General features: G+C 53.4%; 47 protein-coding genes and 2 pseudogenes (1 of these 49 only partly in view). 22 read left to right on the top strand and 27 right to left on the bottom strand.

What is annotated here, in order from left to right:
* The 5 genes in view from ACMV8I_RS02105 to ACMV8I_RS02085 are tightly spaced (at most 16 nt apart) and all read left to right on the top strand, a layout consistent with a single transcriptional unit that may run on beyond the window.
* A protein-coding gene (locus ACMV8I_RS02105; protein ID WP_498863568.1) for an ABC transporter permease crosses the window boundary here: on the top strand, positions 1–257 show its final stretch. 553 nt of this gene lie to the left of the window's left edge; the window shows 257 of its 810 coding nt (coding positions 554–810); the start codon falls outside the window, past its left edge; its stop codon occupies positions 255–257.
* Positions 257–1,027, top strand: coding sequence for an ABC transporter ATP-binding protein (locus ACMV8I_RS02100; protein ID WP_498863567.1), 771 nt, complete (start codon positions 257–259; stop codon positions 1,025–1,027). The genes ACMV8I_RS02105 and ACMV8I_RS02100 overlap by 1 nt, the downstream gene beginning before the upstream one ends.
* A gap of 16 nt (positions 1,028–1,043) precedes the next feature.
* On the top strand, positions 1,044–2,384 hold the full coding sequence (gene hisD / locus ACMV8I_RS02095; protein WP_498863566.1) for a histidinol dehydrogenase: 1,341 nt from the start codon (positions 1,044–1,046) through the stop codon (positions 2,382–2,384).
* Between the two features lie 2 nt (positions 2,385–2,386).
* Positions 2,387–3,712, top strand: coding sequence for a hypothetical protein (locus tag ACMV8I_RS02090; protein WP_498863565.1), 1,326 nt, complete (start codon positions 2,387–2,389; stop codon positions 3,710–3,712).
* Complete coding sequence (locus ACMV8I_RS02085; RefSeq protein ID WP_498863564.1) at positions 3,709–4,479, top strand: SDR family NAD(P)-dependent oxidoreductase; 771 nt, start codon at positions 3,709–3,711, stop codon at positions 4,477–4,479. The genes ACMV8I_RS02090 and ACMV8I_RS02085 overlap by 4 nt, the downstream gene beginning before the upstream one ends.
* Before the next feature lie 393 nt (positions 4,480–4,872).
* Here ACMV8I_RS02085 and ACMV8I_RS02080 read toward each other — a convergent pair whose 3' ends face one another.
* The 10 genes from ACMV8I_RS02080 to ACMV8I_RS02035 form a co-directional block, all read right to left on the bottom strand.
* The gene (locus ACMV8I_RS02080; RefSeq protein ID WP_498863563.1) at positions 4,873–5,958 is read right to left on the bottom strand and encodes an iron-containing alcohol dehydrogenase family protein; all 1,086 of its coding nucleotides are present in this window, start codon (positions 5,956–5,958) and stop codon (positions 4,873–4,875) included.
* A gap of 79 nt (positions 5,959–6,037) precedes the next feature.
* Entirely contained in the window at positions 6,038–7,186 is a 1,149-nt protein-coding gene (locus ACMV8I_RS02075) for an alpha-hydroxy acid oxidase (protein WP_498863562.1), read from the bottom strand.
* Positions 7,183–8,349 carry a histidinol-phosphate transaminase gene (gene hisC / locus ACMV8I_RS02070; RefSeq protein ID WP_498863561.1) on the bottom strand — a complete coding sequence of 389 codons (1,167 nt, stop codon included), beginning with the start codon at positions 8,347–8,349 and terminating at the stop codon, positions 7,183–7,185. The genes ACMV8I_RS02075 and hisC overlap by 4 nt, the downstream gene beginning before the upstream one ends.
* Positions 8,350–8,527: 178 nt before the next feature.
* A complete protein-coding gene (gene hutU / locus ACMV8I_RS02065; protein WP_498863560.1) occupies positions 8,528–10,210 on the bottom strand; it encodes a urocanate hydratase in 1,683 nt (560 codons plus the stop codon).
* A gap of 56 nt (positions 10,211–10,266) precedes the next feature.
* Positions 10,267–11,817 carry a histidine ammonia-lyase gene (gene hutH / locus ACMV8I_RS02060; RefSeq protein ID WP_498863559.1) on the bottom strand — a complete coding sequence of 517 codons (1,551 nt, stop codon included), beginning with the start codon at positions 11,815–11,817 and terminating at the stop codon, positions 10,267–10,269.
* 116 nt (positions 11,818–11,933) lie between these two features.
* Positions 11,934–12,719, bottom strand: coding sequence for an ABC transporter ATP-binding protein (locus ACMV8I_RS02055; RefSeq protein WP_498863558.1), 786 nt, complete (start codon positions 12,717–12,719; stop codon positions 11,934–11,936).
* The gene (locus ACMV8I_RS02050) at positions 12,719–13,600 is read right to left on the bottom strand and encodes an ABC transporter permease (protein ID WP_498863557.1); all 882 of its coding nucleotides are present in this window, start codon (positions 13,598–13,600) and stop codon (positions 12,719–12,721) included. Before ACMV8I_RS02050 ends, ACMV8I_RS02055 begins: the two co-directional genes overlap by 1 nt.
* Positions 13,601–13,617: 17 nt before the next feature.
* Positions 13,618–14,598, bottom strand: coding sequence for an ABC transporter substrate-binding protein (locus ACMV8I_RS02045; protein ID WP_498863556.1), 981 nt, complete (start codon positions 14,596–14,598; stop codon positions 13,618–13,620).
* A 255-nt stretch (positions 14,599–14,853) separates the two neighbouring features.
* A complete protein-coding gene (locus ACMV8I_RS02040; RefSeq protein ID WP_498863555.1) occupies positions 14,854–15,438 on the bottom strand; it encodes a HutD/Ves family protein in 585 nt (194 codons plus the stop codon).
* Positions 15,435–16,808: a formimidoylglutamate deiminase gene (locus tag ACMV8I_RS02035; protein WP_498863554.1), complete on the bottom strand. Its 1,374-nt coding sequence runs from the start codon at positions 16,806–16,808 to the stop codon at positions 15,435–15,437. Before ACMV8I_RS02035 ends, ACMV8I_RS02040 begins: the two co-directional genes overlap by 4 nt.
* Positions 16,809–17,054: 246 nt before the next feature.
* Here ACMV8I_RS02035 and hutC point away from each other — a divergent pair, with 246 nt between their 5' ends.
* The 3 genes from hutC (at position 17,055) to hutG (ending at position 20,136) form a co-directional block, all read left to right on the top strand.
* Positions 17,055–17,870, top strand: a complete 816-nt coding sequence (hutC, locus tag ACMV8I_RS02030) for a histidine utilization transcriptional repressor HutC (RefSeq protein ID WP_498863553.1) — start codon at positions 17,055–17,057, stop codon at positions 17,868–17,870.
* Positions 17,871–18,040: 170 nt separating this feature from the next.
* Entirely contained in the window at positions 18,041–19,303 is a 1,263-nt protein-coding gene (hutI, locus tag ACMV8I_RS02025) for an imidazolonepropionase (protein WP_498863552.1), read from the top strand.
* Complete coding sequence (gene hutG / locus ACMV8I_RS02020; RefSeq protein ID WP_498863551.1) at positions 19,300–20,136, top strand: N-formylglutamate deformylase; 837 nt, start codon at positions 19,300–19,302, stop codon at positions 20,134–20,136. Before hutI ends, hutG begins: the two co-directional genes overlap by 4 nt.
* A gap of 135 nt (positions 20,137–20,271) precedes the next feature.
* Here hutG and ACMV8I_RS02015 read toward each other — a convergent pair whose 3' ends face one another.
* Both ACMV8I_RS02015 and ACMV8I_RS02010 read right to left on the bottom strand, forming a co-directional pair.
* Positions 20,272–20,427 (bottom strand): hypothetical protein, encoded by a 156-nt coding sequence (locus ACMV8I_RS02015; protein ID WP_498863550.1) that lies wholly within the window; start codon positions 20,425–20,427, stop codon positions 20,272–20,274.
* Between the two features lie 547 nt (positions 20,428–20,974).
* Positions 20,975–21,763: an aminoglycoside phosphotransferase gene (locus tag ACMV8I_RS02010; protein WP_498863549.1), complete on the bottom strand. Its 789-nt coding sequence runs from the start codon at positions 21,761–21,763 to the stop codon at positions 20,975–20,977.
* Positions 21,764–22,274: 511 nt separating this feature from the next.
* On the opposite strand from ACMV8I_RS02010, the gene ACMV8I_RS02005 reads away from it, so the two are divergent.
* Positions 22,275–22,946, top strand: a complete 672-nt coding sequence (locus ACMV8I_RS02005; RefSeq protein WP_498863548.1) for a hypothetical protein — start codon at positions 22,275–22,277, stop codon at positions 22,944–22,946.
* Positions 22,947–23,048: 102 nt separating this feature from the next.
* On the top strand, positions 23,049–23,657 hold the full coding sequence (locus ACMV8I_RS02000; RefSeq protein ID WP_498864695.1) for a pyridoxamine 5'-phosphate oxidase family protein: 609 nt from the start codon (positions 23,049–23,051) through the stop codon (positions 23,655–23,657).
* Positions 23,658–23,798: 141 nt separating this feature from the next.
* Here the strand turns inward: ACMV8I_RS02000 and ACMV8I_RS01995 are convergent.
* From ACMV8I_RS01995 to ACMV8I_RS01965, 7 genes and pseudogenes are all read right to left on the bottom strand, one after another.
* Positions 23,799–24,011, bottom strand: a pseudogene (locus ACMV8I_RS01995) (RidA family protein); the annotation flags it as partial.
* Between the two features lie 82 nt (positions 24,012–24,093).
* A complete protein-coding gene (locus ACMV8I_RS01990) occupies positions 24,094–24,369 on the bottom strand; it encodes a DUF6515 family protein (RefSeq protein ID WP_498863547.1) in 276 nt (91 codons plus the stop codon).
* A gap of 211 nt (positions 24,370–24,580) precedes the next feature.
* Complete coding sequence (gene istB, locus ACMV8I_RS01985) at positions 24,581–25,363, bottom strand: IS21-like element helper ATPase IstB (RefSeq protein WP_420285125.1); 783 nt, start codon at positions 25,361–25,363, stop codon at positions 24,581–24,583.
* Positions 25,360–26,382, bottom strand: coding sequence for an IS21 family transposase (gene istA, locus ACMV8I_RS01980; protein ID WP_498863546.1), 1,023 nt, complete (start codon positions 26,380–26,382; stop codon positions 25,360–25,362). The genes istB and istA overlap by 4 nt, the downstream gene beginning before the upstream one ends.
* A 160-nt stretch (positions 26,383–26,542) precedes the next feature.
* Positions 26,543–27,970 carry an efflux transporter outer membrane subunit gene (locus tag ACMV8I_RS01975; RefSeq protein WP_498863545.1) on the bottom strand — a complete coding sequence of 476 codons (1,428 nt, stop codon included), beginning with the start codon at positions 27,968–27,970 and terminating at the stop codon, positions 26,543–26,545.
* A 1-nt stretch (position 27,971) separates the two neighbouring features.
* Positions 27,972–31,133 carry an efflux RND transporter permease subunit gene (locus ACMV8I_RS01970; protein ID WP_498863544.1) on the bottom strand — a complete coding sequence of 1,054 codons (3,162 nt, stop codon included), beginning with the start codon at positions 31,131–31,133 and terminating at the stop codon, positions 27,972–27,974.
* Positions 31,134–31,135: 2 nt separating this feature from the next.
* Positions 31,136–32,296 (bottom strand): efflux RND transporter periplasmic adaptor subunit, encoded by a 1,161-nt coding sequence (locus tag ACMV8I_RS01965; RefSeq protein WP_498863543.1) that lies wholly within the window; start codon positions 32,294–32,296, stop codon positions 31,136–31,138.
* Positions 32,297–32,540: 244 nt separating this feature from the next.
* Between ACMV8I_RS01965 and ACMV8I_RS01960 the strand changes: the two genes are divergently transcribed.
* Together ACMV8I_RS01960 and ACMV8I_RS01955 are read left to right on the top strand one after the other, a co-directional pair.
* A complete protein-coding gene (locus ACMV8I_RS01960; RefSeq protein ID WP_498863542.1) occupies positions 32,541–33,287 on the top strand; it encodes a MipA/OmpV family protein in 747 nt (248 codons plus the stop codon).
* Between the two features lie 115 nt (positions 33,288–33,402).
* A pseudogene (locus ACMV8I_RS01955) lies at positions 33,403–33,672 on the top strand (transposase); the annotation flags it as partial.
* A 94-nt stretch (positions 33,673–33,766) separates the two neighbouring features.
* Here ACMV8I_RS01955 and katG read toward each other — a convergent pair.
* The 4 genes from katG to ACMV8I_RS01935 all read right to left on the bottom strand — a co-directional run bounded on the left by katG (position 33,767) and on the right by ACMV8I_RS01935 (position 39,776).
* On the bottom strand, positions 33,767–35,980 hold the full coding sequence (katG, locus tag ACMV8I_RS01950; RefSeq protein WP_498863541.1) for a catalase/peroxidase HPI: 2,214 nt from the start codon (positions 35,978–35,980) through the stop codon (positions 33,767–33,769).
* Between the two features lie 272 nt (positions 35,981–36,252).
* Positions 36,253–37,044, bottom strand: coding sequence for an AttM family quorum-quenching N-acyl homoserine lactonase (attM, locus tag ACMV8I_RS01945; protein ID WP_498863540.1), 792 nt, complete (start codon positions 37,042–37,044; stop codon positions 36,253–36,255).
* Positions 37,045–37,093: 49 nt separating this feature from the next.
* A complete protein-coding gene (locus ACMV8I_RS01940) occupies positions 37,094–38,260 on the bottom strand; it encodes an iron-containing alcohol dehydrogenase (RefSeq protein WP_498863539.1) in 1,167 nt (388 codons plus the stop codon).
* Between the two features lie 61 nt (positions 38,261–38,321).
* Positions 38,322–39,776, bottom strand: a complete 1,455-nt coding sequence (locus ACMV8I_RS01935; protein WP_498863538.1) for an NAD-dependent succinate-semialdehyde dehydrogenase — start codon at positions 39,774–39,776, stop codon at positions 38,322–38,324.
* Positions 39,777–39,899: 123 nt separating this feature from the next.
* Between ACMV8I_RS01935 and ACMV8I_RS01930 the strand changes: the two genes are divergently transcribed.
* From ACMV8I_RS01930 to fbpC, 9 genes are all read left to right on the top strand, one after another.
* The gene (locus ACMV8I_RS01930; protein ID WP_498863537.1) at positions 39,900–40,685 is read left to right on the top strand and encodes an IclR family transcriptional regulator; all 786 of its coding nucleotides are present in this window, start codon (positions 39,900–39,902) and stop codon (positions 40,683–40,685) included.
* 229 nt (positions 40,686–40,914) lie between these two features.
* Positions 40,915–41,052 carry a hypothetical protein gene (locus ACMV8I_RS01925; RefSeq protein ID WP_497232681.1) on the top strand — a complete coding sequence of 46 codons (138 nt, stop codon included), beginning with the start codon at positions 40,915–40,917 and terminating at the stop codon, positions 41,050–41,052.
* A gap of 136 nt (positions 41,053–41,188) precedes the next feature.
* Positions 41,189–42,154, top strand: coding sequence for a D-2-hydroxyacid dehydrogenase family protein (locus ACMV8I_RS01920; protein ID WP_498863536.1), 966 nt, complete (start codon positions 41,189–41,191; stop codon positions 42,152–42,154).
* 101 nt (positions 42,155–42,255) lie between these two features.
* The gene (locus ACMV8I_RS01915) at positions 42,256–42,885 is read left to right on the top strand and encodes a response regulator (protein WP_498863535.1); all 630 of its coding nucleotides are present in this window, start codon (positions 42,256–42,258) and stop codon (positions 42,883–42,885) included.
* Positions 42,886–42,888: 3 nt separating this feature from the next.
* Entirely contained in the window at positions 42,889–44,421 is a 1,533-nt protein-coding gene (locus ACMV8I_RS01910; RefSeq protein ID WP_498863534.1) for an MASE1 domain-containing sensor histidine kinase, read from the top strand.
* A gap of 84 nt (positions 44,422–44,505) precedes the next feature.
* Complete coding sequence (uhpC, locus tag ACMV8I_RS01905) at positions 44,506–45,822, top strand: MFS transporter family glucose-6-phosphate receptor UhpC (RefSeq protein WP_498863533.1); 1,317 nt, start codon at positions 44,506–44,508, stop codon at positions 45,820–45,822.
* Between the two features lie 45 nt (positions 45,823–45,867).
* The gene (locus ACMV8I_RS01900) at positions 45,868–46,908 is read left to right on the top strand and encodes an ABC transporter substrate-binding protein (RefSeq protein ID WP_498863532.1); all 1,041 of its coding nucleotides are present in this window, start codon (positions 45,868–45,870) and stop codon (positions 46,906–46,908) included.
* Positions 46,909–47,025: 117 nt separating this feature from the next.
* On the top strand, positions 47,026–49,104 hold the full coding sequence (locus tag ACMV8I_RS01895) for an ABC transporter permease (protein ID WP_498863531.1): 2,079 nt from the start codon (positions 47,026–47,028) through the stop codon (positions 49,102–49,104).
* Positions 49,105–49,121: 17 nt separating this feature from the next.
* A complete protein-coding gene (fbpC, locus tag ACMV8I_RS01890) occupies positions 49,122–50,204 on the top strand; it encodes a ferric ABC transporter ATP-binding protein (protein WP_498863530.1) in 1,083 nt (360 codons plus the stop codon).
* Positions 50,205–50,315: 111 nt separating this feature from the next.
* On the opposite strand, the gene ACMV8I_RS01885 is transcribed toward fbpC, so the two are convergent.
* Both ACMV8I_RS01885 and ACMV8I_RS01880 read right to left on the bottom strand, forming a co-directional pair.
* The gene (locus tag ACMV8I_RS01885) at positions 50,316–50,648 is read right to left on the bottom strand and encodes a DUF496 family protein (RefSeq protein WP_498863529.1); all 333 of its coding nucleotides are present in this window, start codon (positions 50,646–50,648) and stop codon (positions 50,316–50,318) included.
* Positions 50,649–50,792: 144 nt separating this feature from the next.
* Positions 50,793–51,890, bottom strand: a complete 1,098-nt coding sequence (locus ACMV8I_RS01880; protein WP_498863528.1) for an FUSC family protein — start codon at positions 51,888–51,890, stop codon at positions 50,793–50,795.
* 241 nt (positions 51,891–52,131) lie between these two features.
* Between ACMV8I_RS01880 and sbcB the strand changes: the two genes are divergently transcribed.
* Complete coding sequence (gene sbcB / locus ACMV8I_RS01875) at positions 52,132–53,559, top strand: exodeoxyribonuclease I (protein ID WP_498863527.1); 1,428 nt, start codon at positions 52,132–52,134, stop codon at positions 53,557–53,559.
* Positions 53,560–54,196: 637 nt separating this feature from the next.
* Here sbcB and ACMV8I_RS01870 read toward each other — a convergent pair.
* Together ACMV8I_RS01870 and ACMV8I_RS01865 are read right to left on the bottom strand one after the other, a co-directional pair.
* On the bottom strand, positions 54,197–55,576 hold the full coding sequence (locus ACMV8I_RS01870; RefSeq protein WP_498863526.1) for an APC family permease: 1,380 nt from the start codon (positions 55,574–55,576) through the stop codon (positions 54,197–54,199).
* 513 nt (positions 55,577–56,089) lie between these two features.
* A complete protein-coding gene (locus tag ACMV8I_RS01865) occupies positions 56,090–57,508 on the bottom strand; it encodes a glutamine synthetase family protein (RefSeq protein ID WP_498864694.1) in 1,419 nt (472 codons plus the stop codon).
* Positions 57,509–57,671: the final 163 nt, after the last annotated feature.

The raw sequence follows: 57,671 nt of genomic DNA, 5'->3' as shown, positions 1-57,671 counted from the left end.
TCTTACCCGGCGCACTGCCGGGGATCTGGGACGCCCTGCGCATCAGTCTCGGCTGGGCGTGGACGTGGCTGGTGCTGGCCGAACTGGTGGCCTCAACGTCCGGGCTCGGTTACCGCATCGTGGTGTCACAACGTTTCTTCCAAACTGACACTATCATCGGTTACATCCTGCTACTGGGTATTCTGGGTTTAATCAGTGATCAGATCATGCGTGCCCTCGAGCGCGTGCTGTTCCGCTACAACAAGAGGCGCGTCTGATGTCGGTGTTAACCATTTCCCATCTGCACAAAAGTTTTCAGGTTGGCAAGCAAACGCGCGAAGTGCTGCATGACATCAGCCTGACGCTGGCGGATAACGAATTCGTTTCGGTGGTCGGTACGTCCGGCTGCGGCAAAAGCACTTTATTATCGATTGCCGCAGGGCTTGAAGACTACGACAGCGGCGACGTTCAGGTGGATGGCAAAACCATTCGCGGCGCGGGTATCGACCGGGGCGTGGTGTTTCAGTCATATACCCTGCTGCCGTGGCTGACGGCGCGACAGAACATTGAGTTCGCGCTAAAAGCTGCCGGATTCAGCCGGACCGAATGCCGTGAAAAAGCCGAACAGCATCTTGAGCTTGTTCAGCTGATGCCGTTTGCCGACGCCTGGCCTGCGGAGCTTTCCGGTGGCATGAAACAGCGTGTTGCCATCGCCCGTGCGCTGTCTTACCGCCCTAAAATCTTACTGATGGATGAACCCTTTGGCGCGCTGGACGCCATGACCCGCCACCAGATGCAGGAATTACTGACCGGCATCTGGGAGCAACACCGGCTGACCGTTATGTTCGTCACGCACGATATTGAAGAAGCAGTTTACCTTTCTGACCGCATTGTGGTGATGGGCCCCGGCACGATCGCGGCGACTTACGACGTGCCGTTACCGCGTCCGCGCCGTGAGGAACTGATCGCCAGCCCGGAATTCACCGACCTGCAACGCCAGGTTCTGCACACTATTCGCAGCGGCCATGCGCGCGCTGCACTGGCCTGATAACCGGAGATTGACCATGTCTGCACCTTTTCAAGCCGTAACTTTTCACGATCTGAGTGGTTCTTGCGAACTGCCCGCAGAGCTGTTCAAACGCACGGAAGCCGATTTGTCGTTTTTCACTGAACGCGTCGCGCCGATCATCGAAGCCGTACGTACTGAAGGCGACGCCGCCCTGCACCGTTTTGCGCGTGATTTCGACGGCGTCACCGCGCCGCATATGAGCATTCGGGCAGAAGACACGGAATTCGAAACCGCGTTTGAACGCCTCGATCCGAAAGTCTTGGAATCGATCCGTTTTGCCGTCGAAAATGTTCGCGCTTTCCATGAAGCGCAGAAACCGGAAGACATGTGGATGAAAGAAATCCGCCCTGGTGCATTCGCCGGTGACCGCCATGTCCCGATCGATTCTGTTGCCTGTTACGTACCGCGTGGCAAAGGCTCGTTCCCGAGCGTGTTACTGATGACTACCATTCCGGCCGTTGTCGCGGGCGTAAAACGCGCCATCGTGATCACCCCGCCGGGTCCTGACGGCAAAGTCGATGACGCCACCCTGGTGGCTGCGCGTCTTGTCGGCATTACTGAAGTCTATAAATGCGGCGGCGCACAAGGCGTGGCAGCCGTGGCATTCGGTACCGGGACCGTGCCTAAATGTTTGAAAATTGTCGGCCCCGGCAGCCCATGGGTGGTAGCGGCCAAGCGTCAGCTCTCCGGTCTTATCGACCCGGGTATTCCGGCCGGGCCAAGCGAAAGCCTGATCCTCGCCGATGACAGTGTGGATGGCGCACTGGCGGCGCTGGATCTGATCATCGAATCAGAGCATGGTCCGGATTCTTCGGCCTATCTGGTCACCAGCAGTCGTCGCGTGGCGGAACAGGCCATCGCTGCATTGCCCGGCTACTGGGCGCAGCTCGATGAAAAACGCGCCGGATTCTCACAGGCGGTATTGTGCGGAACCCACGGCGGCGTGGTACTGACAGATGATTTCGCCGCCGCCGTTGAATTCGTTAACCAGTACGCGCCGGAGCATCTGGAAATTCTGGCCGAAGAACCGATGGCCGTGATGGGAAAAATCCGCAATGCCGGTGAAATCCTGCTCGGTAATTACACGCCGATCACGCTCGGGAATTTCGTTCTCGGACCCAATGCGGTTTTACCAACAAACGGTGCGGCAAAAACCGTCGGGCCACTGTCCGTTTTCGATTACATGAAACGTATATCCGTGGGCTATGTCACACGCGAAGGCTATCAGCCGCTGGCCGATAAAGCGCACGCTTTTGCCTTGTACGAAGGATTCCCCGGCCATGCGCTGGCGGTATCGGCATTACGCACTGAGATCATCAACAAAAAAGGCCAATAACGATGAGCAATATGACGGGCAGTGAACCACTGGCCGCGCAGGCGCGTCAGTTAGTGCAGGCGGGAGAATGGCAACAGGCGGCGGACGTTCTGCGCCAGCTCATCGGCGAAGTCACCGGCGTGACTGCCGGTCAACTGACCATCAACCGCGACCAGTACAGTCTCAACTCCCTCAACGGCACCGTCATCCTCGATGATGGCCGCGCGCTTTTCTTCAAATATCACAATGAAGAAGGCGAGGATAAAACCATTGAGGAGTATTACAACGCGGAACTGCTGCGGGAAAACGGCTTTCGGGTGGACGTGCCGGTGTACGCCTGCGGCGAGACGGGACGTCAGATCCTGATGTACAGGTTGCGCCATGACCGGCGGATGGCGGACATCTGCCGCGATATTGAACAGCAACAGGCGTGGGATCAGGAAGCGGAAATCGAAGAGGCTCAGCGCCGCGCAGACCGCGATATTCTGATTCACACCCTACCGACACTCAAACCCGGCTCAGTCAGCGCGGTGGCGGCCGAACCTATCCATCAGCTGTTCTACCACCGGCTGATTTCAGCAGAAAACCCGGAAATCACCGCCGGTTTCGGTGGCCGCGTGGCCCGTTTTTATGTCGGAAAAACCTTCCAGCTGGAAGATGAAGCGCTGGAATGGCAGACACTGAGCAACCTGCGCTGGGTGATCAACGGCGTGACCTATCAGCACAGTCTGCGACAATTATTCAGTGAAGCCGGGATCCGGCTGGCTCCCGCGGCGCTGGCCGACCACGGCGTGATCATCGCACACGGTGACGCACACAATGCCAATGTCTGGTACGACACCACGGAAGAAATCCCGCAACTGGTCAGCTTCGACCCCGCGTTTGCCGGTCGTCATATTCCGGCGCTGCTGGCTGAAATCAAAGCCACGTTCCACAACATTTTTGCCCATCCGCTGTGGCTTTATGAGCCTTCACGCTGTGGCGAACTCTACAAAGTGACGGTGATGCGCCGCGGCGACACGTTATATGTCGATCATAACTGGCAGTTAACCCCGCTGCGCGCCGCCTTCTTACGCGATAAAGGCGAAGAATACTGGCAGCCGTTACTGGCGGAACTTGCCCGCCGCGGCTGGCTACCGCCCCACTGGCAGCGAATCTTCCGTCTCGCTATGTTCTGCTGTCCGACGCTGGTCCTGGATTTACGCGCCGGTGGGTTTAGCGGCCATACTCCTGCCAGTTCAGCGCTCGGGCTGTCCATGGCAATGATGCTGGGAAGCGAGCCGGTTGAATATACCGATGAATTCAGCGACTGGCTGGCGGGGATCAGCCCCGCAGGGAAACCGCTATGACCCCCTCTTTTTCCCTGCAACGCTTCTCGCTGCAAGGCAGACGCGTTTTGATCACCGGCAGTTCGCGCGGCATCGGTCAGGCACTGGCAGCGGGCATGGCGCAAGCCGGTGCCAGCGTGATCGTCAGCGGGCGTGATATCACCACGCTGAATATCGTCTGTGAACAAATCCGTCAGCAAGACGGTGACGCCACACCGCTGGTGCTGGATGTCACGCAGCCCTCCACCTTTACTGCCGCTTTCGCCTCCCTGCCCGTGCCGCCGGATGTGCTGGTCAACAACGCCGGTACCGAGCAGTTATGCCCGTCGATAGATGTCGACGAAGCGCTGTGGGACAGCATTCTGACCACCAATCTGAAAGGCGCTTTTTTCTGCGCTCAGGCCGCCGCACGTCTGATGGCGGAAAACGGCGGCGGCAGTATTCTGAACTTGTGTTCCCTGACCAGTCAGGTCGGTGTGCCTGGCGCCGCACCCTACGGCGCATCGAAATCCGCGCTGGTTGGTCTGACACATACGCTGGCGACGGAGTGGGCATCTAAAAATATCCGCGTAAACGGCATCGGGCCGGGGTATTTCAAAACAGATCTGACGGCTGAGTTTTATGACAACGCCGGCTGGTGCCAGCAGATGCAGGCAAAGATCCCACAGGGAAGATTTGGCGAACTGGATGATTTGATCGGCGCAGCGGTGTTTCTGAGCAGTTCCGCTGCGGCATATATCACCGGGCAGGTGCTGTATGTGGACGGAGGATATTTAGCGGGGATCTGATGTCAGACCGGACATCGAAGCAGTTCCCTCATTTCGGTCTTCGAGCCTAAGGTCTCGAAACGCCCGCACGATCTAACATTCAACGGCAGGATGATTTTCATCTTTTTAGAAAAATTGATTGGCGTGCTCAAAATTCAGCTGAACGGAGCGGCTTCGAGACCTATGGCTCGAAGACCGAGAGAAGGCAGTGCGAAGCACCTGGATTTGCGCCACTCGCTAATTCGTCGGAACATGTCCGTCGTGCCTGCGATAGCGCGCAGTGAAAGAGCCGGAGATTCTTAAGAGGCGCGGCGATAGGCGCCTCTTAAGGCCAGTTTGGGTGGCAACCCAAGGTTTTGGTTTTGGTTTTGATTTTGATTTTGAAATTAAAATTTCTCCCCTTTCCAAAGGGCATCAAACCAGATCCGCCATGGCCTCTACCCGCGAAATCGCCTCATACAATGCCCCTGCCGTCACATGTCCCGGCATATTTTCCATATCGGGCGCGTGCAGAGAGGCTTTCACGATGCTGTCGAGTTCTTCGGCATTCAGATCAGCGATTTCACTCAACCGTAGCGGAATGGCGCAGGCCTGCGCCAGTTTCACCGCTTCCAGCAACTCTTCGTCGCTGCGGTTTTCCAGCGCCAGCAGGCACAGGTTGCCGAAACCGACCAGCAGGCCGTGGCCGAATTCGCGGGTTTTATCGCAGACCGTGAAACCTTCATAGATGGCGTGAGACGCGGCGGCGTGCGCCCCGCTGCTCATCAGCGATGTCAGGCCGGCGAACATTAAAATAGCGTCGAGCACCTGATCCAGCTCAGCATTCGGTTTACCGGCGCGGACGGCGTCGCAGGCCGCAGGGCCATAAGACTCAATCAGGTCATAACAGATCCGGCTGTTGGCGCTGGAAGAACGAGAGACGCCACTCAGCGAGCCGTGATGACTGCTGATGGCGCGAAATTCATACCATTTTGCCAGTGTGTCGCCCAGCCCCGCCGCCAGCCAGCGCAGCGGTGCAACGGCCAGAATGTCGCTGTCGATGATCACCGACGCAGGTGCCTGTGCAAGCGGAAATAAATCACGGAAATGCCCGTCGTCGTGATAACGGATAGTCAGCGGCGTGACCGCGGCACAGGTCGCTGCAATCGTCGGGATCGTCACGACCGGCACGTTAGTTTCCGCGCCGACAGCCTTACAGGTATCCAGGGATTTACCGCCGCCCACACCAATCACAATATCGGCTTTTTTATCTTTGACGATTTTCGCCAGACGGCTGATATTGCCTTCACTGCTCTCACCACCAAACCACTCGCTGCCAACCAGTTCTACCGCGCAACCTCCCAGCTGATGGCGGATTTTATCCCCCACCGCAGCCAGCGACTGATGCCCACCAATCACCAGCGCACGGGTGCCCAACAGCGCGCAAATATCGCCAAGCTGAGAAATAACGCCGGGGCCGCGCAGGATTTGCGCCGGGAAGATAATATTCTGTGCCTGCATAACTGCCTCTCCGTAATTGTTGCCTCTGACTGGTTTGATGAACACTCTCTAAGGCTGCTTTAAATATTTCTTCAAACCGTTATGGCTGACGGCGCAATAAATGCGGCCCCAGCTGACTGACCGAGGCACAACCAAGCTGCGCGATTGTCCGGTCAACTTCCTGCAAAATAATCTCCAGCGCCCGTTGTGCGCCAGCTTCACCGGCTGCGGCGACGCCGTACAACATCGGCCTGCCGAGCAGCACCGCATCCGCACCCAGCGCCAGCGCTTTCACCACATCAGTGCCACGGCGGAAACCACTGTCGATAAGAATTGTCGCCTGCGCACCGCAAAGCTGGCGGATTTCAGGCAGCACCTCCATCGCACTCACTGATCCATCAAGCTGACGCCCGCCGTGGTTTGACAACACGATGCCATCAGCGCCGCTCGCAAAAGCAAGCCGTGCATCTTCCGGCGCCAGGATCCCTTTGATCAACAACGCGCCCTGCCACTGGCTGCGGATCCAGCGCAGTGTTTCCCAGTCCAGCCGCGTATCCATCTGCTGTGAGAAGTAACTCGCTCCGCCCGCACCACGTTGTTTATCCGCCGGAACATAAGGTTTCAGATTGCCAAAACCAGGCATTCCCGCAGGCTTTAACGTTCGCCAAACCCAGCCCGGATGCAGCGCAACGTCAATCATGCTCAACAGCGATAATTTCATCGGCCGCCGGTAATTGCGTTTATCTTTTTCGCGGTTACCAAAATGCACAGCATCGACCGAGACCACCAGCGTGGTACAACCGGCCGCTTTCGCACGATCCAGCAGGCCGGTCGTGACAGTCCGGTCTTTCAGCACATACAGCTGAAACCAATGCTGCGGCAGTTTTTGTGCCGCGATTTCTTCAATCGATGCGGTTGAAACCGTGCTCTGGATATAGCCGATACCGGCACGTTTAGCCGTGCGGGCCAGCATCGCATCCGCGCCGTAACGTAGCATGCCGTTATAACCAGTCGGCGCAATCAGTAATGGCGCAGAAAGCCGCTGCCCGCACAGCGTGACGGACAAATCGCGCTGGCTGGAATCGTTCAGCACCGGTGGAATAAAGCGCCAGTGGGCGAAGATCGCACGGTTATCTTTCAGCGTTTGTTCATCATCCGCCCCGCCTTCAACATAACTGAATGCAAAACGTGGCAAGGCGCATTTTGCCTGCTGGCGTAAATCGTCAATGTTCAGCGCAGCACGTTTCACGCTTCTCCCCCCGTCAGAATGCGTTTCAGGCTGTCGATAAACTGCCGGTTATCCTTTTCATTGCCGACGGACACGCGGATCCAGTTTTCATAACCGGTTTCACGCCAGGGTTTGATAATCACACCATAAGTGAGCAGGCGTTGTGCCAGTTCTGAGGACGGGCGGCCGCCATTGAAGAACAGGAAGTTAGCACGGGATGAGGCGACGTTAAAACCGAGTGCAGCAAGTTCGGCCGCCATGCTCTCACGTTGCGTTGTAACCAGCGCAATGCTGTCGCGGACATGCTGTTTATCCTGCAACGCCGCCATGGCTGCCACCTGTGCCGAACGGTTAATGTTGAAAGGCGTACGCACCCTGTCCAGCAAATTAACCAGTTCGGGATGACTGGCTAACCCGTAACCCACCCTCAACCCCGCCAATCCGTACGCTTTAGAAAACGTTCGCAGCACAATCCACGGACGTGACTGTTCAGCCAGCACGCGCAGGCTGTCAGGATATTCAGGGTCAGTTTCGCAATACTCGAAGTAGGCTTCGTCAATTACCAGCACGCAATCCGCCGGGGTGGCATGGATAATGCGTGTGAATCCTTCCCGGTTGAGCATGCAGCCCACCGGATTAGACGGATTGCTGAAAATCACCATTTTGGCCGGTGCGGACAGCGCGGTTTCCCAGGCTGCAACGTCAAACTCCTGCTGAGCATTAACGCCGACCATAGTGACATCGGCCCCCATCATGCGCGGGAAAATTTCATGCAGACCAAATGAGGGGATCAGCGTCACCACGCGGTCACCGGGGTTGAGAAACGCCAGCGCCAGCATGTGCAGGATGTCTTCAGAACCGTTGCCGATAACAATATTTTCGGCTGTCACGCCGGTCTCCGCCGCCAGCGCGTCACGCAGCGCCGCACTTGAGGCATCCGGATAAACAGAACTGAAGCAGGCATCCGCTTCTAGCGCAGCCACCACCTGCGGGCTGGCACCCAGCGGGTTTTCATTGCTGGCCAGTTTGGCAATATGGGCCACACCGTATTTTTTCTGCACGGCATCTGCCGAAAGACCGGCGTTATAAACGCTCAGTGACCGTGATGCCGGTCTTGCCAGGTTTTTCAGAACCTGTTGCTGGTTAACAAACGTCGTATCAGGAACTGCCAGATCTGAAGCCATTACTCACCTCACGCTGTTGTATGCTCCCGAGTATGCCGTAAATCAGCAGCGTTTTACGCCACTTTTTGCAGCATTTTCCGCATATTTTAGAAACAAAACGGGCAACGGTCTGCGCCACTGCCCGGGAGCATTGTTCAATTTAATTCCGTTATGAATTAATCACTTAACATGAATGCTTTCAGAGCATCGGCAGATTCAGATGATTGCGTTCAGCGCACTCCTGCGCCTGCTCATAACCGGCGTCAGCATGACGCATCACACCGGTTGCCGGGTCATTCCACAGCACGCGTTCAAGGCGGGCATCCGCTTCTTTGGTACCGTCCGCCACAATGACCATACCGGCATGTTGCGAGAACCCCATCCCGACGCCGCCACCATGATGCAGGCTGACCCACGTTGCACCGCCTGCGGTATTAAGCAAGGCGTTCAGCAACGGCCAGTCGGAAACCGCATCAGAACCGTCTTTCATGGCTTCAGTTTCACGGTTTGGAGAAGCAACAGAACCGGTGTCTAGATGATCACGGCCGATAACCACCGGGGCTTTCAGTTCGCCGTTACGCACCATTTCATTGAATGCCAGACCGGCAATGTGACGCTCGCCAAGCCCCAGCCAGCAGATACGTGCCGGTAACCCCTGGAAGGCAATGCGCTCGCGCGCCATATTCAGCCAGTTGATAAGATTCGCATTATCCGGGAACAGTTCTTTCAGTTTGGCGTCGGTTTTGTAGATATCTTCCGGATCGCCAGAAAGCGCTACCCAGCGGAACGGACCTTTGCCTTCACAGAACAGCGGACGAATATAGGCAGGCACAAAGCCCGGGAAATCAAAGGCATTTGTCACGCCTTCGTCTTTGGCAACCTGACGGATGTTGTTACCGTAATCAACGGTCGGAATACCCATTGCATGGAAATCGAGCATCGCCTGAACGTGTTTTGCCATCGACGCGCGCGCGGCTTTCACCACAGATTGCGGATCGGACTGACGCGCATCCTGCCATTTTTCCAGGCTCCAGCCTTCCGGCAGATAACCATTCAACGGGTCATGTGCTGATGTCTGGTCAGTGACAATATCCGGGCGCAGACCGCCTTCTTTGGCACGGGCAACCAGCTGAGGCATTATTTCAGCGGCATTGCCCAGCAGGCCGACAGAGATGGCTTTTTTCTCGGCGCAGGCTTTTTCAATCATCGTCAGCGCTTCATCAATGCTGTGTGCTTTGTAATCGAGGTAACGGGTACGAATACGGAAATCAATGCGCGATTCCTGGCATTCAATCGCCAGCACGCAGGCACCGGCCAGTACGCCCGCCAGTGGCTGAGCACCGCCCATGCCGCCCAGACCGGCGGTCAGGATCCATTTACCGCGCAGGTCGCTGTTGTAATGCTGACGCCCCGCTTCCGCGAAAGTTTCGTAGGTGCCCTGCACGATGCCCTGCGCACCGATGTAAATCCAGGAACCAGCGGTCATCTGGCCGTACATCATCAGGCCCGCTTTATCCAGTTCATGGAAGTGATCCCAGTTTGCCCAGTGCGGCACAATGTTGGAGTTGGCAATCAGCACGCGTGGCGCATCAGTATGTGTACGGAACACCCCCACCGGTTTACCGGACTGCACCAGCAGCGTTTCGTCTTCACGCAGTTTACGCAGGCTGTCGAGAATGCCTTCAAAAGCAGGCCAGTTACGCGCCGCCTTACCGATGCCACCGTATACCACCAGATCTTCCGGCCGCTCAGCGACATCCGGATCGAGATTGTTCTGGATCATGCGGTAAGCCGCTTCAATCAGCCAGTTCTGGCAGCTCAGTTCCGTGCCCCGTGGAGCACGAACAACGCGGGCAACGGCAGTTTTTTGTGGGGCGTTCATCGTCGTTTCCTTCTCTAAAATGGGTGTTTTATTCAGAAATTATCTGGCAAAAGTGATCAGGCAAAGCTCGGCAGCAGCGCTTCAATCGCCGCAGGCCAGTGTTCGCGGGAAGCCCAGAGACGCATCATTTCTACGTCCGGTGCCATCAGGCGGTCTTTCTCCAGAAACGCGACCTTTTCACGGATAGCTTTCATTTCATTCTCCAGCGTCACTGAACTTTGCACCGGACGATGGAAATCAATACCTTGTGCAGCGGCCATCGCTTCAATGCCCACCACCACGCTGGTGTTAAAGCACATCTCGCCCAGACGGCGGGCGGCGTAGGTTGCCATAGAGACATGATCTTCCTGATTCGCCGAGGTCGGCAGGCTGTCGACGCTGGCCGGATGCGCCAGCGATTTATTTTCTGACGCCAGCGCTGCAGCGGTAACCTGCGCAATCATAAAGCCGGAATTCACCCCGCCGTCATTGACCAGAAACGCAGGCAAACCGGAAAGCCCGGTATCGAGCAGCAATGCCATACGGCGCTCGGAAATCGCACCGATTTCAGCCACGGCCAGCGCAATAATATCCGCAGCAAAAGCCACCGGTTCGGCATGGAAGTTACCGCCGGAAATCACGTCGCCGTTTTCGGAAAACACCAGCGGATTATCGGATGCGGCATTGGCTTCGATACGCAGAATACGGGCGGCGTGATGCAGATTATCCAGGCAAGCTCCCATCACCTGAGGGACACAGCGGATGGAATACGGATCCTGAACGCGGCCGCAATCAGCATGAGACGTGACAATGTCACTGCCTGTCAGAATATCGGTGAGCGCAGCCGCCACGGCGATTTGTCCCAGCTGGCCGCGGGCTTCGTGTATGCGGGCATCCAGTGGTTTAACCGAACCTTTGATGGCTTCAAGCGACAATGCGCCTGCCACCAGTCCGGCAGAAAATACGCGTTCAGCTTCAAACAGGCCTGACAGCGCCAGCGAGGTAGAAACCTGCGTACCATTCAGCAGCGCCAGCCCTTCTTTTGGCTCGAGTTCAAACGGCTTCAGGCCGATGGTCGCCAGGCCTTCTTTCGCCGACATTTTTTCGCCCTGCGCAGTAACCAGACCTTCGCCAATCAGCATCAGGGAAAGGTGCGCCAGCGGCGCTAAGTCACCGGATGCACCCACGGAGCCCTTCTCAGGAATGCACGGATATACACCGGCATTGAACAGGGAAATCAGCGCATCAATCACCTCAATGCGAATACCGGAATGGCCGCGGGACAGGCTCAACACTTTAGTGGCCATCACCAGACGTACTACGTTATCCGCCAAATCTTTGCCGATACCGACGCTGTGCGACAACACCAGATTGCGCTGCAGTTCCGCCAGCCGTTCCGCAGGAATACGCGTTTGTGCCAGTTTGCCGAAACCGGTATTGATGCCGTAAACCACTTTCCCCGACTCAACAATGCGGGTGACCGTTTCCTGCGATGCCAGCACACCAGCACGCGCCTCCTCAGCCAGTTCAAGGCGGACATTGCCCTGATAAATCTTGCGCAGCATCGGCAAGTCAACATGACCTGGTTGCAGGCGGCAAAGGGTTAACTCGGTGGATGAAGAAGCCATAATCTATTCCTGTATAGACAAGTGAAACCGGAAGTAAACCCAGCTAAGGACTCAGCCCGCCGGGTGTTTATGCATTACATGACAAATCTAAAATCTATTGTGCACAGCGCACGGGATCAGTGATCCATCGCCTGCATCGTTTCGGTACGAATTTCTTCAGTCACCCGCGCTTTCAGCGCCATAAATTCCGGCGACGTTTTCAGGGTGTAATCACGGGGATGCGGGAAGTTAACCGCGACTTCGGTTTTAATCCGCCCCGGACGCGCACTGAAAATTGCCACTTTGTTGGCCATGAAAATCGCTTCGTCGATATCGTGCGTCACGAACAACACCGTTTTACGTGAGGATTCCCAAATCGATAACAGCAGTTCCTGCATCATCACGCGGGTCTGGTTATCCAGGGCGCCAAAAGGCTCATCCATCAGCAGAATTTTCGGGTCGTTGGCCAGTGCGCGGGCGATAGCGGTGCGTTGCTGCATCCCGCCGGAAAGCTGGCGCGGGAAGTGCTGTTCGAAACCGCGTAACCCGACCTTATTAATATAGTAGTCGCTGCGCTCTTTTTGCGCTGCCTGACTCACGCCCCGTTCCTGCAACCCGAAACGGATGTTTTGTTCGACCGTCAGCCACGGAAACAAGGTGTAACTCTGAAAGACCATGCCGCGATCGGCTCCCGGGCCATCCACGAGTTCACCGTCGAGCCACACTTCACCCCGGGTCGGCTGATCCAGCCCCGCCACAATGCGCAAAAGTGTCGATTTACCGCAGCCTGAAGGCCCCAGAATGGTGATGAAGTCGTTTTCATCCACCTGATAATCCACTGGCAACAGCGCCTGTGTGTTCTCACCTTTCGGGCCGGTAAAAATACGCTCAACCTGGCGGACACTCAGTTTCGGATGGCTCATCACAGTGAACTCCAGACAAACAGGCGACGGTTGGCCGCTTTGAACAACAGATCGGAAAGAAGACCTATGCAACCGATCACGATAATGCCGAAGATCATTTGTCCGGTATTGAGCAGTGCCTGGCTGTTAACAATCATGTGCCCGATACCGCTTGAGGAACCGATAAGCTCCGCCACAATCACGTAAGTCCACGCCCAGCCGAGCACGAGGCGCAGCAACTCGGCTATTTCCGGTGCGGCACCGGGGATAATCACCCGACGCACCACACTTTGATTGGTTGCACCCAGCGTATACGCGGCTTCCACCAGGTCACGTCGCGCTGCACCCACCGTCACGGCTACCATCAGGGTTATCTGGAAGAAAGAACCGATGAAAATCACCAGTATTTTCTGCATTTCATCGATACCGGCCCACAGGATCAGCAACGGTACAAACGCTGATGCTGGCAGGTAACGGCAAAACGACACAAATGGCTCGAAGAAGGCTTCAATCAGTTTGTAAGACCCCATCAGGATCCCGAGCGGAACGGCAATGGCGCAAGCCAGGATAAAGCCGCCCAGCACGCGCATCACGGTCATGCCGATGTCGGTCGTAAAATCGAAATCGGTAAACAGTAAAATCCCTTCCTGCAACATGCCCGCTGGGCTGGCGAGGAAGGTGGCAGAAACAAGACCGGTAAACGTCACCAGCGCCCACACGGCAAAAAACAGGACAAAGAAACAGAACCCGAGGAACCAGCGACGCTGCGAGGCGACCGGACGTAAAGGCACCATCATCGGGTTATGCCAGACTTTTTTGCTTGCCGGCAAGGGTGCCGGCTCGCGTAAGACTGACTGCGCGGTAACGAAATTTTCTGCTGCCTGACTGACAGGACTGTTCATGTCTGGGTCCTTCATGGCTATTTCACGTACTTCGCGTCATATAAGCTGTTAATGTCCGGCGTTTTGCGCAGGATTTTCATTTCAGTCAGCAGGCGCGCCGCTTCGTTGGTGAAGGTCACAATTTCACCGCTGAAGAACTTCTTGTTGGCGTCTCTGTCCTGCCAGCGCAGATAACTGGATTCTTCTGCAAACTGTTTGCCGGTTTCTTTTACCGCCGCACCCATGATTTCGTTGGCTTTGTCCGGCTCTTTTTTGATCATATCCAGCGCCTCAAAATAGCTGTTCACCAGCGCCTGTGCGGCTTGTGGATTTTTGTCCAGCCAGTCCGGCGTACAGCCCAGCGTATCCATCACCATCGGATATTCCAGCGTGGTCGCCAGAATTTTGCCTTTATCCGGGCTCTGACGGATGGTGGAAAGGTATGGCTCATAGGTCACTGCCGCGTCGTTTTGTCCGGCAATAAAGGCATGCGCGGCGGTATCCGGCCCGAGGGTAGCCAGCTTGACGTCTTTCATCGTCATGCCGTTTTTATCGAGGATCCACGCCAGCAGGAAGTAGGATGAGGTTCCCGGCGCATCCACGCTGATAGTTTTGCCTTTCAGGTCAGTAATTTTGTTAATACCGCTGCGCACCGCGATACCGTCAGCCCCATAAGATTTATCCAGCTGTACGATTTGTTTGATCGGCACACCGCTGGCATTCCAGGTTAAATAGGTTTCCACGGTGGTCGCCGCACATTGCAGGGAACCGGAAGCAATCGCCAGATGACGCGACTGCTGCGGTACCATTTTCAGCGTGACATCCAGACCGTTCTTTTTAAAGATGCCGGCTTTGTCTGCCAGCGTCAGTGGCGCAAAGCCAGTCCAGCCAGAAATACCAATAGCAACCGGCGTATTTGCCGCCTGCGCCGTGCTGACAGTCACACTCGCCAGCGCCACTGCCAGCCCTAACAAAGACACCGAACGTTTCAGTACAGCCCTGGAAATCATGTTGCTCATCTGCCACTCCTGCCAAAGTAACTGTCTCGGGGAATGCCTGTTGCAGTGAATCGCCACAGACAAATTACGCTACTGATTATGTCACTGTATAGTCTTGTCTATACAAGTCAGTCAGCAATATCTAAGCAAGCTTTATGCCAGATCCTACAGATGCCGTTTGGCAACATTCAGCGCCGGTTATGGCGCATGTTGCGCCGACAATTGAATCAATTCAGTGCGCGCCATGCGCCATTTTAGCGCAGCCCCGGAAGGTATTTATCGGGTGATGGCCGCCCATAACAGCAGGCATTCGTGTTCCTGATTAACTGGACTGAGCGTCACGGGCCCATCGTTTTTTTCAGCCGCCGCGTCAGACCAGTAATAGCCTTCGCCCGCACGCAGCTGCGTGCTATCCGCCAACTGCCACATACCGTGGATAACATAAATCACCCCGCCGTTTTCACGCGTTACCCTAAGGTGTTCGCGGGCGGCAATCACCCTTGACGCATAATGGGTACGCCGCGTCATAATGTTGAAGTCTGTCGTGACGCCGCCCGTCAGGCGGGCGCTGAGTGCGATGTCACCGCTGAACGAAAACGGTTCACCGGTAACATCGAGCAAATGGTCGACGTCAGGCTGTGCCTGCAAATGCACGCCATCGCCACTGAGCAAGGTGATGGAGCGGTCAATACCGGGAAATGCCGAGAACGGGCCGTCCTGCACGATGGTGGCAATGCTGGCGCGCCAGTCAAAATCACTTTTACCGGCAGGGAAACTGATGATTTCGCGGGTTTCACCACCGCCATTGCGCCACGGGCTGACCGGCAGACTGTCGAAGGAAAAGCGCTGCCAGCCGTTCATGCGACGTCCTCCGCCAGATGATTCAGCAGCGCGAGGAAATCTGCCGCCGCGGCCTGTTGCTGTTCATGCTGACCGCTGACAATACGCGCGATACCACCGACGTACACATCGCGAATCTGCCCGGCATTACCGGCGAACAGCCAGCGGTTAAGCAACTCACTGTTTTTTGCCGCAGCCAGATAAGGATCCTGACCGTCAAGCACCAGCCAGTCGGCACGATATCCCGCCGAAAGCTGGCCGATGGCCGCGCCGCAGGCCTGCGCACCGCCCTGCAATGCCTGCGTATACAGCACATCGCCCACCGAATTTTGCACAGACGTGGTCAGCCGGTTACGCCGCTGTTCACGCAAGCGCTGCCCGTATTCAAACCAGCGCAGTTCTTCCACCACATTCAGGGAAACATGGCTGTCGGAACCGATCCCCCAGCGGCCTGACTGCGCCAGATAATCGACGCCGGAGAAAATTCCGTCGCCCAGATTGGCTTCGGTGGTCGGGCACAACCCCGCTACTGCGTTGCTGCCGGCCATGCTTGCCAGCTCAAAGCGGTCTGCGTGGGTGGCGTGGATCAGACACCAGCGTGAATCAATATCCAGATTGTCGTACAGCCAGGAAATCGGACGCTGCCCGCTCCAGCCCAGACAATCGTTCACTTCTTTCTGCTGCTCAGCGATATGAATATGCACCGGCAGGTTTTTATCACCGGCCTGCAACACCTGCTGCATTTGCTCCAGTGTCACGGCGCGCAGGGAGTGGAAACACAGCCCCTGATTTTGCAGGCTTTTCCCGCGGATCTGGTTGCGGATGATCTCTTGCTGTTTCAGGTAACCGTCGGCATCCTGAATAAATCGTTTCTGCCCGGCCTGTGCAGGTTGCGCGCCAAATCCGGCGTAGCTGTAAAGCACCGGCAGCAGGGTCATTCCGATGCCTGTTTGCGAGGCAGCTTCACTCAGATGAGCGGTCATTTCACCGCGATCGGCATAAGCCTGACCGCTGATGTCGTTGTGCAGATAATGGAATTCTGCCACCTGCGTGTAACCGCCCTTGAGCATTTCGATGTACAGCTGGCGGGCAATGACGCCAACCTGTTCGGGCGTGAGGCGTTGCACCATGCGGTACATCAGATCGCGCCAGGTCCAGAAGCTGTCCTGCGGATCACCGGCGACCTCTGCCAGCCCGGCCATCACCCGCTGGAATGCGTGGGAATGAAGATTCGGCATACCCGGAACGACCGGGCCGGACAGTGACAGACAACCGTGCGGGTCGCCGTTTGGGGTTACCGCAGTCAGCATTCCGGCAGCATCAACATCCAGCCGCACGTTGTGCGCCCAGCCATCAGCAAGTAAGGCGCGTGGAGCAAAATAAGCAGGCATGACGGCATTCCTGAAAAGTAAGAAGAAACATAAACGCAATTTAATGGAAACAATTGCCAAACCTTTAAGCGACTTGTCTATACATATACATATGCCTGATTGCGCTGTAAACTTGCAACAACCCTTTTTTTAAAAATTTAGTTTTCCGTCACGCCCTTACCGTTTAATTTCCCTTGTTGGAAACTGCCGGGCGGACAGGCAAACTTTCCCAATATTTCTGGAAATTCATTGAGTGAGGTAAGAGACATGTCGGAGCCCACGCCCCTTTCGCAAAATGGTGCCGCGCCACATCAGGTCACACAACAGGGAGTATCGCAGCAGACATTGTCCGAACTGGCGGCCGCAATGAGCGACACGCCCGCGCCGATTTATCAGCGGGTGAAACAGGCGATCATCAGCCAGATCCGCGCCGGTGTCTGGAAACCGCATCAGCGTGTACCTTCGGAAAGTGAGCTGGTCAATGAGATTGGCGTCAGCCGCATGACCATCAACCGTGCCCTGCGCGAACTAACCAGCGAAGGATTTTTGATCCGCATGCAGGGCGTCGGCACGTTTGTGGCCGAAGCCAAGGCCTACACGCCGATGCTGGAAGTACACAACATTGCCGATGAAATTGCCCAGCGCGGTCATCGCCATGACAGTAAGATTCTGGTGTGCGAAGCACGGCTGGCAAATGCCGACCAGGCGCTGCAACTGGGCATCGCTACCGGCACGATGATGTTTTACTCGCAGATTGTTCACTACGAAAACAATGTGCCGGTGCAGATTGAAGATCGTTTTGTGAACCCGGAAACCGCGCCGGATTATCTGCAACAGGTGCTGAACAAGCAGACGCCCTATACCTATCTGATGGAAATCGCGCCGCTGACGGCGGGTGAGCATCGCGTTGAAGCGATCAGTGCCAGCGATGAGCAACACGAATTGTTGCAACTGAACGAACATGAGCCCTGCCTCCTTATCCATCGCCGGACCTGGAGTGGCAGCCGGGTGGTGACTTCCGCGCGTCTGATTTATCCCGGTTCCCGCTATCAATTATTTGGTCGTTTCACCAGCCACGGCTGATCCGGGCATACCTTAATGGCGGTCGTCAAAGGCCGCTATCGCTTCGTTCAAATTTTGGAAGACGTCTCGTAATAAGAAAAAACTATCGCTGGCTACCTTGCCGGTTTCGCGGTTATGCGTTAGGTTGACTTTAGTTGTCTATACAAGATAAATTCAGCCTGGAGCCTGTCATGCCGTCAGCGATATCCCCCCCTTTTTCAGCCGAACCTCCTTCCCGTTGTGACAGCGTATGGCGCGGTGCCACGCTGGTCACCATGCAGGACGGGCATTACAACCTGATTGAAAACGGCGCTATTGCCGTCGCAAACGGGAAAATCGTCTGGACCGGCCCCGCCGCAGATTGCCCAGATTTCGCCGGAGCCGCGCTGCATGAATTCAATCGCGGAATCATTACGCCGGGATTCGTGGACTGCCATACGCACCTGGTCTTTGGCGGCGACCGCAGTGGAGAATTTGAACAACGGCTGAACGGCGTGAGCTATGCAGACATCGCCGCAGCCGGTGGCGGCATTCTCTCCACCGTCAATGCCACCCGCGATGCCACCGAAGATGAACTGCTGGCACAGGCGTTATTCCGTCTGCAAACATTGCTGGCTGAAGGCGTAACCTGCGTGGAGATAAAATCCGGTTACGGGCTGAGCGTGGAAAGCGAGCTGAAAATGCTGCGGGTGATCCGCCGTCTGGGCGTCATGCTGCCGGTCGAAGTGAAATCCACCTGCCTTGCTGCCCATGCCCTGCCGCCGGAGTTCAAAGGACGCGCCGATGACTATATTGATCTTATCTGCGATACCTTACTGCCGGTGGTAGCCAGTGAAAATCTGGCCGATGCAGTCGATGCTTTTTGCGAACATCTGGCGTTCTCACCCGCCCAGGTTGAACGGGTGTTTAATGCTGCTGAAGCCCTGGGTTTACCGGTTAAATTACACGCCGAACAGTTGTCTGCCCTGCATGGCAGCGCAATGGCGGCGCGGCATCATGCGTTGTCCGCCGATCATCTTGAATACGCCACCGGAGAAGACGCGCAGGCCATGGCCGCTGGCGGCACCGTCGCCGTATTGCTGCCAGGCGCTTATTATTTGCTGCGTGAAACGCAATGTCCGCCGGTGGCTGAATTTCGCAAACATAACGTGCCGATGGCGCTGGCCAGTGACGCCAATCCGGGCACCTCGCCTGCGCTTTCTTTGCGCCTGATGCTGAACATGGGTTGTACGTTGTTCCGCCTGACCCCCGAAGAAGCGCTGGCCGGGATCACCTGTCACGGTGCGCGGGCACTGGGTTTACAGGCGAGTCATGGCACGCTGGAAGCGGGAAAAGTCGCTGATTTCATACACTGGCCGCTGTCACGTCCTGCCGAGCTGGTTTATTGGCTGGGTGGTCAGTTGCCCTGCACTGTTGTCTTTCGTGGAGAAGTTCGAGGAGAGTTCCGTTCATGAGCCTGTCAACCGCCAATGTTATCACTGAACCGTACCTGTTTATCCGGGGTACCGCGCCGTTACTGATCAGCATTCCCCACGCCGGTACGCACCTGACGCCTGAAGTCGCCAGCGGTCTGAGCGATGCCGCACTGCCGCTTTCCGATACCGACTGGCATATTCCGCAATTGTACGATTTTGCCCGAACGCTCGGTGCCAGCATTCTGGTCGGCCAGTATTCGCGTTTTGTTATTGACCTGAACAGGCCGTCCGACGATAAACCGTTGTATACCACCGCGACGACCGGCTTGTATCCCGATACGTTATTCGACGGTCGCGCGACATTCAAACCGGGCATGATGCCGGCAGACGCCCTGCGCCAGCAATATCTCAATCAAATCTGGCAGCCATATCACCAGAAAATTCAGTCGGAACTGGCGCGCATGAAGCAGGAATTCGGCTACGCGCTGCTGTTTGATGCACATTCCATTGCCTCGGTGATCCCGCGTTTGTTTGACGGCCAGTTACCGGACCTCAACCTCGGCACCAACTGCGGCGCAAGCTGCTCACCGGCGCTGAGTGAAATCCTCGAGAGAACCTGCCGGCAACAAATCCGCTTCAGCCATGTGCTGAATGGCCGCTTTAAAGGCGGCTACATTACCCGCGCTTACGGCCAGCCGGACATTAATATTCACGCGGTTCAGCTTGAGCTGGCGCAGGTGAATTACATGGAAGAGATCGAGCCCTTTGCGTACGAGGAGGCTAAAGCTTCTGAACTCCAGGTACTGTTGAAGCAGTTGCTGGGTGGGATGGTGGACTGGGGGAAAGATGCGTATAAACAGGGCGCTGTTTAGACACGCTTTTCACCCTCCGTGCCGAAGTGATACAGCAAGGTTATTTTTAGTCAATTTCATTTCAAAAAATTACCACACTGGCAAATGGATCGGAGGGGTTTAAATGCCGGTTGTAGTATTGGTTTATCTGACTGGTCAGATTGAAAATTTAAAATCACTGGGCTCAGAAGCTGAATCATCTGGATCTTTTTCGGCTTTCATTTCTGCCGTAATTTTAAGCTGTTCAGCGGCCTTGAAGTGGGCAATAAAATCGGCTTTTAGAGCATCAAGATTTTTAGGCTGATAAATCATCCTGATACCCAACAGCCCGCTGCCCCATTTTAATGTTGGGATCAGGTGCCGTACGGCTGGAGTCTAATAGCGAACGTCTACATCTGCAGCTGGTTCAACGCCAGCGTGTCAACCGCGCCTGACTAAAGCAGACATTTCCTGCAATCAAGATCTTTCAGGGTGCGAAGACTATTATCTGGCACAGAGCAGACTGCCAGTTATTTCCTCGGGTACAGTTCCACAACGGGGACGGGATCAACACTGCCGATATGACCATGGTAACGATCACCAAATGCACGATACCGCTCAAATCAGTTTTATGTAACCAGCTGGATTGGTGGTCATTCTGGTGGCCTTGACTTTTAATTCTTTAATATTTATCTTATTTATTAGCCAGTTACTGGATAATATGATCCCAGCATGAGGAGCCAAATTAGAAAAACCCACTTCAGGGAACTGAAGCAGGTTTTTTGCTTTTCGGTGGTTTCTGGACGGCTATGAGCGAAAAATGGACATCACTACTCATAGTGGAATTCGCATCATTGGTAGATAAGTGGTTTTGAGAACATCAAAGCATTTTTACAGTGTTATCTAACCAGGCGGGAAGATTTTCTCTGTACCAGTTGAGATATAATTGAAAATCACTTTTCTGCCGCTCATTAAGCAGCACGACTACCTCAGTAACAATCCATGCTTTGGCAATTGCAATGTCTTTAGCTAAATCATTAGGCTTAGAGTGACAAGAGACACAGTTATAGCGATCTGCAAACTCAATAAATTTTTGTATAGAGCCCATTCCCTTTATGAGGGGGGCAAGGTCAATAGCTGGGCTTCCTGTGCTGAATCTCTCCCAATCGAAAAGGACTAAATCACCGTTATCCCTTTTTCCCCAATTACCCGCATTACTATCGCCTGAAATTAAGCACTGACCACTAAACAGAGCATCACTTGCCTGCTGAAAATGCCGTAACTGTTGTGCTGCTCTGCCTGGTAATGTCAAAAGAATGAGAGATTTTTCGAGCGCTGATTCTGACCAGGTGTGATTGTGATAACCCCATGAGGGGTCAGGTGGATAGCAATGTAAGCGAGACAGAATTGACAACACTTCATCTCCTGCAACTGAGTCCTGATCAACCTCGTGTGGAATATATTCCAGTCTCAACTTGCGTAAGGATGGATCGGCGAACAACAGCTTTGGGGTGGCAATGTCTACCTGAGCGAGATTCTTGGCTGCGTGTTGATAAAAACTGTACTCCACATCACTGACAGGAAATTTCTCGATTACCTGATGACCGGTTTCATCCACAAAAAGTGCCACTTTGGCGGTACCCATTCGGGATATATTATCAACAGACATACATCTTTCCTTTAGCATTGACCGGTTGGTTAATTCTGAGACGTTTGAATTTAGCGCAAACTGGCAGTAATGCTGACAGATTTCCTCCCCATAGTTAGCATATTGTGATGGTTGCGCCGTCCCCTTCTGGCACGAAGCAACCAGAATCACTGCCACAAGGGATCGCAACGAATAGCTGACCTGGAGCAATGCAATTACTGCCAGATTTATCTACGGGCTTGGGGCCACCCTATTCGTCGCTTATCGTTTTGGTTACTGTTTTACTTGTCCTATTTTCTCTAAGCGGGGTCTGACGCTCAGACCAACGAAAACTCACGTAAGCAAGATAATGTCTGAAACCATTGATAGGCAAACACTTGTCGTTTCACTATAAAGGCGACTTTTTGTCTATGATTATGATTTCTAGCAGTGATTTGATGTATCTCTCAAAAAACCTTTGCGTCAGAAAGCGTGCCGTTGAGCGTCAGCCCCATAAAGACGGAGCCTGACTACAATAAAAATAAGGATCAATATGTTCCGTAAAGTTCAGCTAATTGCATTACCTTCCCTCGTCATATCGGTATTTTTGCTTACAGGCTGTCCACCTTCTCCCGAATTCACACAATGGCAACGTCCTTCGACTTCCGAAGAGGGGGTAAAATCAGCCATGATAGAATGTGGCGATCCGGTTGGAGTTTCACTGAATACCCTAACCAGAAACGAACAGGCGCTGCAATTCCAGTGCATGCAACGTCTGGGTTTTACACGTAAAGACGGGTTTGATTTTTGTGAGGTGATGGCCGAACTTCCGGCGTGCGTCGAAAAAAAACAGGGACATCCGCTAAGCCAGTCCCAGCTCGAAGCGCTGCCATTTGAAGCCGATGAAGGATTCTATCCGATTAAACCGGATTCCAGCAGGTATGAGGACATGCAGGTCACCTGGCGTAAAGTGGGAGCGCCAAGGGGGTTCTCGACGCAAGTTTCCAATAATCGTGAAGCGCTGCCGGTAATGTATGCCTGCGGCTATCCAAAACCGCTCGGGTCGAATCTGGCGGTCGCCAGTATCGGACGTACAGCAAGAGCGCAACGCTGCATGATTGATCACGACTTTGAGCCGAAAGACAAAATGATGTTGGTATGCCGACCTTACCCGCAGGTGACGGGCTGTAAAAAGCAGACAAACCACAAACACCTATACCCATAAACATGGACAACTAAAAAGCATCAGCTATAAAATCCCAGCATGCATTCTGTTTTGAAATCTCTGTTTTGAAATCTGGAGGTGAATAAGGTGGCTGACGAAAACATGCTGATTACTGACAGTAATGAGCTTGAGCAACTTTACGGCGCGGTAGCTAAACCTTCTTTAACGAAGGTGACTGACCATATTCATCCGGCCTACCGACCGTTTATTGAGGCATCTCCGTTTGTGGCGCTTGCGACATCGGGACCAAATAGTCTGGATGTCTCGCCAAGAGGCGATCCTGCAGGCTTCATTCATATCGAGGACGCTAAAACAATACTTCTGCCCGACCGCCGGGGCAATAACCGTATAGATAGTCTGCGCAACATTTTAAATGACAACCGGGTTGCGCTTCTCTTTTTAATTCCCGGCATTGGCGAAACGTTGCGGATAAGCGGGACAGCTGAAATCCGTAAAGACCCGGCTTTGCTTGATAAATTCTCAATCAATAATCACCCCCCTAAAACGGTGTTGCGCATTTCAGTGATAAGCGTTTTTTTCCAGTGCAGCAGAGCTATCATTCGCTCAAGACTGTGGGATCCTGCCGCACACATTGAGCGCCAGGCCCTTCCCAGCACAGGCAGTATCCTGAGTATGATTTCTCAGTCAGAAATTGATGGTTTGGCTTACGACGAGGCCTTGCCAGAGCGATTAAAAACCACACTTTACTGATTGTGGCGGAAAGTGTGCCCCGGCACAGTTGTGCCCCACGGTGCGGAAGACTCACTTTTAACCTGTTGTTGACACTTAGAGCGGGTTGTTAAAAAGGTGATAAAGCCGAACAGCTGTCACTCTCCGGCTGTGAGCAATGAATCAAAGGCCGAATATAGCCTCAATTTCTATTGAGAGGTCAGGTGAGAAGAGGTGGCTGACTTCTACGAGCGAACTAGCAGGCAAGTGATCACCGTAATTTCGATACAGCACCTTGCGCAGCTCGTTGATCTCCTCAAAAGAGGTAATGAATAGGGTCACTTTGATCAGTGCTGAAAAATCAGTGCCTTCTACGTTGACGATTTTCCTGATTTCAATCAAAGTGTCACCAGTTACAAAACATTCAGATTCAGAACAGGATTGATTTAACCCAGAAAACACAAAATTATTTTACCCATTAATTAGTGCCGTTGGGAGGCGACACTTCAATATACTCCCCATCAATGTTGCGCTGATAATACCTGCCCGCTTTGACATAATAGCGCTTCCCGTTAAAGTCCATCACCGACATTGCTTTATTGTGAGCATGCGTGACAGGGGCTTCTACCACCACATACCGATTTCCTATTTCACGATAATAGGTGTCGTTAAATAGCCAGTACGTCAAGCCGCGGACCACGATCATTTCCGCCGCTGAAGGAGGGGCGGTAAACGGTACTACTGCTCCTGGCATTGAGATTCAGGGGGTGGCATGGGAGCCAGAACGGCCTGGGCCGTCGAAGGGAACGGAACGGCGTAGGCGGCAGAAGACATGCTTAGAAGAAACAGCGTACAGGCAAAAAATTATTTCATAAAAAACTCCCGATTTCTTAATTATTGTCAACAACGGGTTAAAAGTGATCCACTTTTCATCATCACCAACGGTTCAATATTGATCCACCGTTTTACTCAGGATTAGCCTCTGCGATAATCCCTGCCTTTCTTTTTTGCTTTAACCGATAGCTCTCTCCTTTTATCTGAACAACATGTGAGTGATGTAAAATTCTGTCTAACATCGCGGACGTCAGAGCGGCATCTCCGGCGAACGTCTGATCCCACTGCCCGAACGGCAGGTTTGACGTCAGGATCATCGCGCTTTTTTCATACCGTTTGGCGATGACCTGGAAGAACAACTTAGCTTCCTCCTGGCTGAACGGCAGATAGCCGATCTCATCGATGATCAACAGCTTCGGAGCCATGACTCCCCGATGTAGCGTGTTCTTATAGCGCCCCTGTTTCTGCGCTGTTGAGAGCTGAAGCAACAGATCTGCGGCAGTCGTGAACCTTACTTTGATTCCCATCCGTACTGCTTCATAGCCCATCGCGATAGCAAGGTGCGTTTTGCCAACGCCTGACGGCCCCAGCAGTACGATATTTTCGTTTCGTTCGATAAAGCTCAGTGAACGCAGCGACTGTAGCTGCTTCTGAGGAGCTCCGGTGGCGAAGGTGAAGTCGTATTCTTCGAACGTTTTAACTGCCGGGAATGCTGCCATGCGCGTGTACATCGCCTGTTTGCGCTGATGCCGTGCCAGTTTTTCCTCATGCAGCAGGTGCTCCAGGAAGTCCATATAGCTCCATTCCTGCTCTGCTGCCTGCTGGGATAATGCCGGAGCTGCGCCGATGAGGCTGTCCAACTGAAGTTGTTCTGCCAGGGCCATTAGCCGCTGATGTTGAAGTTCAACCATCATGCCACTCCCCGACAGAAGCTGTCATAGACCGATAAAGGGTGATGTAGCGGATGGTTATCGAAGGTCGTTAGGGTGTCGGTTATTTGCACGTCGTGCATTTTCTTCTCCGGCGGCAGTGCCAACATAGTCTGTTGTTCTTCCAGCCACCGATCACATTGCCGAGTCTGGATCGTTTCATGTTTTCTCTGATTGGCCACCTCATGCAACCAGCGGAGCCCATGCCGGTTTGCTGTCTCCATATCGACAATGATGTCCATTGGCCGCAGGCGGGTCATCAGTGGGATGTAGAAGCTATTGCGGGCGTATTGCACCATTCGTTCCACTTTTCCTTTGGTTTGTGGCCGGAAGGGACGACACAGACGAGGCGTGAAGCCCATTTCTTTACCGAACTGCCAGAGAGAAGGATGGAAGCGGTGGCGGCCTGGTTGATAAGCATCGCGTTCCAGTACAACCGTTTTCATATTGTCGAACAGCACTTCGCGCGGGACGCCGCCAAAGAAGGTAAATGCATTACGGTGGCAGCTTTCCAGTGTTTCGTAGCGCATATTGTCGGTAAATTCGATATACAGCATCCGGCTATAACCCAGAACGGCGACGAAGGTATGCAGTGGGTTTTTACCGTGACGCATCGTGCCCCAGTCAACCTGCATTTGCTGTCCCGGTGAGGTTTCGAAGCGGACAACAGGATCCGGCGGAGCGGTAACAGCCAGAGAGCGGATATATTCCCTTAAAACGGTCATCCCGCCGCCGTAACCCTGCTCGCGGATCTCTCTTTCGATCACCGTAGCGGGAATTTTATAAGGGTGGGCATCCTGAATACGCATCCGAATATAATTACGGTGCTCATCCAGAACTGAGGTGGCACGAGGCCTTGGGGAATATTCTGGTAGCTCAGACTTTGCCTTAAGATACCGTTTGACAGTGTTCCGGGAGATGCCCAGTTTTTTGGCGATAGCGCGACTGCTCATTCCCTGCTTATGCAGGATTTTAATTTCCATAACTGTCTCAAAAGTGATCATAAGCTCTCCCTTGTTCAGGAGAGCAGATTAACCCCTGGATCAGATTTCAACCGTTGGGGTGGATCACTTTTGCACCGTTGGTAACAATTATTCACAGATTCATTACTCAGGCAGATAGCTGCCAGCCCTCTCAGAATTATTGTCTGGCTGGCAGATGTCCTCAGTGTTTAATATCCGATTCTGTCAGTGCGGTTCCTCCCCCCATGACTTTATATAGCGTTATCAGGTTTTCGTAATATTCCTGCTGAGTACTAATCAGTGACATCCTCGCTGTATAAAGCGTACGCTGAGCAATCAGTGCATTAAGCCAGCTATCGACCCCATTTCGGTAGCGAAGGTCCGCCAGGTTGTAATAGTTTTCAGCGGAGTTCACGTAATTCTGCTGGCCTGTTAGTTGATCATCTATGGTGCCTCGTCGTGCCAGCGCATTGGCTACCTCCTGGAACGCCGTCTGAACCGCCTTGTCGTATGCCGCCACGTAATATTCCTTTTGGGCTTTTGTGTAATTCAACTGCGAGGTGTTGTAGCCACCAGAAAAAATGGGCAGAGAGATGCTGGGAGAGAAGGACCAGACTCCGGCCCCGTGCTTAAACAGAGATGAAAGGTCGGAGCTGGCGGCCCCGCCACTTGCAGTAAGTGAAATGCTGGGAAAGAAATTTGCCCGGGCAGCGCCAATGCTGGCATTTGCAGACTTGAGATTATGCTCAGCTTCGAGAACGTCAGGCCGATTAAGTAAAACGTCAGATGATAGGCTCGCCGGTATTTCTCGGAATGCATGGGAAAGTGTATCAATGCCTTCAGGTAAAAGGTCGTCGGGCACTGTTTTTCCGACGACCAGATTGAGTGCATTTTTATCCTGAGCCACGCTGGTTGTATAACTGGCCACATCAGCAAGCGCAGATTGATACGTGGTATCTGCGGAAGAAACGTCCACCATTGATGCCGTTCCATAACGAAGCTGAGTCTGTGTAACGTGTAATGACTGACGCGCACTTTCAGCGGTTTGTTTTGCAACTGCAAGATTACTTCGGTCTGCAGCGAGTGTCAGCCAGTAGTCAACAGTGTTATAAAGCACGGTCAGGCGGGTACTTCGTGCTCCCTGAAGCGTACTGAGGTACGTCTCATACTGCTCACGTGTCAAACTCTGATTCTTACCAAACAAATCGAGTTCAAAGGAGCTGACACTGGCATCTCCCTCATAACTTGAGCTCAGTGCGGTCTTGTTACCCTCGCCTGTGAGCGAACGGGAGCGACTTCCGCTAAGTTCAGCGTTTACAGTCGGAAAGAGATTTGAGCGCTCTTCTCCATACTGAGCTCGGGCTGCTTTCACGTTGGCAACGGCCTCGCGCAGGTCCCGGCTGCTGTCAAGCGACATCACCACAACCTGCCTGAGTCGGGCATCCTGAATATAATCATACCAGCCTGTTTCACTATAGTTACCTGCACGGGCATTGCCCAGACGGGCATAACTTTCCCCCTGAGGGGACGCTGCCGGGACAGATAACTCCGGCCGGTTGTAATTTGGATCCAATGAAATGCAACCAGCCAGCAAGAGTGGGGAACATAAAATCAGAAGCTTAAAGGTCATTTTATTCTCCTTTCTCTTCAGCGGCACCACGTACGTCTTTACGATCAACCGGCACTCCCGGGACGATGCGTCTTACCAAAACGAAGAACAGAGGGACAAGGAATATGGCCAGAAGAGTGGCAGTGATCGTTCCGCCAACGATGCCGGTGCCTATTGCAACCCGGCTGTTTGCTCCCGCACCGGAAGACACGGCCAGCGGCAATACACCCGCGGTAAAAGCAAGGGACGTCATGATTATCGGGCGGAGGCGCATGGTCGCTGCATGAATAGCTGAAGGGATCAGATCTTCTCCTTTGCGATAATTCGCCTCGGCGAACTCCACGATGAGGATCGCATTTTTGGCGGAAAGCCCAATGATGGTCAGTAGCGCAACCTGGAAATAAACATCATTTTCCAACCCGCGCAGGGTGACAGCCAGGAGGGAACCCAAGACGCCAAGCGGAACGACCATCATGACGGAAAAGGGTACTGACCAACTTTCATAAAGGGCGGCGAGGCACAGAAACACCACAATCAAAGAAAGGCCGTACAGGGACATGGCCTGATTGCCGGAGAGTTTTTCCTGATAGGAAAGGTCTGACCAGGAATACGTCACACCGGAAGGTAACTTGCTGGCCAGTTTCTCCATTGCGGTCATAGCATCACCGGAACTGCTGCCAGAAGAGGCACTTCCCTGAATTTCATAAGAGGAAAGTCCATTGAAACGTGACAGTGAATCCGCGCCGAACACCCAGTGAGAAGATGCAAAAGAAGAAAACGGTACCATCGTGTTATTACCATTACTGTCGGTCCCGCGAACAAACCATTGGTCGATATCCTCCGGTTTTCCGCGATGTATTGCATCACCCTGCATATAGACTTTTTTCACGCGGCCGCGGTCAACGAAGTCATTAATATAGGTTCCCCCGATGGCAGCACTTAACGTGTCGTTAATATCACTGACCGATATGCCAAGAGATTGCGCCTTAGCATCATCAATATCGACCTGGAGTTGAGGAAGGTCAGGCAGGGTGTTCGCACGTACATTACTGAGAGTCGGGTCTTTAGCCGCCTCAGCAATCAGGTTATCCCGAAGCTTAATCAGCGTACTGCTATCAGTACCGGCGCGCGACTGCAGCTCGAAGGTGAAACCATTTGATTGCCCGAGTCCGGAAACGGCCGGTGGTGTCAGTACAAAAATCTGTGCATCCCTGATCCCCGCCAGGTTCGTCATGGCGCGTCCGGCAATAGCGTCAGCACTATTGTTACTTCCTTTACGATCATCCCAGTTTTTGAGGGCAACAAAACCGACGCCAGCATTTTGACCGCTTCCTCCAAAGCTGAAACCGTCAACAAGCATGTTGACATTAACGTTATCTTTCTCTTTGGTTTGAAAATACTGCTGTATCGCTTTGCGCACTTCCCGGGTACGGTTTTCAGTCGCGCCGGGAGCCAGCGTGTATTGCACCATGATATATCCCTGGTCTTCGGTCGGGAGAAACCCGGTGGGCAGCCGCATATACATAACGGCACATCCCAGTAGGATCACGCCGTAGAGAATGAAGAATCGCACCGGACCGTGAATCACATGACCGACACCATTCTGGTATCGCCCCTGAATTGCGCTGTACTTGCGGTTAAACCAGCCAAAGAAACCTTTATCAACACTTTGCTGGTTATGGGGTTTCAGCAATGTTGCACACAGTGCAGGTGTGAGTGTGAGAGCCACTATCACAGACAGCACCATAGACGAGACGATGGTTATGGAGAATTGCCGGTAGATAACGCCCGTAGAGCCGCTGAAAAAGGTCATCGGCAGGAAAACAGCGGAGAGTACCATCGCAATCCCTATGAGTGCTCCGGTGATCTCTCTCATCGATTTTTCAGTGGCCTCGCGTGGATGCAAATTTTCCTCACGCATCACGCGCTCAACGTTTTCGACGACGACGATCGCGTCATCCACCAGCAAACCTATCGCCAGCACGATGCCAAACATCGTCAGGGTATTGATGGAATAGCCAAATGCTGAAAGCACGCCAAACGTTCCCAATAGCACAACAGGAACAGCGATAGCCGGGATTAACGTAGTGCGAATATTCTGCAGGAATATAAACATTACAATGATGACAAGCAGGATCGCCTCGACGAGGGTTTTAACAACTTCCTTAATGGACACTTTAACGAAGTCAGTACTGTCAAGGGGATAGGCAACGACATAGCCAGCCGGCATGTCTGCCTGAAATTCAGCCACTGTTTTTTTGACTTCTTCAGCCGTCGAAAGCGCATTAGCGCCCGATGCCAGCTGAACCGCAAGCCCTGCAGAGGGGTGGCCGTTTGCGAGGACGTTAACACTATAATCCTCATCACCCATTTCAACCCGGGCCACGTCAGAAAGACGCACCGCTGAACCATCAGCTTTACTCTTGATAACGATATTACGAAATTGCTCTGGTGTTTGAAGGCGGGAGCGCGAGCGGACTGTGGCGACTAATTGCTGTTCATTGTTTGACGGCGTCGCACCTAGCTGCCCGGATGAGACCTGCGTGTTTTGGCTTTCAATGGCAGTCTGCACGTCAGAGGGCATGAGAGAAAAGGCAGCCAGTTTTACGGGGTCAAGCCAGATGCGCATGGCGTATTCTGAGCCAAACACCTGTACACCGCCTACGCCTGAAACGCGTGCAAGAGAGTCTTGAATATTACTGACCAGATAGTCAGCAACATCGGCTGAGGTGCTTTTATCTGTCTTGTCATAAATCGCCATGATAAGCAGGAAGTCACTCTGCGCCTTTTCAACCGTCACGCCTTGTGATGTTACGGCGTCCGGCAGACGGCTTTCTGCCCGCTGAACTTTATTCTGCACCTGAACCTGAGCGATATCCGGATCGGTACCCTGTTTAAAGGTAACCGTGATTTTAACCTGGCCGGTTGAAGCAGTACTTGACGCTGAGAAATAAAGAAGGCCATCAAGACCGGTGAGTTCTTGCTCAATAACCTGGGTCACGCTGCTTTCGAGAGTTTCAGCTGATGCACCCGTGTAAGTTGCCTCGATACTAATCTGAGGCGGCGCCACGTCTGGATACTGGGCAATCGGCAGGTTGTTAATGCTGATAATACCAAACAGCATAATGACAATTGCAATGACCCATGCAAATACAGGGCGTCTGATAAAAAACTGTGCCAGCATGCTTACTTGCCTCCGGTTACGTTGTTGGAAGCCTCGTTCGCAGCTGTGCTGCCAACCTCTGTTGTTTTAACTTCCATACCGGCCTGAACCTTGCCAGTCCCCTCCGTTATCAGACGTTCACCCGCCTGAAGGCCGCTAGTAATCAGCCATTTATTGCCCACCACGCCTTCAGTAGTGACCTGCCGACTTTCAACTTTATTGTCTTTATCGACGACCAGGGCAGTGGCATCGCCTTTGGCGTCACGCGTAATACCCTGTTGAGGAGCCAGAATGACATCATTGCGTACTCCCTGGCTCACGGATGCCCTGACGTACATGCCCGGAAGGAGTTCATGTTCCTGGTTCGGAAAAACGGCTCTGAGCGTGACGGAGCCCGTAGATTCATCGACTGACACCTCTGCCAGCTCAAGCTTACCGACGCGCTGGTATTTTGTGCCATCTTCCAACGTTACAGTGACGGGTACAGTTTCTTCTTTTTGGCCTGAGCGTTGCTGTTTCCTCAGTTTCAAAAGCTGTGTGCTGGACTGAGTCAAATCGACATAAATAGGGTCTAGTACTCTGATCGTTGCCAGCGCATCGGTCTGACTCGCAGTGACTAATGCACCTGGGGTAACTGATGAAATACCGATACGGCCTGAAATTGGCGCTTTTATCTGGGTATATTCAAGATCAAGGCGTGCGCTTTGCGCAGCAGCCCGGTACTGCGCCACCGATGCAACATTCTGCTGGTAGGTCGCTGCGGCGTCGTCTGCATCCTGACGGGTTACGCCTTTTTCTCGGAGCAACGCGGCGTAGCGTTCAGCTTTAAGCTTGCTGCTTTTCACCACGGCAATGGCATTATTCATTTGCGCAACCGCTTCATCATAACTGGCCTGATAGGTGGCTGGATCAATCTGATAAAGAACCTGGCCTGCCTGAACTTCGTCCCCTTCCGTGAAGAGTCTTTTCTTTATGATGCCACCGACCTGTGGCCTGACATCAGAAACCATCGTTCCGGTGACGCGTCCAGAAAGTTCACTGTAGAGGGTAACGGATTCAGACTTTAGGGTGACGACACCCACATCTGTAGGCATGGAATCCATCCCTGGCATCCCGGCATTCTTCTGGTCACAACTGACTGTCAAAAGCACGAGTCCCGTTATAAATAATTTTTTGTAAAGCATAAGCAGACAGACCCTTAGTGAACGTTCATTCTCAATCTGAAACTTTATCAGTCCGCATAAAAAACGTACGTAAGTAATACGAAAAGAGCGTGCGCGAAAATTGAAAATTGAAGGAGGATGAGAGGGATATCAGAAGGAGTTTGACAGGATACTGTTAGGTAATATCAAGAATGCGAAAGGGGTCTGTGCAAGCCAAAAACTCTCATGCAAGATGCACAAACTTTACTCTGCTGGTGGATCTGTCATGAAAAAAAAACTCACTTTGCTTTGTGTTATTGTCATTCCCACCACCTCAATGGCTTCTGCAAACACTAATGAATTGAGCATAGGTGCCGGCGCCGCGATTACGCAGAGCCCGTACAAAGGTTATGACAACACTGTCCAGCCCGTTCCGCAAATCATGTATGAGGGAAACAACTTTTGGGTACATGGCCTCGGTGCAGGGTATTACCTGTGGAATACAGATGAAGACAAATTGTCAGCGACGGTTTACTGGGCTCCTTTTAAGTTCAAATCAGACGACAGCAGCAATCAGCAACTGAAACAACTCGATAATCGCAAGTCAACCGCCATGGCTGGATTGACGTATACCCACACGACAGCTTATGGCTTTCTACGGGCTGCTTTGGCGGGCGATATGCTTGGAAACAGCGATGGTTTGACAGGGAATCTGGGCTGGATATATCCATGGAGCGTCAGCGGCATTAATTTTCTTTCCGGCGCAGGATTGGAATTTTCCGATTCTCGACAGAACAATTACTACTATGGAATATCGCAGAAAGAGTCACGCAAGAGTGGTCTGAGTGCCTATGATGCAGGAAACAGCTGGTCACCCTTTCTGGAGCTCAATGCGGCGTATTCAATCAATAAAGACTGGAAAGTTAACGTCGCGCTTCGTTACCTTCACCTTTCTGATGAAGTCACAAATAGCCCAATGGTTGATAAATCCTGGACAGGACTCCTGTCAACAGGTGTGACTTATACCTTCTGATATGATGCGGCTAAGTTGGACTTCTCTTGATATTTTAGCTGAGGAGTCATATTGCGAATGCGCATCAGGCCTGATGCTTTTTACTGATATCGGCAGGCCCACCTGCGGCATTAAGCGCAGCTGGCCGTATCGAATGGCAGGGTATCAAGCAAAGTTAAAGGCGCAGATGTCGCGTAAAGGAAACTGCCTGGATAATGCTGTGATGGAGAACTTCTTCGGTACGCTGAAATCGGCGTGTTTTTACCTGAGTCAGTTCAGCAGCCTCAGCGAACTGAGGAAGGCGATAGAGGAATATATCCATTACTACAACAACAAAAGAATAAGCCTGAAATTAAAAGGCCTGAGTCCGGTAGAATACCGAACCCAGGCCCTGAAAGCCGCTTAACATGAACTGTCCAACTTTATGGGGTCAGTCCACACGTTTCCTTAAGCGGGCTTTTTGCTTTGTGATTTCAATCATCGAAACCGGTCAATACATCTCAAATGTCGAATCGATCCAGATTCATCACCTTGGTCCAGGCCGCTACAAAGTCTTTAACAAACTTTTCTTTGGCGTCAGCGCTGGCATAAACTTCTGCTGAAGCACGTAATACGGCATTCGAACCAAACACCAGGTCGGCACGCGTGGCGGTAAATCTGACCTCTCCGCTGAGGCGATCGCGTCCTTCGAAACGTTCTCCGGAGGAGTCGGTTGCTTTCCATTCGGTGCGCATATCAAGCAGATTTACGAAGAAGTCAGCGTTAAGCTCACCCACTTTGTTGGTGAAAACGCCGTGCTGATTGCCATCGTAATTCGTTCCAAGAGCCCGTAATCCACCGACGAGTACCGTTAATTCCGGCACGGTGAGCGTAAGCTGCTGAGCCTTGTCGATCAGCAGATTTTCAGTCGAGGTACTGCCAGCAACACCGCGATAGTTACGGAAACCATCCGCTTTTGGTTTAAGCAATTCGAACGATTCAATATCAGTCTGATCCTGACGGGCATCCACACGACCTGCGGTGAAAGGCACTTCAACCTCGATGTTCACCGCTTTCGCTGCCCGTTCAACGCCCACTACGCCAGCCAGAACGATGACATCCGCCAGAGAGGCTTTCTGGGATGACTGTTGAATACCTTCCAGAGTAGGCAGTACGCGAGCCGCAATGGCATTAACATCCCACTCTCTTTGTGGAAGCAGCGCCAGCCGTGCACCGTTGGCACCTCCGCGTTTGTCACCACCACGGAAGGTGGAAGCCGAAGCCCAGGCTACCGAGGTCAGTTCACCAACGGTAAGGCCGGAACCAGCGATCTTTTCTTTCAGCAGCGCGATATCGGCGACGGTTGGGTGATATGCCGGTACCGGCAGCGGGTCTTGCCAGATTAAGTCTTCTTTTGGCACTTCAGGCCCGATATAACGCGATTTTGGCCCCATATCTCTGTGGGTCAGTTTGTACCACGCTCTGGCAAAGGCTTCGTTAAAGGCCTGTGGATCGCCATGGAAACGACGCGATATCTTCTCAAACTCCGGGTCGAAACGAAGCGTCAGATCGGTGACCAACATGGTCGGTTTATGTTTTTTCGAAGAGTCAAAAGCATCAGGAATAATATCTGGCGCATTGACCGCTTCAAACTGAATAGCACCCGCAGGACTGCGCGTCTGTGCCCATTCATATTTGAAGAGGTTTTCGAAGAAGTAATTGCTCCACTGCGTTGGTGTCTGAGACCAGGTCACTTCCAGACCGGAGGTTATGGCATCAGACCCGGCACCGGTTCCATGACTGCTTGCCCAGCCCAGACCTTGCGCTTCAATAGGGGCAGTTTCAGGGTCAACACCGACATGACTGGCAGGAGCAGCGCCATGCGTTTTACCCAACGTATGGCCACCGGCGATTAACGCAACAATCTCTTCATCGTTCATCCCCATATTGCCGAAGGTGGCTCGGATAGCCGGGGCTGCCGAGGCAGGATCACCACTGTGATTTGGGCCTTCAGGATTGACGTAAATAAGCCCCATCTCCGTTGCACCCAACGGCGATTGAGCCAGGGATTCAGGATGGCGGTGTTCAAGCCAGGTTGTCTCGTCGCCCCAGTTTACATCCAGATCTGGCTCCCAAACGTCTTCGCGCCCGGCACCAAAACCGAAAGTGCGGAAACCGGAGTTTTCCAGAGCGACGTTACCCGCAAGAATATAGAGGTCGGCCCAGGAAATTTTTTGACCGTATTTTTGCTTCACCGGCCACAGTAAACGGCGCGCCTTGTCGAGGCTCACATTATCTGGCCAGGAGTTTAACGGTGCGAAGCGCTGCTGACCTCGTCCGGAACCACCACGCCCGTCGACCGAGCGGTAAGTCCCTGCGCTGTGCCACGCCATGCGGATGAAAAGACCAATATAGCTGCCCCAGTCGGCGGGCCACCACGGCTGCGACTCAGTGAGCAACGCTTTAAGATCGGCTTTGAGCGCAGGATAGTCTAACTTGGCGAATTCCTGGCGATAATCAAAAGTGTCGCCCAACGGATTGGCGCGATTTGAGTGCTGACTCAGCAGGTCGACTCTTAACTGTTTAGGCCACCAGTCTCGATTATTTGTCCCGCCGCCAGCAGCTTTAATAGGGTTTCCTTCATGAAAAGGACATTTACCGGCAGATGCTTCCCTTTCTGCTTCAACAATAGGCTTTGCGTCTTTTGCTTCTTCATCATTATTAGGATTGCTCATAGTTATACTCCTTTTATGGATTATCATTGCCACTCTATATGTGGACTTAACTAAGTCATACCTGAATCACCCTATGTATTTGATAGTTCTTTCCTTAGAGTTTACGCGTTCATTTTGTTGGTTTTGACAATGAAGGCATTCTCCCCTTGATTCTATATTAGTCCGGTACTGGCGAGGGCGATCCCCGTCAGAGGATCCAAATGAGAAAAGCCCGCTTAAGAGAACTTAAGCGGGCTTTTCATTATTGATATCTCTATGTGACAACGACCCTATCAATCATAATATTCAGGCGCGTGCCTGAACGTTGGCCAGGCATCCGGATCATGGCCTGTCACCACTTGCGCGCCTGTGCGGTTCGCCAACATGCGCATCTTCTGCACCGAGCGCACAGCCTCAACGGCTGAGGACATGAATCCCGGCAGCGCTTTCTCATCCCAGTGATCCATAGTATATGCTGCATCGATAGTCAGCAGCAGCGAGCCGGAGTTGGGCAAAGTGACCAATATTGACTGATGCCCGGGTGAATGACCGGGTGTAAATACCGTCTTCAGCGTACCGTCGCCATAGATATCATAAAAATCATTGCCCTCGCCTTCCAGAAACTCCCATTTCAGACCCGGTCGGTCAAAGTCGTTTCTGATATACCCTCCCGCAGCAAACCAGTCGGGAGTAAAAGCATATTCGTACTCGCGGCGCTGAACAATGTGTGTCGCATTGGGGAAGCGCCCAATCGCGCCGGTGTGATCGAGATGCAGGTGCGACTGCAACACATAGCGGATGTCTTCAGGATTGATCCCCATATTTTTGAGCTGCGCAACACAGCCCTGATCTTCACGCATTACCGGCCAATAAACATCGGTGATCCCGCCCCAATAGCCTTTGGGATCGGTGGCGGTTTCCACGGCATTACCCCCATCAATCAGCGTATGACCATCTGGATGAGTCAGCAGGAAAAACGGGACGGGGATTTCGTAATCGGCCCCAACTCCCTGATTCATTTTGATGTTGTGGACTTTGCATTTTAGCGAACCAGTTTGAAACATATATAAGCGAATATCGGTCATTTTATTATGTCCTTTCACGTTTCACTTCGTAGGGTGTTGGCGATGGTGATCAAAAAGCTTCCTGGTAAAGCGCCAAAGCGTCAGCCTCTTTTACCTCGACCGGATTATTGGTCAGAAGGCGGGTCTGTTTCATCGCGTCTGAGGCCAGCAACGCCAGCGTATCCTCTTTCACCCCGACGTCGCGTAAACGTCTCGGCGCACCGCTTTCATCCATGATGCTGATCATTGCATCAATAAACGCGTTGCAACGCGTCTGTACGTCTCCTTCGCCGCCCACGTTGAGTACGTCAGCCAGTTCCCCATATAACGGTGCCGCAACTTTGGCGTTATAACGCAGCACTGCACCAAGCATCAGCGCATTCGAGAGACCGTGGGGAATGTGGTAATGGCCGCCAAGCGGATAAGCCAGCGCGTGTACCGCAGCCACCGGTGAGTTAGCGAAAGCCTGACCGGCCAGGGTTGCACCCAATAGAATGGACTCGCGTGCCTGGCGGTTGGAACCGTCACGACAGGCCGTGACCAGATGTTTGGAAATCAGGCGTAATGCTTCACGTGCCAGCGCATCGGACATCGGATTCTTTTTGTGTTTGCTGGTGTAAGACTCAATGGCATGAACCATTGCATCAATACCCGTCGCGGCGGTATGTGTCGCAGGTAATCCAACGGTTAATTCCGCATCCAACAAAACAAAATCACAATAGAGCTGGCGGGAAACCACGCCCATCTTGGTGGTTTCGCCCGTGGTGAGAATGGCAATATTGGTCACCTCCGAGCCCGTACCCGCGGTAGTGGGGATCTGCACCAGCGGCAATCGTTCGCCCTGAACATTATCAATACCGTACAACCCACTGAGATCTTGTTCGGAGTGCGCCAGAATTGCCGTCAGTTTTGCCACATCCAGCGACGACCCACCGCCAAGACCAATCACGATATCGATGTGCTGCTCCTGGGCAAGACGTGCAGCTTCAAGGACGATAGCTTCCGGCGGATCAGCAATCACCCGGTCGAAAACCACCACATCGAACCCATGTTCGCGTAGGTTCTTTTCCACCGGCTCTAATAAGCCTGCTTTTACCAGCCCGCCATCTGTCACAATCAGCGCTTTACGGGCAGTAAAACGGCCAGACAGGATCTCGCCCAGGCGTTGCGCACCTGACCATTCCACCAGCATCGATGGCACTGTTCTGAATTCAAAGGGCTTCATAGCATCTGACATAATACTTTCCCTCTTTCCTGGTGATTTAACGTGGGTGAGTTTTCATCGTAAAGCGCGATATTCACCCTACAGATGTACAGAAATATTTAATCTCAAGATATTCGTCGATACCGTATTTTGAACCTTCTCTGCCGATCCCTGACTGTTTCATTCCTCCAAACGGTGCGACTTCGTTGGAGATAAGCCCGGTGTTATGACCGACCATGCCATACTCCAGCGCCTCCGCGACCCGCCACATTCTTTTGCTGTTTTCGGTAAAGAAATACGCCGCCAGACCGAATTCAGTGTCATTAGCCATTGCCACCGCCTCTTCTTCCGTATCAAAACGGAACAGAGGTGCAACAGGGCCGAAAGTTTCTTCCCGCGCAATCAACATGTCGCGAGTGACGTTGACGAGCACCGTTGGCTCAACAAACAGGCCACCAGACGTGTGCCGGTGGCCGCCCACCAATACCTCACCGCCCTTATTTTTTGCATCCTGAATGTGGCTCTCGACTTTAGCTACCGCATCCTCATCAATAAGCGGGCCAATCAGAACGCCCTCTTCAGCGCCGTTGCCTACCGTAAGCCCCCTGACTCGCTCCGCCAGACGCTGTGCAAACCGATCGTAAATACCGGACTGCACCAGAAAACGGTTAGTACATACGCAGGTTTGACCGGCATTGCGGAACTTGGATTGCACCGCGCCTTCAATGGCTGCCTCAATATCCGCGTCATCAAAAACGATAAATGGCGCGTTACCACCCAGCTCCAGGGAAACGCGCTTCACCGTTGGTGCGCACTGGGCCATCAGCAGACGTCCGATCGGCGTTGAGCCGGTGAAAGAGAGTTTTCTAACCACATCACTCTTCGTCAACACGCCGCCAATGATTTTTGCATCGCCCGTGACGATTTGCAGAACCCCCGCCGGGATCCCCGCACGTATCGCCAGTTCGCCCAACGCAAATGCGGTCAGCGGTGTTTGTTCTGCGGGTTTGACGATCATTACGCAGCCCGCAGCCAGCGCAGGCGCGGCTTTACGGGTGATCATCGCCGCAGGGAAGTTCCAGGGAGTGATCGCAGCACAGACACCCACCGGTTGTTTCAGTACCATCAGGCGCTTATCAGACTGCGGCGAAGGGATCATGTCGCCGTAAGTACGCTTGCCCTCTTCGGCAAACCAATCAATAAATGACGCGGCATAGGTCACTTCTCCACGGGACTCTGCCAGGGGTTTGCCCTGCTCTGCGGTCATGATTGCGGCAAGATCAGCACTGTTTTCAGTGATGAGATCAAACCAACGACGTAATACCACGCAGCGCTCTTTGGCGGTTTTCTGACGCCAGAGTAAAAAAGCCTGCTGCGCGACGGAGATCGCCTCTTCGATAGCTGCCTGTGCAAGCTGGGGAACATTGGCTACTATCTCGGCAGTCGCTGGGTTCGTTACTGGATAGGTTGCGCCGTCGGCAGCAGAACGCCATTCTCCTGCGAGAAGGCAGGCTTCCTTGAACAAGGATGGATCGCGTAAATTGAGCATGTTTCCCTCCTGGGAATTTATCTTTTATCTTTACAAGTTCAGTATATTGAACTAAATTCACTGTATTGAATTGTGAACAAGAATCGAGCAAACGTCAAATTACTGTTAAAAAAAGTGAGATCCATGCCGAAAAATGCACAGACAGAGACGTCCGGAAACAGTGCGCCAGCATTACGACGTGCCATACAAATTCTGGATGCAGTAAGTGAACTTCCCACTCCTCCAACCTTTACTGAGATCGTAGCGATACTCGGCCTGCCTAAAAGTTCTGCACACGGCCTATGCGCCGCGCTGGTGGATTTGGGAATGTTGATTCGTACTGACGCGGGGACCTATCGGGTAGGGGCGCGTGTAATGCATTGGGCTAACGCCTTTCTTAGCCAGACAGGTCTGGTCGAGGAATTCCAGCGACTCTTGCAAGAACGGCGCGAACTGGGTGACTTCACCGTCACCCTGACGGTATTGGATGGACAGCAAGTCGTTTACGTCGCCTGCTCCAACAGCAAGGCCGCGTTGGGGTTTACATTCCGTATCGGAATGCGCCTCCCCGCCCCCTTTACCGCAACCGGCAAAGCGATTCTCAGCACCCTGAATGATGAGGATATCTGTCGTCGCTTTGATACTGACTGGCCTCAGCCGCTTACGGCTCACAGCGTGGCGTCACTCGAACCGTTATTACGAGAATTAGCGCTCGCCCGCCAACGTGGCTATTCGATAGATGACGGACAGGTCCGTGAAGGGATGTTCTGCATTGGTGCCCCGGTTCATGATTTTTCAGGTCACGTCGTGGCGGGTCTGGCCGTGAGTATGTTGGAACAGGAAGCTTCCGCATCAACCGTCGATACTATCGGCTGTAAACTGGTGGATATTGCCGCTTCCCTTTCGGCCAGACTGGGCAGGGTTATATAGGATTGACGGTGTGAATCTGATAACCCGGCGAATATATTCTCAGTGCAGCACGTCCCTTTGGAATATTTACAAAACACATTGATTTTTTTACTTAAGTAATTAATTTCGCATCCAAAAAAGAGAGATAACGCACCATTTCCCGGTTCGCTGGCTGCTAGTATTTAGGCTCACTCATTAGCTTTGATAAGGTAATGACAGCATTACTCAGCTTACTTAAAAGGAGTTTTAGGTGAACAAGATTATGTCCCTGGTCGCGTTGCTGATGACGATGTGCTCGACATTTCAGGTCTTTGCTGCGTGTCAGCAGGATGATGACCATATCCCTGAAAGCACATACTATGACGGTACTTATCACGCCGGAAAATGAGTTTTCTGGTTTATTACGTGATAGTAAAATTGCCTGAGAGTAAAAAGCCGCACTGATTATTCAGGGCGGCTTTTGTCTTTGGCAACGCCAGTGCTATAAATCACTCTCCGCCTGATATTTGCCATAAGGAACGCCCATGTCTGCCAGGATCCACTGTGCCATCCTTGATGATTACCAAAATGTAGCGCTGTCTTTTGCCGACTGGTCACCGCTCAGAGATCGTGTTGAAATCCAGGTTTTGAGCCAACATATTGCTGATGAGACGCAGTTGGCAGCAGCCATTGCTGACGCTGAGATCGTGATCATCATGCGTGAGCGCACGCCCTTTAACGCATCACTGTTTGCCCGCCTGCCGAAACTCAAACTGCTTATCACCTCGGGAATGCGCAATGCTTCGGTTGATATGGCGGCAGCGAAATCTTACGGCGTGACAGTATGCGGAACCGGCAGCAGCGGCAGTGCGCCGGTCGAGTTGACCTGGGCACTGATCCTCGGGCTGGCGCGGCATCTGATCGAGGAAAACACCTCGCTGCGCCATGACGGCCCATGGCAGAGCACGGTCGGTTTTGGTCTGAGTGGCAAACGTCTGGGACTGATCGGGCTGGGGAAAATGGGTCAGAAGATGGCGGTGATCGCGCAGGCTTTTGGTATGCACGTAGTGGCCTGGAGCCAGAACCTGACCGCAGAGCGCGCTGCACTTTGCGGCGTCGATTTTGCCGACAGTAAAGAAGCACTGCTAGCCAACAGCGACGTGGTATCGATTCATCTCGTATTAAGCGAACGCACCCGCGGATTGCTCGACGCGGCCGATCTGGCGCTGATGAAGTCCTCGGCCCTGCTGATTAACACCTCGCGGGCTGCCATTGTCGACCAACCGGCCCTGATTGCCGCACTTGAAGCTGGCAGCATCGGTGGTGCAGGCCTGGATGTATTTGACGTAGAACCGCTGCCCGCCGGTCATCCACTGCGCACGCTGCACAACGTGCTGTCGACGCCGCATCTGGGATACGTCGCTGATGGGAATTATCAGACCTACTTCACCGAAGCCGTCGAAAATATCGAGGCATTTCTGGCCGGTGAACCCTTGCGAGTATTGAGTTAACTCAAATTCTGTTACGTGCCCGGCATTTCGACACTTGGCAGTTGCCATCCACCAGCATTCATGACCATTATGCGAACTCCATTTACATTTAGTTACGCCTAATGATTAATGTTGCTTTGATTGATGACCACGTGGTGGTGCGCTCCGGTTTTGCTCAACTGCTTGGCCTTGAACAGGATATCCAGATCGTCGGCCAGTATGCGTCGGCGGCCAGCGCCTGGTCGTCGCTGCTGAAAATGAATATTGACGTGGCGGTGATGGATATCGCTATGCCAGACGAAAGCGGGCTTAGCCTGTTGACCAGACTGCGGCAACAACGCCCGGATTTTCGCGCCATTATCCTCAGCATTTATGACACCACGGCCTTCGTTCAAAGCGCACTCGACGCCGGTGCCGGAGGTTACCTCACCAAACGCTGCGGTCCGGAAGAGCTGGTGCAGGCGGTGCGCACAGTGCACGCCGGTGGCCGATACCTGTGTTCCGACGCCCTGCTGGCGCTGCGGCAAAGTCAGCAAACGCCAAAAGCATTACAGTCGCTCACGCCGCGTGAGCGTGAAGTGTTTGACCTGCTGGTTAACGGACTGAGCGTTAAAGCCATCGCTGAACAGCTGGCACTGAGCCATAAGACCGTCCACGTTCACCGCGCCAATATCCTCGGTAAACTCCAGTGCGACACCACCGTCGAGCTGGTGCATTTCGCTATTCAACATCAACTCCTCGCCGCAAGTTAACCTGTGCGAAAAATAGGGCTGACGTTACTGCTGGCGATGTTCTACAGCCTGTGCTGGCTGGCACTCTGGTCGATCAGTTTTTACCTGACTCAAAACGGTCAGCAGGCGATGCTGTTGTTGCCGCAAGGCCTGCGGCTGGCACTGATGACGCTGCTCTCGCGCCGTTACTGGCCGGCTATGCTGATGTCAGAAATGAGTATCGCCGTCTGGCTACACAGCGAGCAGTTGCAAACACACTGGATTATTCTGCTCTCACCGCTGCTAAGCCTGATCCCCGCAGCGTTGGTGCAGCACGTCTGGCGGCGTTTTACGCTCTACTGGCAGCGCCTGCTGTTGCTGCTCGCGGCGGTAGCCGGCAACAGCCTGCTGCAAATGGCGGTCCCCGGCCTGTGGCTGAGTTCACCACTGAGCCAGACCCTGCTCGCCTCCTTCACCGGCGGGATTTTGCTGACGCCGTTTATCTATTTGATTTACGAATACCTCAAACAGCAGCATCTGCAAAATCTGCTGGCACAGGAGATCCCCGACCCACCGCTGCGCACCTCCTTGCTTATCTGGTGCTCGTTGTTCTTCGCCCTTGCCGTATGTTTGCAAATGAGCCTCGCGCCAGAAGTCGAACGGCTGTTGATCATTCTGGTCTTCCTGCCCAACGTAGTGATGGCTTACGCCTTTGGCTGGCAAGGCGGCGTGCTGGCAGCGGTGCTCGGCAGCCTGATGATCACCGTTACCCGCCAGATGAGCGGCGCCTTCAATGATTTACTCGAGCTGGAACTGTTTCTGTCCACGCAGGCACTGCTCGGCATTGGACTGGGGATCGCCATCAGTCGTCAGCAGCAGCTAGCCTCGCACCTCAACCGCTACCGTTTACAGCTTGAGCAGGAACTGCATACCCGCCGGCAGTTGACCGAACGGCTGGTGCATACCGAAGAAGCGGTGCGCAAGGAGATCGCCCGTGAACTGCATGATGAAATCGGCCAGAACATTACCGCAATTCAAATTCAGGCGATGTTAGTTGACCGCAGCCCGCACGGCCCGGCAACCCACAGCGCGGCCAGGCAGATCGGCGAGCTATCCCAGCGAATTCACCACACCACCCGCCAGCTTTTACGCCAGTTGCGCCCGCCGGTACTGGATGAAATGGCCCTCGACAAAGCGCTGCACCATCTGGCTGATGAGTTCGCCTTCGCCCAGCAGGATATCGATTTCCAACTCAACTACCAGCTCGCTACCGTCCCCACCGACGACACGCTGATTTTCACGCTCTACCGGTTGGTGCAGGAGTTGCTCAATAACATTAATAAACACGCCAGCGCCACGCGAGTGCGCGTCAACCTGACGCAGCAAAATCAGATGCTGGTACTTGAAGTCATCGACAACGGTATCGGCTTTACCCACCCCGTCAAAGAAGGCTTCGGGCTGCGCGGTATCGAAGAACGGGTGCGCGCACTGGGGGGTGAATGGCTGCTTGAGCAACATCAGGGCACCCGCATAAGTGTTAAGTTGCCCACAGATTTGCAAACATTCCGCCCCGACTAGGACTAATTCCTAGTCATCTAAAACCTTGTCTCATCCGCTGCATAAAACGTCCACCTACACTCGCCTCATCAGTTGGAGAAAACCATGACAGCCACGCCGTTGTCCGCCACACAAGTGGATAAAAACTACCGTTACTGGCGCGTTCATTTGTTGCTGTCGATGGTCATTGGTTATGCCGCGTTCTACCTCACCCGCAAGAGCATCAATTTCGTCATGCCGGTGATGCAACTGGAACTGGGCCTGACCAAAGGGGATATCGGCCTGCTGGGGACGCTGTTTTATCTGGCCTACGGTGGTTCGAAGTTTGTCTCGGGGATTTTCAGTGATCGCACCGGTGCGCGCTGGTTTATGGGCGTTGGCCTGCTAATGACCGGGGTGCTGAATATTACGTTTGCCTTCTGCCACTCGCTGCCCGCGCTGTTGATCGTGTGGACACTGAACGGATTCTTTCAGGGCTGGGGATGGCCACCGTGTGCCCGACTGCTGACTCACTGGTATTCGCGCAACGAACGCGGGTTCTGGTGGGGCTGTTGGAATACGTCGATCAACATCGGCGGCGCGGCGGTTCCGCTGCTATCCGGGCTACTGGCCTCTCTGTGGGGCTGGCAGGCGGCGCTGCTGGTACCGGGCGCTGTGGGGATTATGCTCGGGCTGTGGCTATGCCGACAACTGTGCGGAACGCCGCAACAGCAGGGTTTGCCAACGGTGGGCGAATGGCGGCGCGACCCGCTGGAACTGCGCCAGGAGCAGCAAAGTCCGCCAATGAGCATGATGCTAATTCTGCGCCAGACCATTTTGCAAAACCGGACTATCTGGCTGCTCGGGGTCTCTTATGTGCTGGTCTACCTGATCCGCATCGCGCTGAACGACTGGGGCAACATCTGGCTGGCGGAGAATCACGGCGTTAATTTACTCAGCGCCAACGCCACGCTATCGCTGTTCGAACTCGGCGGATTGCTCGGCGCGCTGTTCGCCGGATGGGGCTCCGATCTGCTGTTCCGGGGCCAGCGGGCGCCGATGATTTTACTGTTTTCACTCGGCCTTTTTTTGACTGTCACCGCCCTGTGGCTCGCGCCGGTACACCACTTCGGGCTGTTGGCATTGAGTTTCTTCAGTATCGGTTTTTTTGTTTTCGGACCGCAAATGTTGATAGGTCTGGCGGCAACAGAATATTCACACAAAGACGCGGCAGGCACAGTGACGGGGTTTCTCGGGCTGTTTGCTTACCTCGGCGCCGCGCTGGCGGGATGGCCGCTGGCAGTGGTGATGCAACATTATGGTTGGTCCGGATTTTTCGCTGCTCTGACAATGGCTTCCGCCTGCGTCGGGCTGCTGCTGATGCCGATGATGATGGCTGGGATCAGCAAGCGTGAACTCAATTCCGTGCCGCCGGATAACTGACAACGTTCCTCTGTTCCACCCTATAAAAAATAAAAGGTAACCGCCATGAAACTGACTCTGCTCCATACCACCCTTGCCGCTGCCGTGGCCCTGACTGCGCTGACCGGCGCCGCTCAGGCCAAAGGCCGTCTGGTGATTTATTGCAGTGCCACCAACGCCATGTGTGAAGAAGAAGCCAAAGCATTTGGCGAGAAGTACGACGTCAAAACCTCGTTCCTGCGCAACGGCTCAGGCAGCACGCTGGCGAAAGTCGAAGCCGAGAAGAAAAACCCGCAGGCTGACGTCTGGTACGGCGGCACGTTGGATCCGCAATCCCAGGCCGGTGAAATGGACCTGCTACAGCCTTACAAATCCCCGAATCTCGACCAGATCATGCCGAACTTCCGTGATCCGGCTAAACGCAAAGGCAACTACTCGTCGGCGGTCTATATCGGCATTCTGGGGGTCGGCGTGAACACTAACCGCCTGAAAGAGAAAAATCTGCCCGAGCCGAAATGCTGGAAGGATCTGACCAATCCGATTTACAAGGGCGAGATCCAGATTGCCGATCCGCAAAGTTCCGGCACGGCCTATACGGCGCTGGCGACTTTCGCGCAGCTGTGGGGCGAGGATCAGGCCTTTGATTACCTGAAAAAGCTCAACACCAATATTTCGCAGTACACCAAATCGGGTATTGCGCCTGCACGTAACGCCGCCCGCGGCGAAACCGCAATTGGCATCGGCTTCCTGCATGATTACGCACAAGAAAAAGAGAGTGGCGCACCGCTGAAATTGATCTCACCTTGCGAAGGCTCAGGCTATGAAATCGGCGGCGTCAGCATCCTCAAAGGCGCACGTAACCTCGATAACGCCAAACTGTTCGTTGACTGGGCGCTGTCAAAAGACGCGCAAGAATTGGCATGGAAAAAAGGCCAGTCCTACCAGATCCTGACCAACACCACCGCAGAAACCTCGCCTAACTCACTGAAAATGAGCGACCTGAAGCTGATCAATTACGACATGGACAAATACGGTGCATCCAATATGCGTAAAGAACTGATCACCAAGTGGGTTAACGAAGTGAAGATGGGCAAAGAGACACAATAAAGCCCACGTCATTCATTGAATGGACATGATTTACTCCTTCCCCTCGAGAGAAGGGAAGGAGTAAGACCACTTTTGCATTTTTCGCCAACACCTTTTCTCTATCACTAAGGGGACAAAATGTCTCATGCACTCATCCTGCCCGGAGTCCAGCGTCGGGACCCGGTTTTCGCCTGGCTGGGACTGATTCTGGCGGCCTTCGTGCTGCTGCCCGCCTGGAGCCTGGACTACGGCTTGATGGACTCTTCACAAGAGGAAATTCTTGCCGCCTATGGTTGGTCGGGGCTGAATATCAGCCTGCTGTGGCTGCTGTTGCCGGCGGTTTTGCTGTTCCGCCCGCACTATGCACAACGGCTGGAAGCCCGCCGCCGCCATCAGTTCGACGCGGCCTGGTCGGTATTCTGTGCGCTGTTCATGATTGTCAGCGCCACGCTGGTCGGACGCGGTCTGGGCTATGGCAGCATCGGCATTTTCATTGCCCTCGGCGCAGTCTGTACGCTGGCGCTGTCTCGTTTAGAGTGGCTGGGTGGTGACCGTTTTGTGCTCGGATCGCTTATTTGCATCATCGCGATGATCGGCGTGTTTATCATCTTCCCGAGCATTGCGATCTTTATCCCCATGTTTACCAACGACGCCGGTGAGCTCGCGCCGCTGGCCTTTATGGCAGTACTGGGTCAATCGCATATTTTGCAGGTGATCTGGAACTCGTTCCTGCTGTCCATCGCCGTCGGCATTGGTTGTACCTTCTTCGGACTGGTGCTGGCGATTTACACCACCCGAATCGCTAAACGCTCGGCTATTATCGGCCGGATATTCTCGATTCTGCCGATCGTCACCCCACCGTTTATTGTCGGTCTGGGCGTAACACTGATGATGGGTCGCTCCGGTTACGTCACGGAACTGATGGCGGACTGGTTCGGCCTGACCAATACCAACTGGCTCTACGGTTTCACCGGTATCTGGCTGGCACAGGTGCTGGCTTTTACGCCAATGGCCTTTATGATCCTTGATGGTGCAATCAAAACTATTCATCCGTCACTGGAAGAGGCTTCATATACGTTACGTGCCAGCCGCTGGCAGACCTTCCACCGCGTATTCCTGCCGCTGCTGAAACCGGCGCTGGCGAATGCGTTCCTGATTGTCATTGTCCAGTCTCTGGCCGATTTTAGTAACCCGCTGGTGCTGGGCGGTAACTTCGACGTGCTGGCGACGCAAATCTACTTCTACATCACCGGCGCACAGCTGGATTATCAGGCCGCCAGTACGCTGGGCGTCATTTTGCTGGTGTTCTCACTGCTGGTGTTCTGTGTGCAGTATATGTGGATTGGTAAACGCTCCTACGTCACCATTTCGGGCAAAACCTCGCGCGGCGACGTTCAACCGCTGCCAGTGACGTTGGTATGGGGCGTGACGCTGTTGCTGGCGGTGTGGGTAGCCTTCAATGCTCTGCTCTATGGCAGCATTTTCTACGGCAGTTTCACCGTTAACTGGGGTGTGGATTACACCCTGACCTTCGCCAACTTCACCAAGTTGTTTGGACAAGGCTTCAGTGACGGTGCCTGGCCTTCGCTGCTCGACACCCTGCTCTACGCCGGTATCGCCGCACCGATCACCGCGTTGTTCGGTTTGCTGATCGCTTACATCGTGGTTCGCCAGCAGTTTCGGGGCAAAAAGACCATCGAGTTCAGCACAATGCTGTGCTTCGCGGTGCCGGGCACCGTGGCCGGGATCTCCTACATTTTGGCCTTTAACAGCGCACCGGTTTATCTGACCGGTACAGCAGCCATTGTGATTATCTCGATGGTAATGCGTAACGTGCCGGTGGGGATCCGCGCCGGTATTGCCGGGCTTGGGCAACTGGATAAATCGCTGGATGAAGCCTCGCTCAGCCTGCGCGCCGGGTCGATGCGTACCGTGATCTACATTCTGTTGCCGCTGCTAAGACCGGCGATCCTCTCTGCGCTGATTTACAGCTTCGTACGCGCCATTACCACCGTCAGTGCCATTGTGTTCCTGGTCACGCCCGATACTCGCGTGGCGACCGCCTACATTCTCAATCGGGTAGAAGATGGGGAATACGGCGTGGCGATTGCCTACGGCTCAATACTGATCGTGGTGATGTTAGCGATCATTTTCATCTTTGACTATCTGGTTGGCGAAGCGCGTATTTCCCGCTCAAAAGCCAAAACAGGCCAATAATTTCGGAGCGACTTTTTATGACCCTAACCACTGAAAACCCAACCCGAAGCGCGCCGGCTGAAACCGCCAAAAGCTTTGTGGAACTGAAGAACGTCGCCAAGCGTTTTGGCAACAATACCGTGCTGGAAGGTCTGAATTTGGCTATTCCGCAAGGTAAAATGGTCACCCTGCTCGGCCCATCGGGCTGCGGCAAAACGACCGTGCTGCGTATGGTCGCCGGGCTTGAGAAGCCGAGCGAAGGACGAATTTTTATCGACGGCGAAGACGTGACCGACCGCTCTATCCAGCAGCGTGATATTTGTATGGTGTTTCAGTCTTACGCGCTGTTCCCCCATATGTCCCTCGGGGAAAATATCGGTTATGGGCTGAAAATGCTCGGTCGGCCAAGAGCTGAAATCCGCGAACGAGTGCGTGAGGCGCTGTCGCTGGTCGATCTGGATGGTTTTGAGGATCGCTATGTGGATCAGATTTCAGGTGGTCAACAGCAGCGCGTCGCGCTGGCCCGTGCACTGATCCTCAAACCAAAGGTATTGCTGTTCGATGAACCGCTGAGCAACCTTGATGCCAACCTGCGCCGCAGCATGCGTGAGAAGATCCGTGAACTGCAGCAGCAGTTCAACATCACCTCACTGTACGTTACGCACGACCAAAGCGAGGCTTTTGCAGTGTCCGACACCGTGCTGGTGATGAACAAAGGCCAAATCATGCAGATTGGCGCGCCGCAGGAACTCTACCGCCAGCCTGCCTCACGCTTTATGGCGAGCTTCATGGGTGACGCCAATGTGTTTCCGGCCGATTTGCACCGCGAGACGGTGGAGATCTTCGGCTATCACATTATGAAACCGACTGACTTTGCCGCAGGTCTGCAACAATGCACGGTCGGCGTGCGCCCGGAAGCCATTACCCTTAGCTTGCAGGGTGACGACAACCAACGTTGTACCATCACGCACGTAGCCTACATGGGGCCGCAGTATGAAGTGACGTTGGACTGGCACGGGCAATCGTTGCTATTACAGGTCAATGCCACGCAGTTGCAGCCAAGTGCAGGCGATGCCTTCTTCCTGCAAATTCATCCGTATGGCATGTTCGTCCTGCCGTAAGGCGTGAGCTGGCCGTTCAGTTTTCAGAGAGTAAGAAACAGAAAGCAAAAGGCCTCATCGCAACAGTGATGAGGCCTTTTAAAATGTTAATCAAAGTTTGAATGACGAGTCTTACTTGCCTTCGTTGGCTTTTACTTCGCCCATAGCTTTCAGTTTTTTCGACATTTCACGACGTTCTTTAGACAGGTCAGCATTGCGGATGATGTAATCATCAACGCGGTCTTCATAGTCGCCACGCATGCTGGCAATAATAGCCTGAACTTCTTCGATGCTCATGCCCGGTTTGATGTAGTCACCAAGGTTGTCGAGCAGCAGAACACGTTTCTGGTTGTCGCGGATTTTTTTTTCGTTGTCAGCAATTTCGCGTTGCAGTTTGTTCTTGCGGCGGAAAATGCGTACAAATTCCAGAACGTCATGGAAACTCGGCTTGTTGATATTGTCCATTTTAACACCTTCGATTAAGTTACACAGATTCAGTGACTCACTGCCCGGAACGGGGGTTACAGCCTAGCAGGAAAAACCTGCGCGTTCAGAACGAAAGTCTAATTCGCTTATCTTACCCGTTTTAGCGGACAGAAAAAAATCCCTTCACACTTTCGGCACCGCACTGGCCTCATTTAACGCCTCTTCTTTGCGCATGGTCATCGTGATCAGATCCCCTAATGACTTAAGTTGCTCGGCCACCTGCATGCTCAACCAGACGTAGCCATAAATGGGCGCTTCCAGATGCTGGCTGGTATTCATCTCCTGCATCAGCTGTTTGAGCTCCTCTGCTGACTCACTGAGCTGATGATTCAGCGCAGATTCATCCCCTCTGGTGCCGTTGAGCAGCATATCGCTTAATTGCTCGAGAGAATTGAGCATCAACAGCTGGGCACTGCGCAGCGTGCGGGCGTTAAGCATAAGATAGTGGCTTTCGCGCGAACTCCAGTAGGCATCAGCCAATAATTCCAGCGTACATAAAAGGTTACGGCTGAGGGTCTGAATGGCATCGAATACTTCGCGGGGAATATGGGACTCTTTGCTGGCCGGCGCGAACAGCGCGCGCATCTTCACCATCTGGGTCATGGCAGTTTTTAATTTGCCCTGCAAATGTGGGCGTTCGAGCATATTGGGTGACAGCCAGGCGCTATAGAGTTTATTAAGCGACATCAGATAGTCGGCCATCTGCATCCGCCAGTGGATAAAGGCACGTTGCGGATAAATACTGGCAAACAACAGCGCCAGCAGCGAGCCGAATACCACATCGCCCGACCGCCACAGCGCAGTATGCATATCCCCCGGCCCGGCACCGCATACCACCGCCAGCGTCACACCGATCAGCAGCGCCATATAGGGCCGCTTGCCAAGGGTCAAATAACCGCTGACAAACATCACGATCCCACACCACACCAGCATTAGCGGTAAAGAGTAGAGTTCAAGCCACAGCGCAATCAGACCGGAAACCGAACCAAACACGGTCCCGGCGATACGCTCCGACACACGCTGTAAAATATTGCCCCAAAACGAAATCGGCCCCATGACAACCACTAATGTGATCAGTGGCCAGGTGCCTTCAGGGATCCCGGTCAGGCGGACAATAAGAAAAGTGAGGATGAATGCCAGCGCAATACGCAGTGCATGGGCAATGCGGTAATGACTGTAAATCACGTTGTCGAGCGGCGAGATTTTCTTGTCCAGGCGCATACATGTTTACCCATGAAGTGCCATGAAGTGGCAGAAGAATCAAAGGCCGTTAGTTTAGCGGAGTTGTTGCAGAGAAACACCGTGGTTTTAGTCAAACGTTAGGCGAATAATACGTGATTTTCGAGGACAAACCACAGGCTGACAGATTTCCTCATGACATCTCACCGCTGAATGGTATCCTTATCGGCTGTTCGCTATGCCATCTCGCCATCACCAACTCCGAATAAGGGTTAACTCCGTAATGTCAGACAAGTCGCAAAAAACCTTCTACTTTCATGATTATGAAACTTTCGGCAAGAACCCGGCGCTGGACCGCCCTGCGCAGTTTGCCGGTGTGCGCACCGATCAGGATTTCAATATCATAGAAGAGCCATTAGTGATTTATTGTCGCCCGTCTGACGATTATTTACCTGAGCCGGAAGCGGTGATGATCACCGGGATTACGCCACAACTGGCGCTGGAGAAAGGGCTAAGTGAAGCGGAATTCAGCGCGCATATCCATAAGGCCTTTAGCGTGCCCGGTACATGCATTGTCGGCTATAACAATATTCGTTTTGATGATGAAGTCAGCCGCAATATTTTTTACCGTAACTTCTACGATCCTTACGCTTACAGCTGGCAATATGGCAATTCCCGCTGGGACCTGCTCGATGTAATGCGCGCCTGTTACGCGCTGCGTCCGGACGGCATCAACTGGCCAGAAAATGAGGACGGTTTTCCGAGTTTCCGCCTCGAACACCTGTCCAAAGCTAACGGTATCGAACATGAAAACGCGCATGATGCGATGGCCGACGTTTACGCCACCATCGCCATGGCCAAGCGGGTAAGACAGGCACAACCGCGTCTGTTCGACTTCCTGCTTGAGCACCGCAATAAACACAAAGTCAATGCGTTGATCGATATCGCGGCCATGACACCGCTGGTGCATGTCTCCGGTATGTTTGGCGCCGCACGCGGTAATACTGCCTGGGTCGCGCCGCTGGCGTGGCACCCGGAAAATAAGAATGCGGTGATCGTATGTGATTTGGGTGGTGATATGACGCCTCTGCTGGAACTGGATGCCGAACAGATGCGCGAACGGCTTTACACTCGCCGCGATGCGCTGGAGCCCGGCCAATCACCATTGCCGATCAAACTGTTACATATCAACAAATGCCCAGTGCTGGCACCGGCGAAAACGCTGTTACCGGAAAACGCAGAACGTCTGGGTATCGACCGTGAACGTTGTCTGCAAAATCTGCAATTGTTGCGGCAGAATACGCAAATACGCGAGAAAGTGGTCGCACTTTACGCTGACGCTGAGCCTTTTAAAGGGAGCGAAGATGTAGATGGTCGCTTGTACGATGGTTTCTTTAGCGACGCCGACCGAGCCGCCCTGCGCATCATTCTGGAGACCAAACCGGAAAACCTGCCCGCGCTGGATTTAACCTTCAACGATACCCGCATCGAAACGCTGCTGTTCCGCTACCGCGCCCGCAACTTCCCCGCCACGCTGACCGACGCCGAACAGCGCCGCTGGCAAGAACATCGCCGTGAGAAGCTCAATGCAGAACGGGTACAGGACTATATTTTGCAGCTCGAATCTCTGTACAACCTGTATGAGGAGGATGCGGAGAAGACAGCGCTCCTCAAAGCGCTGTTTGACTACGGGAAGAGGCTGGTGGCGTAAGCACGGCTTTCGCTTTTAAATTCAAATTCAAATTCAACTTCAAGGTCGTGGGCGTCGGCCCACACCGACCAAAGGGCGGCCAATCGCCGCCGCCCTTTGGAATCCAGGGCTTTTAAAAACCGCAGCTACGCAGTTGGGACGGCCGTGTTTCAGGAACTTCCGTTATAGCCGCAAAAGACCGCCGCGTTGCGGTCCCCTCAGTTCGGGTTCCAACCCGCGAAAAAAGACTCGCGGTTTTGCACCTCTCCCTCGGCGGCATTTTGAATGCGGCCGAAGCATGTTGAAGGACCAAAACTGTTTGGGTTTTGAATTTGAAAAAGCCTTGGCCGCGTTCAAAAATGGTGCTGAGCAAGCGGTTCGAGACCTGAGGCTCGAAACCCGTAGCGAAGGTACCGCCTAAGCGGCGACATTTTGCGGCTGTCGTCATGGTGACTGAAACACGGCCATTGTGACCAGCGCAGCTGCTGTTTTAAGAAGGCGCGGGAGTCCAGAGGGCGCGCGCCAACGCGCCTTCTGGGCCAGTTTGGGTGGCAACCCAAGGTTTTGAATTTGAAGTGAAAGTGAAAGCTTGAAACCAAAACTGTTTCCTGCTCTTTCCAAAGAGCAAAAAAAGGACCCTTGCGGGTCCCTCAGATTCTTATGATTCTGGCATGATCTCACCGCTCATCTGCGGTGGTTTCTGCCGGAACAGATTGGTGATGAAGGCCAGATAACCTAAACCAATCGCTCCCCAGACCAGACCCAGGGTCATTGAGCTGGCTTCTAGATTTAGCCACAGCGCCCCCACGGTCAATGCACCAATCGTCGGCAAGACCAGATAATTGAAATTATCTTTGAACGTCTTATTACGCTGTTCGCGGATGTAGAACTGCGATATCACCGACAGGTTAACGAAGGTGAAGGCCACCAGCGCACCGAAGTTAATCAGCGCGGTGGCCGTGACCAGATCAAAAGTCACCGCGGACATTGCAACCACACCCACTAATACGACATTGAACGTCGGCGTACGCCATTTCGGATGCACATAACCGAAGATTTTCTCCGGGAATACGCCGTCACGGCCCATTACGTACAGCAGACGGGAAACGCCCGCATGTGCCGCCATACCTGATGCCAGCACGGTCACGCAGCTAAAGCACAGGATCACCGACTGGAAAAACTTACCGGCCACGTAGAGCATAATTTCCGGCTGAGACGCGTCCGGATCGTGGAAGCGCGAGATGTCCGGGAAATAGAGCTGCAGGAAGTAGGACACCACCACGAAGATAATGCCGCCAATCAGCGCAGTCAGGAAAATCGCTTTCGGAATGACTTTACCGGCGTTTGGCGTCTCTTCAGACAGTGAGCTGATCCCATCGAAGCCCAGGAACGAGAAGCACAGGATAGTCGCCCCGGTGATCATCGGCACCACGTGCGCGTTTTCACTGTAGAACGGCTTGGTGCTGGTGAGCGTTCCCATGCCCTCACCCATGTAAACGCCATGGATCAGCAGACCAAGGAATACCACCATAATCGCGACCTGAACCACCACGATAATACTGTTGAGGTTCGCCACCACTTTGATGCCACGCAGGTTGAACGCAGTCATCAGCGCCACCAGCGCAGTGACAAAGATCCACGACGGCACTCCCGGGAAGATGGCTTCCAGATAGATTTTCGCCAGCAGGATGTTGATCATCGGCATGAACAGATAGTCCAGCAAGGATGACCAACCCACCATAAAGCCAACGTGGGGGTTAATGGCTTTCTGCGCGTAGGTATAAGCAGAACCGGCGGACGGGAAGCGTTTCACCAGTTTGCCGTAACTCACTGCGGTAAACAGCACGGCGATCAACGCGAAAATATACGCCGTGGCAACGTGGCCGTCAGTCAGTCCGGACACGATACCGAAGGTATCGAAAATGGTCATAGGTTGCAGATAGGCCAGGCCCATCATCACTACCTGAACCAATGTCAGCGTTTTACGCAGTTGTACGCGATGAGTTGCCGGAGCAGCAGTAGCAATATTAGCAGACATGGCTCAGCCCTCCCTGACTTGCAAGCACCGGGCGGGTAAACGCCTCCGTGCGCAAAATGCAGGGCTGACTTCGTGTTTGATAACCAGGAAATGGGGGATTGATCTTTACATCGTTGAACACGGATATAAAGGCTGAGCTTAATTTGCCGCAGCTGACAACGATACCGGTGGGCACCGGTACAGGTTTAAAATATTGCCCCATCATGCATTTCCTCATAGTGGTGACCGTTTATTGATTTGGGATCACACACGAACCTGGTTATCTATCCGGATCTGGGTCCGGCCTCTGTTGAATTAGTTTGCGTTTCACACAATGCAAAAAAAATAACCGGCGCTTTTAAGCGTCGGTTATTCTGCATGTGCGGTATTTTGCACTATATCGGGGGCTGATGACAAGATATAGAGGCCTTCAGTGACGATTTCTTTCTCTGCGGTGTGTCGGATCAAGAAACGCTTCAAATTTTATTCGCATGTCACCGGTATACAATATCCGAGCACGTGTTCCACGCCAGATCAGGCATTACGCAGCATCCAGTCGATTTCAGTTTCGGTTATGCGCCGCTCAAACTGCAATAACTCATCCGATTTACACGCGTGATAAACTTGTGAGAAGCGTTCGCCGAGGTATTTTTTTAACGCCGGTTGCTGGTCGAATTCCATCAGGGCATCGCTCTGTCGAATGGGTAGCGGCATTCCGTCCTGTTCCAGACCGTTGCCGGTAACCGGTTCAGGCAGAGGCAAATCGTTGTCGAGGCCGTACAGCATCCCGGCCAAAACGCTGGCTACGACCAAATACGGGTTAGCGTCAGCTCCCGCCAGACGGTACTCAACGCGGTGATCGGCCGTTCCACTACAGGGTACGCGTAACGCAACGGTGCGGTTATTGTGACCCCACGAGGCTTGCGTCGCCACGTACATGCCCGGCTGAAAACGGCGGAAAGCATTGACGTTAGGTGCCAAAACCGCCATCGAAGCAGGCATCAGCGCAAGCATCCCCGCCAGCGCACGTTTCATCAGCGCGGAATCTTCCCCTTCGCCGTCGGCCAGCAGGTTCTTACCATTATCGTCGAGTACGCTCAGGTGAATATGCATACCGCTGCCCGCATGGTCTTCATACGGTTTAGCCATAAAAGTGGCGTCCATATCATGATTTTCTGCCACCAGGCGCACCAGCCGTTTCAGGGTCAGTGCATGGTCGCAGGCACGCAGAACATTGTCGCTGTGATGCAGATTAATTTCGAACTGGCCGGGCGAAGACTCGGCCACTGCGCCGTCGGCCGGTAATCCCTGAATATTAGCAAGACGATCGATATCACTAAGAACGTCGGCGAAATGGTCGAGATTATCGACCGAATAGCATTGCGTATGCATACTGCGCTCGGTGGTGCCTGGAGTACACGGCGGCTGAATAGATCCTTCCGCATCTCGCTGTCTGTCGAGCAAATAGAACTCCAGCTCTACCGCTACCACCGGGAACAATCCCCGCTGGCGCAATGTTTGCCAGAGATGATTCAGCACATTGCGGGGTTCAACGTCAAAGGGAGTACCATCTTCGTCAAGCATGGTCAGCAACAATTGGCCGATGTGATCGGGATCAGAAGCCGAGGGTGTCAGCGTGCCGGGGACGGGTAAACAGATGCGATCGGGCTCGCCTAATTCCTGACCCAAACCAGCCTCTTCGACCACGTTGCCAAGAATATCCATAGCAAAGACTGAAGCGGGGAAATAACACCCTTTTTCGATTTTTCTAAGCGCTGAGACGGGGATGCGTTTACCGCGGAAACTGCCGTTTAAATCTGTGAGGAGAACATCGATATAAAGTGTAAGGGGTTGACGCTCCAGGTATTGTGTAACTTCGACCTGGAACGCGCTGCTTCGCTTCTCTTCGCCGTGTGCAGCGAAGTCTTCAACTTCGGAACTGTTTGATTCAATAATGACCGTTTGCATAGGATTTCCGCCGTTTGCATTAGTGTGGCGTCTCTGGCACCACCAACCACCATGGTACCCCGCCGTTTTGATTCTGACTCACTCCCTCCAACACGCTTTTCTTATCGAGCTTCAACATCTCTGGTTAAGAAAGCTTCATCAATTTGCG

The organism is Ewingella sp. S1.OA.A_B6, assembly GCF_049889095.1.
Taxonomy (GTDB): Bacteria; Pseudomonadota; Gammaproteobacteria; order Enterobacterales; family Enterobacteriaceae; genus Ewingella.
The sequence above is the reverse complement of the archived record's forward strand: the minus strand, read 5'-3'. Positions and strand labels throughout refer to the sequence as shown.

Excerpts from the sequence above, each read along its gene's own strand:
- ACMV8I_RS02100 (WP_498863567.1), top strand. The coding sequence starts at position 257 with ATGTCGGTGTTAACCATTTCCCATCTGCACAAAAGTTTTCAGGTTGGC.
- hisD (WP_498863566.1), top strand. The coding sequence starts at position 1,044 with ATGTCTGCACCTTTTCAAGCCGTAACTTTTCACGATCTGAGTGGTTCT.
- ACMV8I_RS02090 (WP_498863565.1), top strand. The coding sequence starts at position 2,387 with ATGAGCAATATGACGGGCAGTGAACCACTGGCCGCGCAGGCGCGTCAG.
- ACMV8I_RS02085 (WP_498863564.1), top strand. The coding sequence starts at position 3,709 with ATGACCCCCTCTTTTTCCCTGCAACGCTTCTCGCTGCAAGGCAGACGC.
- ACMV8I_RS02080 (WP_498863563.1), bottom strand. The coding sequence starts at position 5,958 with ATGCAGGCACAGAATATTATCTTCCCGGCGCAAATCCTGCGCGGCCCC.
- hisC (WP_498863561.1), bottom strand. The coding sequence starts at position 8,349 with ATGGCTTCAGATCTGGCAGTTCCTGATACGACGTTTGTTAACCAGCAA.
- hutU (WP_498863560.1), bottom strand. The coding sequence starts at position 10,210 with ATGAACGCCCCACAAAAAACTGCCGTTGCCCGCGTTGTTCGTGCTCCA.
- hutH (WP_498863559.1), bottom strand. The coding sequence starts at position 11,817 with ATGGCTTCTTCATCCACCGAGTTAACCCTTTGCCGCCTGCAACCAGGT.
- ACMV8I_RS02055 (WP_498863558.1), bottom strand. The coding sequence starts at position 12,719 with ATGAGCCATCCGAAACTGAGTGTCCGCCAGGTTGAGCGTATTTTTACC.
- ACMV8I_RS02050 (WP_498863557.1), bottom strand. The coding sequence starts at position 13,600 with ATGAACAGTCCTGTCAGTCAGGCAGCAGAAAATTTCGTTACCGCGCAG.
- ACMV8I_RS02045 (WP_498863556.1), bottom strand. The coding sequence starts at position 14,598 with ATGAGCAACATGATTTCCAGGGCTGTACTGAAACGTTCGGTGTCTTTG.
- ACMV8I_RS02040 (WP_498863555.1), bottom strand. The coding sequence starts at position 15,438 with ATGAACGGCTGGCAGCGCTTTTCCTTCGACAGTCTGCCGGTCAGCCCG.
- ACMV8I_RS02035 (WP_498863554.1), bottom strand. The coding sequence starts at position 16,808 with ATGCCTGCTTATTTTGCTCCACGCGCCTTACTTGCTGATGGCTGGGCG.
- hutC (WP_498863553.1), top strand. The coding sequence starts at position 17,055 with ATGTCGGAGCCCACGCCCCTTTCGCAAAATGGTGCCGCGCCACATCAG.
- hutI (WP_498863552.1), top strand. The coding sequence starts at position 18,041 with ATGCCGTCAGCGATATCCCCCCCTTTTTCAGCCGAACCTCCTTCCCGT.
- hutG (WP_498863551.1), top strand. The coding sequence starts at position 19,300 with ATGAGCCTGTCAACCGCCAATGTTATCACTGAACCGTACCTGTTTATC.
- ACMV8I_RS02015 (WP_498863550.1), bottom strand. The coding sequence starts at position 20,427 with ATGATTTATCAGCCTAAAAATCTTGATGCTCTAAAAGCCGATTTTATT.
- ACMV8I_RS02010 (WP_498863549.1), bottom strand. The coding sequence starts at position 21,763 with ATGTCTGTTGATAATATATCCCGAATGGGTACCGCCAAAGTGGCACTT.
- ACMV8I_RS02005 (WP_498863548.1), top strand. The coding sequence starts at position 22,275 with ATGTTCCGTAAAGTTCAGCTAATTGCATTACCTTCCCTCGTCATATCG.
- ACMV8I_RS02000 (WP_498864695.1), top strand. The coding sequence starts at position 23,049 with ATGCTGATTACTGACAGTAATGAGCTTGAGCAACTTTACGGCGCGGTA.
- ACMV8I_RS01990 (WP_498863547.1), bottom strand. The coding sequence starts at position 24,369 with ATGCCAGGAGCAGTAGTACCGTTTACCGCCCCTCCTTCAGCGGCGGAA.
- istB (WP_420285125.1), bottom strand. The coding sequence starts at position 25,363 with ATGATGGTTGAACTTCAACATCAGCGGCTAATGGCCCTGGCAGAACAA.
- istA (WP_498863546.1), bottom strand. The coding sequence starts at position 26,382 with ATGATCACTTTTGAGACAGTTATGGAAATTAAAATCCTGCATAAGCAG.
- ACMV8I_RS01975 (WP_498863545.1), bottom strand. The coding sequence starts at position 27,970 with ATGACCTTTAAGCTTCTGATTTTATGTTCCCCACTCTTGCTGGCTGGT.
- ACMV8I_RS01970 (WP_498863544.1), bottom strand. The coding sequence starts at position 31,133 with ATGCTGGCACAGTTTTTTATCAGACGCCCTGTATTTGCATGGGTCATT.
- ACMV8I_RS01965 (WP_498863543.1), bottom strand. The coding sequence starts at position 32,296 with ATGCTTTACAAAAAATTATTTATAACGGGACTCGTGCTTTTGACAGTC.
- ACMV8I_RS01960 (WP_498863542.1), top strand. The coding sequence starts at position 32,541 with ATGAAAAAAAAACTCACTTTGCTTTGTGTTATTGTCATTCCCACCACC.
- katG (WP_498863541.1), bottom strand. The coding sequence starts at position 35,980 with ATGAGCAATCCTAATAATGATGAAGAAGCAAAAGACGCAAAGCCTATT.
- attM (WP_498863540.1), bottom strand. The coding sequence starts at position 37,044 with ATGACCGATATTCGCTTATATATGTTTCAAACTGGTTCGCTAAAATGC.
- ACMV8I_RS01940 (WP_498863539.1), bottom strand. The coding sequence starts at position 38,260 with ATGTCAGATGCTATGAAGCCCTTTGAATTCAGAACAGTGCCATCGATG.
- ACMV8I_RS01935 (WP_498863538.1), bottom strand. The coding sequence starts at position 39,776 with ATGCTCAATTTACGCGATCCATCCTTGTTCAAGGAAGCCTGCCTTCTC.
- ACMV8I_RS01930 (WP_498863537.1), top strand. The coding sequence starts at position 39,900 with ATGCCGAAAAATGCACAGACAGAGACGTCCGGAAACAGTGCGCCAGCA.
- ACMV8I_RS01920 (WP_498863536.1), top strand. The coding sequence starts at position 41,189 with ATGTCTGCCAGGATCCACTGTGCCATCCTTGATGATTACCAAAATGTA.
- ACMV8I_RS01915 (WP_498863535.1), top strand. The coding sequence starts at position 42,256 with ATGATTAATGTTGCTTTGATTGATGACCACGTGGTGGTGCGCTCCGGT.
- uhpC (WP_498863533.1), top strand. The coding sequence starts at position 44,506 with ATGACAGCCACGCCGTTGTCCGCCACACAAGTGGATAAAAACTACCGT.
- ACMV8I_RS01900 (WP_498863532.1), top strand. The coding sequence starts at position 45,868 with ATGAAACTGACTCTGCTCCATACCACCCTTGCCGCTGCCGTGGCCCTG.
- ACMV8I_RS01895 (WP_498863531.1), top strand. The coding sequence starts at position 47,026 with ATGTCTCATGCACTCATCCTGCCCGGAGTCCAGCGTCGGGACCCGGTT.
- fbpC (WP_498863530.1), top strand. The coding sequence starts at position 49,122 with ATGACCCTAACCACTGAAAACCCAACCCGAAGCGCGCCGGCTGAAACC.
- ACMV8I_RS01885 (WP_498863529.1), bottom strand. The coding sequence starts at position 50,648 with ATGGACAATATCAACAAGCCGAGTTTCCATGACGTTCTGGAATTTGTA.
- ACMV8I_RS01880 (WP_498863528.1), bottom strand. The coding sequence starts at position 51,890 with ATGCGCCTGGACAAGAAAATCTCGCCGCTCGACAACGTGATTTACAGT.
- sbcB (WP_498863527.1), top strand. The coding sequence starts at position 52,132 with ATGTCAGACAAGTCGCAAAAAACCTTCTACTTTCATGATTATGAAACT.
- ACMV8I_RS01870 (WP_498863526.1), bottom strand. The coding sequence starts at position 55,576 with ATGTCTGCTAATATTGCTACTGCTGCTCCGGCAACTCATCGCGTACAA.